A 57,671-nucleotide genomic window follows, 5' to 3' on the forward strand; every position below is an offset into this window, starting at 1 on the left:
CCTTTTCCACTATTATTCCAATAATCCTTCTGTTTCCAAAAATTCTTTTGCGACTTTGGCAGGTGACTGTTTGAGACTGTCGACCTTATAGTTGAGTTCACGCATTTTTTCATCCGTCAACTTACCAGATAAAGAATTAATAACTTGTCTTAATTCTGGATGTTCCTTTAATGTTTCTTCTTTTAACATTGGTACGGCATAGTAAGGAGGGAAGAAGTTTTTATCATCCTCAAGTACCTTCAATTTAAACTCTTCAAGTAACCCGTCCGTCGAAAAGGCATCGATCACATCACTTTTATGGTTGTTTAATGCAGTATAGCGTAACCCGCCATCAATGGCTTTTACGTCTTTAAATTTCAAATTATACTTTTTGGAAAGTCCGATTAATCCGTCCTCGCGATTTGGAAATTCGATCGTCGGACCCATGGTTAATTCCGAGCTTACCTTTGCTAAATCAGAGATCGTCTTTAAACCATATTCTTTTGCGGTGTCTTGACGAATTGCTAAGGCATAGGTGTTATTAAATCCAAGCGGTTTTAACAATTCAAAACCATATTTTTGCTTGAATTCCTTCTGGACAATATCGTAGACGATGTCCGGATCACTCTGTGGCTTCTTCTTTAAGATATTAATTAATCCTGTCCCCGTATATTCAACATACATATCAATGTCCCCATTTTTAAGGGCACTGAAGGCAACCTGACTACCACCAAGATTTAGTTTTCTTTCTACTTGAATATCAGTCTTATTTTCTATTAAATCAGCGAGCATATTACCTAATATCATTTGTTCGCTGAAATTTTTTGAACCTATTACAATTTTATCCTTTGCGTTTACCTTTGAATAAGCAGTAAAAGTCCCGGCAATGATTAACAAAATACAAGCCAAACTAATCATTATTTTTTTAGTGGTTTTACCAGTCTTTTTTGCTGATGTTTGTTTGCTTGTATAGGAGAGGGATGATTCGAGTTTCCCCACAATAAAATCAATGACAAGCGCTAGAATACAGGCAGGAATAGCCCCGGCCAAAATCATATAATTATCGACTGTTTGCACACCTGAGAAAACTAGATACCCTAGACCTCCAGCGCCGATGAAGGCAGCAATGGTCATTAATCCAACAGCGGTAACCGCTGAAATTCTGATACCCGCCATAATCATCGGGAAGGCTAGTGGTAACTGAACCTTTCTCATCGTTTGACTCTTGGTCAGACCGATACCTCTGGCGGCTTCCAGAATGTCTCCATCAATATTCGTTAATCCAGTATAAGTGTTTTTAACGATGGGAAGCAGCGAATATAGAACGACCATGATAATCGCTGGGGTACTGCCGATTCCAACGAATGGGATGAGAAATCCAAGTAATGCCAAACTCGGTACAGCTTGAATCACATTCGTAGTTCCAATAATAGGTTTTGCGAGCTTTGGTTCCCTTGAAATTAAGATACCGAGCGGGATCCCAATAATAATCGCTATTAGGACAGAAATCACACTTAAATAAAGATGCTGGCCAAGTAAACTTAAAACCTGCTCATAGTTTGTGGTTAAATAGTTCCAAAATCCACTCATTAAAAGGCCACCTCCAAATCAATTAGTTGGCTGCTTAATGCAGATAGAATACTGCTTCTCGTAATGAGACCAATTAATTGGTTATGACCATTCACAACAGGTACATAACCGATTTTATGTTCATTCATTGTAGCTAAAACAGAAATTAAATTGGCATCCTGTGAAACGGATAGGACATTTTGTTCCATAATCATTTCAATCGACGTCGTTCGATTTAACAACTGGATGCTTTTTAATGTCACTAAACCCTTAAGGACATTTTGTTTGTCAGTAACTATAAGGCTGTCTACCTTATGGTCCTTCATAATCTCAATGGCCTGAAGTACGGTCCGCCTTGCGGTAATTTTTACTGGATTAGGTATCATAATATCCTCGGCCATTAATAATTCAGGATTATTCCAAACTCTTCTTTTTCCAATAAATTCTTCAACAAAGTCATTAGCAGGATTTTTAAGAATGTTTTCAGGCGTATCATATTGGAGAATATCACCGTCTTTTAGAATGCAAATCTTATCTGCTATTTTAATAGCTTCGTCCATATCGTGGGTGACGAAAATAATCGTCTTGTTTAATTCCTTTTGCATTTGGAAGAGTTCATCTTGAAGGGAGCTTCTTGTGACTGGATCTAAGGCGCTAAATGGTTCATCCATTAAAATGATATCGGAGTTGGTTGAGAAGGCTCTTGCCACGCCAATTCTTTGCTGTTGTCCCCCGCTCAATTCCTTCGGAAAACGATGTAAGAACTCCTTAGGATCTAAGCCGACCAACTCTAGCAATTCACCTGTTTTTTGGGTAATCGAAGCGGGATCTTCACCCTTTAGCTTTGGAATCAATTCTAAATTTTCTTTAATGGACATATGTGGAAATAAACCAGTATTTTGAATGACATAGCCAATGTTTCTGCGGAGCTCAATCGGATTTATGGTTGAGATATCCGTCCCATTTACATAAATTTTTCCAGAAGTTGGCTGAATCAATTTATTAATCATTTTCAGTAAGGTGGTTTTCCCACAGCCACTCGGTCCAATAAAAACAACTAACTGTCCAGCCTCAATATCCAATGAAAAAGGATTAATAATTGTTTTTGTTCGATACTTCTTAACAATGTTTTTAAATTCTATCAATTCCATTCCCCCCAATAATTAAGTTGTCTTGCGTCAATGCAACAACTTAATGGTAACACATAAGTTGTTTCTTTGTCTAATCATGCAGATTTTATACGCTAAGTTGAAATTTGCAATATTAATAACAAAAAATGTTAAAATGTTGTTAGTTACTAAATTTATATAAAAGAGGATTATTTATCAGTATATTTCAACCCCAATCAGCAGGGGATGCAGCAAATCTTGCGCAGATCACAGGTTTTATTCCGGCTCCGATTTGGGGGATTTTCTTCTTTGTCCAATCACTATGGTTTTGCTATTATGGCTTAAAACGGGGATATTATAAACTGGCGAATTAAAACTTTTACGTACAAAATATAGGGAGAGACATAAGATATTACGATGGGTTTCGATATGAATATAAAAGGGGAGTTATTGATTGAATATTATTGATTTAATTAAAACTCGGCGCAACATAAAAAAATTCAAACCTGATGAAATTGATAAAAATTTACTTCACTCATGGCTAGAGGCTGCTGCCATGGCACCCAATCACCGCATGACAGAACCATGGGAGATTTACTTTATTGGAGCAGAAACAAGAGAAAAGCTAAACCATAAAACTAATTTTGGAAACGCACCAATAGTATTGATGATTTTATCCAAGCACGGGGCGGCATCCATAGAAACAGTGGAAAATGCGCTGGCAACTGCATGCTTTATCCAAAATTTTAATTTAGCTGCATGGGCAGAAGGAGTTGGGACCTTTTGGTCATCCATTGGCATTACGCCCAAAAACAGGGGGATTCTTGGTGTTCCGGATGGCTATGATATTATTGGCGTTCTCGGAGTAGGCTATCCTGATGTAATCCCAGAGCCAAAGCCACGTACACCAATTCAGAACAAATTCAAAAATTTACCATAACAGGAACAGGAAAGAGCCAACCGTAAGGTTGGCTCTTTTAAATATGCTAGATAGCCTGATTGTATTCTAATGTAAGATTATTAATGATTGTTTGAACGGGAAGAATATCTTTGATTTCTCCAACCCTAGCCCCTGCAAAAACAAGGCCATTTTCCGTATCACCATTCATGGATACCAAAAGAGAATCCATGGTGCAAAAGCGGTAAGAACAATTCTTTAAGCAATCAATGCATTTAGCGATTTTTAGCTTATCTGTACCACTAATTAATTTTGCAAAATTATTATTAATGGCTCTTCCGTGAAGACCAACGGTTGTTTTTACCAAAACCAAATCTTCTTTACCTGCATCAACATATTTTTGTTTAAAAGTTAATGGGGCATCACATTCCTCGCTGGCTACAAAGCGTGTTCCCATTTGTACACCAGACGCACCCATTGCAAGAGCTTTTGCAATATCGCCGCCAGTCATGATTCCTCCTGCCGCAATAACGGGGATGGAAACCGCTTCAACGATTTCTGGGAGGATATCAAACATTGGGCGGTCTGTTCCAAGATGTCCCCCTGCTTCAAAGCCTTCAACGACAACTGCTGCTGCTCCCAGTCGTTCGGAAATCCTGGCTAATTTAGCAGACGAGACTATTGAGATAACAGGAATTCCTGCTTCTCTTCCCCATGCGTACATATCTCGTGAGATTCCAGCTCCAGAAATAATAAAGTCAACTTTTTCTTCTAGAGCTGCTTTCATTTTTTCAGCAAAGTCATTCATCGCGAATAGAACATTTACACCAATGTATCCTGCATCATTGATCAGACTTTTAGCTTTTCTTATATGTGTTCTCATTTCGTCAGTTGAAATCCCTGTTCCAGAGATAATCCCAATCCCGCCTGCATTTGCGACAGCTGAAGCCAATTTGCTTAGAGAAATACCGACACCCATTCCACCTTGCATGATTGGAACCTGAGGTCTCATATGGCCTATTTTAAGTTGTGGAAAGTTCAAATTATAACCCCGTTTCATTGTTTGTATTAGAAACTTCCCATGAATCATACCATGTCATTTTTAATATGTCTGTGATTACTATCACCAGGTCATAGTGGTAGGTGGTATTATTTTCTATATGATAAAATAAAGGTTAATGTTAAATCATAACTAGGTTAACCTGCATAAAAAATTTGCTAAAACCAAACGATACGTTATGAAGCGAAAAATGGATGGTGGTAGATAGGATGATTATTTTTACGGATATTGATCTTGATGGTCTTGGTTGTGGACTTATTGCGAAACTGGCATTTGCAGACAAGGCCAATATATTTTACTGTTCTTATCGAAATTTAAATCAAAGAGTGGAAGCAATTATTAAAAACCCTGAGAATAATAATGTGGAAATCTACATTACTGATTTGGCTGTAAATGAGCAGGTAGAGAAAAAACTCGAGGAGCGGTTCCAAAAGGGAAAACCAATTCAAATGATTGATCATCATGTGACTGCTTTGCATTTTAATCAATACAAATGGGGGAGCGTAATTCCTGAGTATGAGACGGGAAAAAAGACTTGTGCAACTTCTTTATTTTATGATTACTTAATTGAACACAAAATGATCGAACGAAATAAAGCACTTGAAGAATTTATCGAATTAGTACGTCAATATGACACTTGGGAGTGGGATGAAAATAATAATTTAACAGCCAAACGATTAAATGATTTGTTCTATATTATGAGTCGTGAACTGTTTGAGGAGGAAATGTTAAAAAGGTTGACTGAAAATAATGAATCATTTGTTTTGACCGATACCGAACATATGCTGCTTGATATCGAGGAACAAAAAATTCATCGTTATATCCATTCGAAAAGTAGACAATTGGTGCAAACTTTTATTGATGATTACTGTGTTGGAATTGTTCATGCCGAACAATATTTATCAGAGCTAGGAAATGAATTAAATAATTTATATCCGCATTTGGATATGATTGTTCTTCTGAATATGGGTGGAAAGAAGATGGGATTTCGAACCATTCATGATGAAATAAATGTAGCCGAATATGCAAAAAGGTACGGAGGAGGAGGACATCCGAAAGCCTCTGGATCGGAAATGACAAGGGAAGCGTTTGAAAAGTTTGTACTAAATGTTTTTGAAATGATTCCACTTAAACCAGATGCAGATCGGAATGAATTTAATGTTAAGGATTCACAGGTTGGTACATCTTATCAGAATCCGATGGGAGAAAGTTCATATATTATCCCTAGTGGAGATGGTAATTTCTCGATTGTACATAATAAGAAGAAATTGGAGCAAGTCTTTTCGGCATTTGAGGAAGCAGAACGGTATTTAAAAAGAAATTATTCATCTTGGCTTCGAAGCGACCATGAATATCTTTATCACGTTTCAAAAGCGCTTCGGATTTCACAAGATCAATTAAGAGAGAATTATCAGGAAATCATCAGGAACCATCTTGTAGATATTACTTTATGAATTAGTAAAAGCCATTCCTTAACGAACAAAGGAGTGGCCTTTTTTTGTTTTTTTAACATTCAATTTTAAGGGTTTATTAAGAGTGAAGTAGTAATATAATCGTAGGTATATGAGATTATTATTTTAAAATCGTAATAACCATGCAACAGAAAGTTAATTTATATACATATTCCTGTAATGTTCTTTTGTTATGATTGGTTAACGACTAAGAGAATTGGTCGTGGGAATTAAATGGTGAGGGTTTGAAAAAAATATTAATATACCTTTTTGATTGAATTAACCTATGGGGTGATATGATGGCTTCAGCTTCAAAAAGGAGTAAATATTTTGATAATGCAAAATTCATTTTGATTTTTCTCGTCGTTTTTGGGCACCTCATAAGTCCATTAAAGGAACATGATGGGATCCTTTTCACTTTATATACAGTTATTTTTCTATTCCATATGCCTGCTTTTATCCTAATCTCTGGATACTTCGCGAAAGGTTATAAAAAGAAAGGCTACTTTATAAAGTCTATTAAGAAGATATTACTTCCTTATTTTATTTTTCAGATGATCTATTCCATTTATTATTATTTAAATGGGCAGGAAAATAATATAGAATTTGATTTTTTACATCCTCATTGGTCGCTTTGGTTTTTGATGAGTTTGTTTTTTTGGAATTTACTGCTATATCTCTTTGCAAGGTTAAGATGGAGGGGCTTTTTTATTGCCATTGTCTTGGGAATTGCGATTGGTTTTGTTGATCACGCGGGTAGTTTTTTAAGCCTATCAAGAACATTTGTATTTTTTCCCTATTTCCTCTTGGGGTTTTTACTAAATGGTGATCAGTTAAAGAAAGTAATTCGGGCCAGATATTCACTTCCAGTTGGTATAATAATCATTATCGGGACTTATATTTTCTTTGGGTTCAGTTTCCCTCAAGATGCGGTGCCATGGCTTCTGGGCGATACATCATACGCAAATATGGGGGAAAAAGAGTTGGTCGATGGGCTGTTGCGAGGACTTCAGTACGGGCTGACATTAATAGTTGTATTTGGGTTTTTAGCATTAATACCTTCCAATCAATTTAAAGTAACGAAAATTGGTGAAAGAACTTTATATGTCTATTTGCTTCATGGATTTATTATTAAATCGCTCCAAGAGATTCTTCCAAATAAAAGTATCATCTCCATTTCAGGGAATTATCTTTTACTTTTCGTTCTTTCCTTTATGATCTGTATCGTTCTAGGAAGTTATTTAATTAAAAAATATACTCAACCGCTTGTCGAATTTAAAGTTTAAAAGAATACAGGGAGTGGTTAATGAAAGCCGAACTAGTATGGACCAGTTCGGCTATTTTTTGTGGATTTAAATTAGAAAAATTGTAACGACCTAAAACCCAAATAATGAACTGACAATATTTTTCTTTTTTCTTTTTACTTTACTGTGATCAAATACAAGTGGTTCTTCCATTTGCGAGGTCATTTTTAGTTGGTTCATTTGTTTTTGAAGTTGTTCTACTTGCTGCGATAAATCTTTTACAAGATGTTGCAAATCCTCTAGTTCACGGCGATGCTGAAGGAGTTGATAGGAAGCAACCGAATCTGCTTTTGAATTTAGATTACTTTCCAATTCACTGACTTTTGAATATAACTTTTCTAGTGCTTGATTGTCATTTACCGCTTTAACAGCACCTTTTCGAGTATTTTTTTTCTCTTTTAATGGGACTATTTCTTGGATTAGTGTCCCGTTTTGGAGCTGTTCGTGTATTTTTTTTAATAGTTCTATATCCTCGCTGCTAAAATGGTAATGACCACGCTCATTTCTTTCCATTGGAAGTTCAAGCTGTTTTACCCAGCGCTGAATAGTACTTGTAGATACTCCTAATAATTTTGCTACTTCACTTGTATTCATTTCGAATCCCTCCATTGGTAAAATAAACCGCAATCCACGAGTGACGAAATTATTGTTTAAGGGAGTCGTTCTAATCGAAGAAAACTTTCGTATTATGTCCAGAATTTCCACCATTTCTTTTCTTTTGTTGCTGCCACATGTCTATAACTGTTAAGCATTTGTTGAAAGGCTAATTCTCTTTGCGAAATTTCATGTCGGTACTGATTACGCTCTTCAAGGAAAAATTCACGTTCTTTTGACATTACCTCAGTTAGACTTGAGATTTCGTTATTAGTAACATCCACATAGTGGGATAGTTCTTCGGAAGTTTCTGACAACTGCTTGGAAAGTGTATAAATTTCTTGCGAAGTCTCGATTGAAACGTTAGCAATGTTGTTGGATAGGTACTGTAATGAGTCAGCTGATAGTTCAGATGCTTTTTCAAGAGTCTCTGATAACTCCTGAATTTCAGCTCTTGTGTTAGCAGATGATTTATATATCGAGTCAGATAATGATTTAACTGTGGTATAGGTTCCATTCCTTATTTCCTTTTTTACTTCATCTAGTACTTCTCTTCGAACAACCGTCCGGATTTCATCTTTTACGTCGCTTAAGAAATTTTGCTTGTACGTATCCATTGCCTCGAAAAACTGATGTGCATCTATAGCGTCTTGTATGGTTATCGGTTTGGCTGTGTCAGAAATGACCTCTAATGAGACCACAGGTGATTCTTGCATATCCAGATTTTCAATGGCCTTGAGTGAAACAGCGAGTGATTCTGAGACATCCTGATTTTCAATGGTCTCTTGTGAAACTGCGGGGGATTGGGGTATATCCTCACTTTTAGGGTGAAGTTTTTTTTGCATCCATTCCCTGATTGTTTCCTTACTTAACTTTTTTTCATAAAGTTGTTTAATTTCTATTAGCTGGTCAATCTCCCTATCTGTACATATTCTTGCGCCTTGTTTTGTACGAGGAATTTCTAGTAAATCAACTAAATCTTTTTCCCATTGACGTATGGTGCCTGGTGTTGTATTTATTTTTTTTGCTACTTCTTTTAAGGTATAGGACTTCATATAAAAATCATTCCTTTCTATTTATCTCGGAAATAATTCATCTTTATGTTAGTAATTCACCATTCGGTAGCACATTTTCCTGCTAGATGACAAAAGCTATCAAAACAAGACGGAAAGCATGAAATAACAACAATATTTTGCAAATTGAGCATTTATTAAAAAAAAACGATTGAGCAGAGTAGAAATGAGGTTTATTATATGGAGTGGAACTGATGTAGAAAGAAGGATCTCAACATGTGGATTGCAGCGGCCTTTGTTACTATGGTTTGTTTTGGGACTAATAATACTATTTTCAAGTGGAGCACGGAGAAGAAGGTGTCGAAAGTACATATTCAGTTCTTCTTCTATTTTGTAGCATTCCTATTAACTTTGGGATTTGCTTTTGTAAACGGGACAGTCCATTTGAATCTTATCACCATTTTACTAGGAGCTTTTATTGGAATATTAAATGCAAACGGAAATATCCAAATGTCAAAGGCCTTTGAAAAGGGCCCTGCTAGTTTGACATCGCCATTAGTAGGAACAAATACAATATTTCCAATCGTATGTGCTGGTGTTCTTTTTCATGAACATATCACAGTGATTCAGTGGGTAGGAATCATAATTATGCTTGGCTCAGCCATGGCCATCCAGTATTCATCTGGTAATAATAGAGGAATAAATTATTTCCCTTGGATGATTCGCGTTGGGCTTGCAATATTTTCTTTTGGTTTACTAGGGGTTTTAATGAAAACTACATCCTATCTGCAAATAAATTCATTAGATATCCTCATTGCCATGTATGGCGGGGGGAGTGTCTATTTAGCTATTTGCAGTCTATTGAAAAAAGAAAAGTGGCAGAGGTCAGAAGCCAATGTGGGATCCATTGTTGGACTAATTAGCATTTTGGGATATAGCAGTTATTTCTATGCCCTTAAGGTAGGAACGGCAAGTATCGTGTTTCCAATTGTAAGTTTAAATTGTCTAGTAGTGGTTCTAGCGGGGTTTTTACTTTTTAAAGAAAAATTAAAAAGATATCAAGTGATCGGTGTTTGTACTGCTCTACTGGGGATAATTTTCACAAAGATATAAAGCGCAAAAAAGTGCAGAGTGTTTCAATGTAATTGAAATGTTCTGCACTTTTTATTTGGCTACATGATTTATCTCCTATCTCAATTCACCAACCCAAGCTTTTTCAACCCATTATAAATTCCAGATTCAGTAACCCTGGTAGTTTTATGCTTTGCGTATTTAAAAAGGTCCGGATGGCCGTTACCCATGACAAAGCTTTCGCCCACGTTTTGAAGCATTTCCTTATCATTCATTCCATCTCCAAATGCAATCGAACTTTCTTGATTGATGCCTAACCGATTCAAAACTACTTGAACTCCATAGCCTTTGTTTACTTTGTCCCTGATTACATCATAGCAATGATGCATTCCCTCGACATTGACTTGGGATAAATGGATTCCCTCTTCATTATTGTAAAGGACAGGGTCATCTTTATTTAGATTGACTAGTGTCATCCCTAAGATCGAACTATTAACTGAAGGTGAATAAGGTTCATTTTTATGTAAGTGGAATTTGTGCATAAACTCCGTTGTGATCCCAGAATCTACATTGGTAAAAACGTTCTTATTATTCGTATACAGGACCACTTCATGCTGGTTATCCTTAGCAATCTCTAAGAAATTCATAACTGTAGAACTCTTCATAGGCTCCTGGAATATATCTTCACCTTTATAAATGGCATATGCACCATTATAACCAATGAATGAGTGAATATTTAACTCTTTTGCGAGTTCATCTAATTCATGTAGTGGCCTTCCAGTAGCTAAGAAAATTTCCAAGCCCTGAGCCTGAACCTTTGAAATGGCCTTTTTTGTTGAATCTTCAATCGTACCATCTGGTCCCAGTAATGTTCCATCGATATCTAAAAATAAAACTTTATAATTGGTCATGAATATAGCTCCCCTTCTGAAGAATGTTGTTTTTAGTCTACCACTTATTAAGAAAGGATGTCACATGAATATAGATTGCAATTTAAATACGAAAAGGGAAAAAAAGTAAATAAAACAATTGACAAACCGGCGGTCGGTTTGTAAGATAAGTTTATTACATTTAAAAGGTGAAAAAGGGGAGGCAAACACGTGAAAGTAAATTATAAAAAGAAATTGATCCAATCGATTGTATTAAGTATTGTAATAAATGGAGTGATACCAGTTATCGTTTATAACTTACTATTAGACTACTACACAAGTTTTGTTGCGTTATTAATTGCTACTTTTATTCCATTGGCGGATAATCTTTTCCATCTTGTGAAATATAGAAAAGCAGATGCGTTTGGTTTATTTATGCTAACTGGCTTTGTATTAAGCTTGCTGGCGTTCGTTCTTGGTGGAAATGAAAGGCTTATCCTGTTAAGAGAATCAATGGTTACAGGATTGCTAGGCCTGATATTTATCGCATCCTTGTTCTTTGCAAAGCCATTAATTTATCATTTTGCCATCAGGTTTAGTGCAAGTGAAGCCACGGAAAAGAAGGAGCAATTCGAAAAAAACTGGGAGCATCCATATTTTCGGTTAGTCCTTAGAATCATGACAGCAATATGGGGAATCGCATTATTAGGTGAGGCGATTGCCAAAATCATTCTCGTCTACGAACTATCGGTCTCGGCATTTTTAGCGGTGTCACAACTGATTTTTTATGGCGTGATTAGTGCAACGATTTTATTTACAATTGTGTATCGCAGGTATGCAAAAACACGTCTAGACCTATTAACTAATAATAAATAACTCATCATGAAATTAAGGAAGGTAGTATTATGGCTAATTCAACTATTTATGATAGCCCGAGCTTTCAGCACATCCTATCAATAACTGAAGAAATCATTATCGAAAAAGGCTGTAGAAATACGACACTAAAAGACATTATTGAAAGATCTGGACTATCTAAAGGGGCCATCTATCATTATGTAGACAGTAAGAATGAGTTGTTCGGGCTCATTCTAAAATCTAAAATTGAAGAAATGAATGAAAAATTTCAAATGACAATTACTCAATCCATGCAAGAAGATAGTCCTAATCAAGGACGGTTTGCGGTTGTCAGTCGATTTTTCCACTCACGGCAAAATTCCAATGATATTGGAAACTTAATTTTTATATATTTGTTAAGCCAAGAAAATGAAAAGGTCAAAAATATCCTTACTGAACTTTTCCGCTACAGTAAAGATACTGGTACCCAATGGATTAAGATGGGGCAGGAAAATGGCGTGATCCCTCCTACTATTGATGCAGAAAGGATGTCAACACTAATGATGACCTTTTCATACGGTTTACGGGTCACGCAAAGTTTGAGCTCCTCAGAAGAAGACAAAGTAGATGCAAGTGATATTTTTAAAGTGATTATGAAGACATTAACATGAATCTTTTCTTGGGCCCCATTAGGTGGGGGTTTGTACGATAAAAACAAACCGACCATCGGTACATTTCCAAAGTGAGGTGTTAATAATGGGTATACATTTAATTAGGATAGAGAGGGATCATCCCACTTCCATTCAGATCCGTACCATATAAATATTTTGAAAAAATTTGGGGTAATGGAGGAAAATAAAATGAAGAATGAGACGAAAAGGAAACTTACAATTGGCGTTTTATATTTTACGATTGCTTTATTCGCCGTCTATATCTTTGTTATGTTTCTATTGAATGGTGTGGAATGGGCACCAATGGTTAAGGGAAAAATGGAAAACCCAGATTTTTCATTGACAACGTGGAAGTGGTTTTTCTATCCTCATATTTTATTTGGTACGATCTCTCTAGCGATTGGTCCTTTTCAAATGACTAAGATAAGCCAAAGGAAACCAAAGCTCCATAAAATATTAGGCAAAATTTATGCAGTAGCAATTTTTATTAATATACTTGTCGTACCATATATTTCTCTTTTTGCAACAGGAGGAAAGGGGTCAACCATTGCATTTCTAGTCCTAAATGCTTTTTGGCTGTGGACTACTTCTATGGGCGTAATCAAGGCAACCCAGCGGAAAATAAGTGCACATAAGATCTGGATTCTTCGTAGTTATGCAATAACATGGGTGTTCGTTACTTTTCGGATAGTCGTCATCCCTTTTTCCATATTTTTGGATAGTTCAGTAGCCTTTCCAATTGCAGTATACCTAGCCATTGTGATGAACCTATTATTTGTGGAATGGAAAAGGAAGAAAAATAAGAAATATACATCAGGACAAAAAATCCCTAGCTCCAATCCAGTTGTTTAACTTTTTTGTGAGTTGATCTCATCCATCGTAGAAAGCTGCCAAAAGCAGCTTTTTTAATGAAATGATATTTTGGAGGAATAATAGGGGGGAGGTAAATATAAAACGCAAAAAGCGAGGAATTTTATGAAAAAGATTTTATTACTATTCTTATCTCTTCTCATTTTAGGTCTTCCCAAAAGCGTCTATGCTAAGCAAAAGATTCCTATATTAATTTATCATTCCATCGATCAATTTAACGGTATTGGATCCAAGGAGTTATATGTAACTCCAGAAAATTTTGAGAAACAAATGGCATATTTAAGAGATCATGGTTATACCTTATTAACTTTCGAGCGTTGGAAGGATATTAAAACTGTTCAAAAGCCAATTTTTATCACATTTGATGATGGTTACAAAAATAATCTTAATGCCTATTCGATTTTTCAAAAACTCACAACAGAAAGTTTTCATCCAGCCGGTACCTTTTTTGTGATTTCTGATTTCGTAGGAAGGGCAAACCGCTTATCTAAAGCAGATTTAAAAATGTTAGCAGATTCAGGATTAATATCTATTCAGTCACATACAGCTACACATCCAGATTTAATCAAAGAGGAAAACTTAAAATATGAACTAAAAGAATCGAAAGAAAAAATTCAGCAAATAACAGGTAAAGCTGTTTTTGCTCTAGCGTACCCCTATGGGAATACGAATGAATATGTGGTGGCGGAAGCGAAAAAGTATTATCGGTATGGACTGACTACAACGCCAGGCCCATTTTCAATGACAGGCTTTAAGAACGAGCTTTACTATTTACCTCGAACGTATATAAAATATTCAACTACACTCGATGATTTCGAAAAAGCAGTGAAGATAGACTAATTTAATAACTATTACTTTTAAGAGGTATTCGTTTTTTGGGGCAAAAAATTAGTTGTGCAAGGAAGTATTAACAAAAATGTTACATATATAGTCGTTTGCCATGAATATTCTCTATGTAGGGGGGACTATTCTATGACAACAACAATTAGTGTGTGGGAGGAGCATTTATTTTGGCTGGAAATTCTTCAGGATCATGCCGTATTCGTTCGGGATCATTTATCACCTGAAGAAAAAAACGAAATAGCAGTTGCTGAAAGATTTATTTCATCATTCGGCAGCCTGCTTAATAATCTTCGAAATATCGATCCTGCTTTGAGTTTTTCAGCAAGTGAACTGATTTCTTTTTCTAAACAAACTTATTCTGTGGCCCATAAATATTACCGGTACGAGGGACACTTACAAAATTTAAGAATCAAAAATCAGGTGAATTTTAATTTATCGCCCACGTATTTGAATGGAACCTTAAGTGAAAATCAAGAATATTTACGGCTCTTGACGTTCTATGCCAATGGGCAGGAAGCTGTGCCGCAACGGCTCGATCAACTGTTAGATTTATGGCTCGAAGATCAATTGGGTCACATTATTTTACTAAGGAATTTGATAGATCCTATAGAATTAGCTGTTGATCGGCAAACCGATCTTTATGCCCAAAGATTTCAGATGTTCATCCTGCAGAATCATCATATCAAGGGATTTCTACGATTTACTGAGCAGGGATTCCCGCGTCAAAAGGAACTAGCATTAGAAGTAGGCAGAACCGTAATTGAAATGAATAAGTATATAAAGACTATTGTGGAAAAGTACAAGGGGGAAAGGTTACTAAATAAAACCACCCTCAGGTTCTTAGAGCACCACTTTCCAGAAACATGTTATTTTATCAAGAAACTGGCTGATTTTGCACCAGAACTTCTTTCCGAAAGCTCCCATTGTTCTTTACGAAAACCATCTTTTAGTTAGAAACATAAAAAACTGTGCAACCAATCGGTTTGCACAGTTTTTTTATTGATTTTATTTGAGTTCTTTATCCCAGGAAATCTGCCACGTATTAAAAAACTAGAAAGTATTACTAGTGTGGATCCAATTACTCAGGTGATTGAGGAGAAAGACTCAAAAAAATAGCTATTGAAAAGACAATGTAAACTAGCCGAAACCTCTATGTAATCAAACCACGTTATAATAGTGTAAACATAATCGAGACTGTATTAGGGCGGGTGTTTATATGGAAGAGACAATGGCAAAATCCTACTTGCAAAAATCACTAGATGAGTGGAAAGATGATATTTCACTAGTCTTAACTGAAATTGCAAATGAATATGATGAAGTGGCACAGGAATTAAAGGTTTATTCTTACAAATATGGGATTACCAAGCAAGTAATTCAATCGACAGTAAATGAGGAAATTATTGATAAAATTCGTGACATGTACCATAAACCATTTGAAGAAAGCTATAACCAACTGAAAGAATACATAAAAGACCTAGAGGAAAAAAGGCGAGTTTTTCAAATGTTTATTCAAAAAATTGAAGAAGTAACAAGGAAAGAATCTGCGAAAATTACTACATATTAGTAAGTAATTTCATCCCCCTATAACTCAAAAGCAGCCTTATCAATTGATGAGGCTGCTTTTTTATTTGAAAAAAAGCATATTCGTAAGAATTATGTAAGATTTTTGTCTGAAGATGTAAACATTAAACAATTTAATTAAGTTGGAGAAATACCAGAGGAGCAGCCCTTATAGGAGGCTGCTCTCTTTAGATTTCGTTAAAGAAACCGTGCTATAGATTCCTGCATATATTAATAACAGATTTATATTGTGAGGTGTGAAACAAATGATCACCGCTAATATTGGAAGTAAAACCTATCGGATCCCGGATAACCTTGAAGAATATTTTCAACCGTTTCGCTCACAAGTGATTGGGACGAACCAAGTGTTTGATTCCCCCTATGGGAAAAAGAAAATCATCTATGCGGACTGGACGGCAAGCGGACGACTTTATCGACCCATCGAACAGAAAATTTCTGAGGTATTCGGACCCTTTATGGCAAATACACATACAGAATCGAATATAACTAGTTTAATGATGACAGGGATATATAATCAATCCAGAAAAATTATTAAGGAACATGTTAACGCAGACGAGCATGATGCCCTAATCCTGGATGGATTTGGAATGACCTCTGTGATGAATAAGTTTCAGAGATTATTAGGAATTAGAGTTCATGAACAGTGGAAAGGGCGGCTGCAGATTTCCGAAAATGAGCGACCAGTAATTTTTATTACGCATATGGAACATCACTCAAATCAGACATCCTGGCTCGAGACACTGGGGGATGTGGTTGTATTAAGTCCAGACGAGGATGGAGGCGTGGACAAAAACCGGCTTGTTCACCTGCTGCATCAATATAAGAATAGAAAAATGAAGATCGGTTCGTTTACAGCATGCTCCAATGTAACAGGGGTTCAAACCCCATACCATCAATTAGCAAAAATTATGCATCAACATGGTGGCATTTGTATAGTCGATTTTGCGGCTGCGGCTCCGTATGTGACCATTAATATGCATCCAAAGGACCCATTGGAAAAACTTGATGCCGTCTTTTTCTCTCCTCATAAGTTTTTAGGGGGACCGGGAACTAGTGGTGTTTTGGTCTTTGATACTAGATTATATGCTAATCATGTTCCAGACCATCCCGGGGGCGGGACTGTGACCTGGACGAATCCATGGGGCGAGCACCAATATCATACCAGCATCGAGCTGCGTGAAGATGGTGGGACACCAGGAATATTACAAGCCATTCGGACCGCCCTATGTTTGAATTTGAAGAATCAAATGGGTGTGGACAATATATTAACAAGAGAGAAGGAACAGTTAAGTATTTTATTACCTAGATTAGTAGAGATTCCCGGCCTTCATTTATTAGATGGTCATAAAAAAGATCGTCTGGGTATTGTTTCGTTTTATATTGAGAAAATCCATTACAATCTAATTGTGCGCCTTCTCAATGACCGGTTTGGGATTCAAGTAAGAGGTGGATGCTCCTGTGCTGGGACCTACGGGCATTATCTTCTTCACATTGATAAACCTTCCTCTAAGCATATTTCTGAACAGATTAATCAAGGAGATCTGTCGGAGAAACCAGGGTGGGTTCGTTTCTCATTACATCCGATTATGACTAACGAAGAAATCCTATTGTTTGTAAATGCCATAAGAGATATCACCTTAAACATAAATGAATGGAGAAACGATTATCGATATGATAAGGCAAGTAATGATTACTTTTTTGTGAACCACGTAAGAGAGGATATGGCTCCACTATTTCGGTTTGAATAATGCTGATCCAGCTAGAAAGGCAGGATATCAGTACCAATTCTAAATAAGGCAACCATAAACTTGTATGGGCATATGCTATCAGAAGAAAGGTGGGATCGTATGATTCATATAGTTAAGCCTGGCGAAACGCTGGGGATTATCTCTGCTAATTATCGCGTAAGTCTCCGTAGACTTCACGCAGCAAATCCTGGGGTCGGGCAATTACATGTAGGCCAAAAAATCCAAATTCCAGGTCTGCCAGAACCCACTACTATACCCTTTTCCATTCAAATCTCTGTCGGAAAACGAAGACTTACATTATATAACAATGGAAGGCTAGTAAAAATTTTTCTAATCGCGGTAGGGAAGATGTTGACGGATACTCCAACAGGTGATTTTGTGATTGTAAATCGGCAGTATAATCCAGGGGGACCATTTGGAGTGTTGTGGCTTTCACTTTCCAAACAAGGTTACGGGATTCATGGCACAAACGACCCAAGTTCGATTGGAAAAGCCGTTTCCCATGGCTGTGTGAGAATGTATAATCGGGATGTTATGCAGCTGGCGAATATGGTACCAAATGGAACGAGAGTTACTATTCGTCCCTAAAAAAGTCCCACCTTCTAAAGTAAGAAGGTGGGACTCATTAAATTACTTATAGATTACGATCGATCCAACAGATTTGTCTTTGGATTGTCCATTTACACGAACTTTAAGTCCAAAGTGCGGGATTTCTCGACCAGCATCTGGTAAAAAGGTATTTAAAAACGAATTGCTGTCATTGAATAACGATACAGCAGTTGAATTATTTTATCGACAGCGATTTTAATTTTTTTTTGAAAAGGTTTATATCATATATGAAAATAGCGATTGAACTAATCTTTTAATTTACAATGGGTGTATTTTATAACAAAAATTAGGCATGAATTCGATGTGAATTCACGCCTGAAATAAATGATGTGTTTGATTTATCTTAATTACTCAGCTTTAGCTGCTTGAATTTGTAGGTTGATTTTTACTTTGTCAGCAACAAGGACGCCGCCAGTTTCAAGTGCCGCATTCCAAACTAGGCCATACTCAGAACGATTGATCGTACCTTCTGCACTAAATCCAACCTTTTCATTTCCCCATGGATCTTTTCCTTGACCTTCGAAAGTAACTGCAAATGTTTCAGGTTTTGATACACCACGCAGTGTTAAATCACCAGTAACATTGTATTCATCGTCATCTGTTTTTTCAATTTTAGTAGAGCGGAAGGTCATTGTTGGGTGATTAGCTGCATCAAAGAAATCTGCAGAAACCAAGTGTCCATCACGGTCTTGATTTCGAGTGTCTACACTTGCAGTATCAACTGAAAATTCAATGCTTGCAGTTGTTAAATCGGTTGGATCTGCATCAATCGTTGCGTCAAACTTATTGAAAGTACCTTTCACGTTTGCGATCATCATGTGACGAACAGAAAAATCTACACTGCTGTGTGATGCATCAAGAGCCCATTTAGTTTTTGTCATTTTATTTCTCCTCCAGTATGTTTTTTTAATTCGTTTATCTTGAAATCAAAATAACTTAATTCAAGATAAATTATATGTTGTGTTCAAACATATTGTCAATTAGATTTTATAAATTTTTTTTGAATTTTTTCCAATACTATCTATATAAGTATTTAGGATAGGACGAATTAAATAATTCAAAAAGAATATATTTAAGTTTGCGGATCACAGGAAGAAGGATAGGAAGAAAATTGAGGATTACATAAACTTAGATAGGACAATAAAAAAACGCCCCTGAAGGCGTTTGTTAATGGCATAGAAAAATCTCCTTGAAAATGTAGGAGGAGCATGATAAGATGATATTTGGCATAAATATTTATTGATGTAATTACTTTAAAAATACCTATTATAACATTAACACAATTTTATTCGATTGTCAACAAATGACCAAAACATTTTTCTGGGGAGTGGTTTGATGAGCGATTTACAGAGCAAAGGCTTGAAAATGGAACAAAAAAGAGTGACCACGGTTGTAAATGAAATCGAAAAAAAGATAAATAAATTAAAGCTAAATGCTGGAAAGGTAAGTTCTGATGTTCTCGAGATACGTAAAGAATTTTGGGAAGATGTAACCGTCAATATGGATGAACCTGATGATATGATAGAAACAGCAGCGAGTATCAAACAACAGGCCGAACTGCTCTCAGAGCGTGAGAGGACCCATAGACATTTGGATAAACAACTCAATACACTATCAAGGTTAAAATATTCCCCATACTTTGGACGGATTGATTTTTTAGAAAACGGGGAAGAAGCAGAGGACCGGGTATACCTAGGAATTGCATCGTTAATGGATGAACAGGATGAAAATTTTTTGATTTATGACTGGCGTGCCCCTATATCTAGCCTTTATTATGACTATTCACCTGGTCCTGCCAGATATAGTACCCCTGAAGGAACGATTGAAGGGGAAATGAACTTAAAACGTCAATTTATTATTAGGGCTTCAGAAATTAAAGGGATGTTTGATACAGGGGTAACCATCGGAGATGAAATGCTTCAGGAGGTCCTAGGAAACAACGCGAGTACGCAAATGAAAAGCATTGTTGCTACTATTCAACGAGAGCAAAATGAAATTATTCGCAATGAGCGGGCGAAAATTATGATCGTCCAAGGTGTAGCAGGAAGTGGAAAAACCTCCGCTGCCCTGCAACGGGTTGCTTACTTGCTCTACCGTTATCGAGGGACATTGAATTCAGAAAATATTATGCTTTTTTCACCTAACCCTTTGTTTAATAGCTATGTAGCAACGGTTTTACCGGAGTTAGGTGAAGAAAATATGCAGCAATCCACCTTCCAGGAATATTTACATTCTCGATTAGGTAAAGAATTTAATGTGGAAGACGCCTTTACGCAAATGGAATATTTGTTAAGTGAAAATGATGATGAAAAGGAATATAAACTTAGAGTTGAAGGAATTCGTTTTAAAGCAAGTCTTGAATATAAAAATATCATTGATCGATATGCGCATGGATTAACGAAAAGGGGTCTAATTTTTAGGGATTTAATATTTAGAGGAGATGTATTGATTTCTAAAAAGGAGATCCATGATTATTTTTATTCACTAGAAGAAAGCATTAGCATACCCAACCGCATGCAGATTGTAAAGGAATGGCTTTTAAGAGATTTAAAGCGGAAGGTTAGACAAGAGCGTTCGAGAAGCTGGGTGGAGGAAGAAGTCCAATTTCTCGATAAAGAAGCCTTTATGGAGGCCTTCAAAACACTACAGGAAAAAAATCAATTTTCGGAAAATACATTTGATGATTTTGAGCAGGAGCAAAAACTCCTTGCTGAAATGGTCGTAAAAGAAAAATTCAGGCCATTATTTGCGAGAGTAAAAAGTTTGCAGTTTATTGATTCTCCAAAAATTTATCACCAGCTTTTTAAGCAAGCTGAAAATATGGATGAACGCTTACCAGTTGAATGGGACCAAATTTGCAGGAAGACAGTGAAGAAATTAAAGGATATGGAAATTCCTTATGAAGATGCCACACCATATGTTTATCTCCAGGATTTAATTGAAGGTCGTAAGTCCAAATCTACTATTCGTCATATTTTTATTGATGAAGCACAGGATTATTCACCCTTCCAGTTTGCTTTTATACAAAAGCTATTTCCTTTTAGCAAAATGACTTTACTCGGTGATTTTAATCAAGCGATATTTTCTGGTGCCACTGGTGCGGAAACGGTTTTATCTGACCTAAATATACCGGGTGAGACAATCGAATCGTTTGTCCTTACAAAAACCTATCGATCGACAAAAGAGATTGTTAACTTTACCAGTGCTTTGATTGAGGGTGGAGAAAATATTGAACCCTTTAACCGCACAGGCAGGAAGCCGTTAGTTACTGAAATAGAACCCGATGAAATTACGCGATCAATAATCAAATCAATTAAAGATTTTCAAGATGATGGCCATCGAACCATTGCTGTAATCTGCAGGACAGCCGATGAGAGCAAAAGGGCCTTTGAAGCGCTCAAGAACGAGGTATCGCTCCATCTAATTGAAAAAGGAACGATTTCGTATGAGAAAGGAATTCTCGTTATTCCTTCTTATCTTGCGAAAGGAATTGAATTTGATGCCGTTATTTTGTACGATTGTTCTCAATATAAAAAAGAAAGTGAACGCAAATTATTTTATACCGTCTGCACAAGGGCCATGCATGAACTTCACATGATCGCAACAACTGGGATTAGCCCGCTAATGGAGGTTGCTCCTAAAGATACCTACACACTTGTAAAACCAAGTAAATGCTAATGAAAAAGAAGCTGTATGTCTCGATGACCTGAGCACACAGCTTCTTTAAGTTTAGGCTATGTTAAAAGTACTATGCATTTGCGCCAAATTCATAACCTAACTAGAAAAAATTAAAAAACAGCCGAATCCATTTCCGCTGTTTTTTGCTATATTATTTTTTCCATTGTTTTTGAACTTGTTCTAAAGCAAGTTGGAATATTTCATCATCGGATGTTTCCCGATTAGCAATGACATTCGTTAAATAGCTTTTTCCTTCGAAAGTTACTGTTACTTCTACTTGTACCATAATTGAATCTCCTTTTCTATGTTTAAATTATTAGTAATAAGTGTAGTCATAAATTACACAACGATTCAGTGTATTAAGTTATTTAAATAATTATGACGATATTTTTTCGACAAATGTTACTAAAACTTTCAGTTTTGATATAATTGTTTTATAAAAACAATAGGGAGGTAAACAAATTCAATGCATTTTGAAGAGGTAACAAAAGCAACATTGTTTATTGCACTCGAAATGATAAACTCGAATCCAGAATATAATATTTTTGAAAATGGCAAAGAGGCAAGAACACTTGCTGACATGGAAGAAGAATTCTTAAATCCTAATACTAACAGTGCATTTTTAAAGCTTGATGACACCTATATTGGAATAATTGACTACTTATTAGAAAATCCGAAGGACCATTACCCCTGGCTTGGTCTTTTACTGCTTCATAGTGATTATCAAGGTTATGGTTTCGGTGCACAAGCTTTTGCAGCATATGAAAATGAGATGCTTAAACGAGGAATGAAGTGTGTTAGAATTGGTGTCTTAAAAGAAAATAAAAAGGCTCAACGCTTTTGGGAATCATTAGGATTTATCTATTATAGTACTTCAACAACACAAAATGGAACTGGTATTTTTTGTTATGAAAAACAAATTGGATAATAATCCAAAATAGATACCTTAAATTTCTTGATACATAAATTGCTCAGCAAATTGCTGAACTTGATCTTTATCAATTTTATTCTTTTTCAGGAACGATTCAGCGATGACCAGATTGGCTTGAATAGATATATTTCTTTTTAAATCACGAATTGATACATCTCCATTCAATAATTGGATAGCTTTTTCTCTAATGTCTTGATTCTTAGATGACTTGTATAAAAGGTAGGCAATACATGTGATCTTGTCCACATCAAACACTCCTCTTAAATCAAGTATAAACATTTTTTTACTATTTCGACGATAAGCAACGTTTTTCCTGCTATTATTCTGAAAATTTTAAAAAACTTAAGGGAAATTGTACGGATAAGAGATTTATAGATTTATTCGTTCTATTAATCTGAAAATTCAAATAAATTAGTAAAAAAGAATCTTCGCGGGGGCGGTAAAGAATGTTTGATTACGATGTAGAAACACGAGCAGGATTTGAGGTGATTTCATCTATTTCAAAAGAAGGTTATTCTATTTATGATGTTAATTATGAAAGCCTTTTCAATAGGAAGATGCCTGCCTTTCTTATTATTCCTAACAAGGGGGGACCATTTCCTGCTGTCATTTTTATGCACCCTAGTCAAGGAAATAGAAAAACATTTTTTCATGAAGCAAAATTGCTTGCAACAAAAGGTTATATTTCCCTCCTAATTGAAGCACCGTTTTTCGGTAGGAATAGTCAAACGGATGATCTTAATAGGAAAAAATTCACAAAAAAAATTGAAGCCTTAGCGGATATTCAAGAATACATTCATACTGTAATGGATATTAGGATGGGAGTTACACTACTTAGTAAGCTTACGATTGTGGATGAAGCCCGGATTGCTTTTGTTGGCCACGGTTTTGGAGCGGCTTGTGGCGGGGTAATTTCAGGAATTGATTCGCTCATTAATACGTTTGTCTTAATTTCAGGGTATGGGGAAGCTTCAGAGTGGCAACTGACTAGTGAACATCCAATCGCAGCCATCATTCGCAGCTTTTTACCGCCTGAAAGATTTGAATATTTTATTTCAAGTCTTAGAAAATTAGATGCCATCCACTATGTAAAAAATGCTGCGCCGGCATCAATACTCTTCCAATTCGCCAAAAATGACGAATTTATCGAACGTGGCCATGCTGCCACTTTTTATTCTGCTGCAAGTTCTCCCAAAAAAATCATCTGGTATGATACCGATCATCTATTTACCAATTGCAAAGCAGCCTTACTTGACCGCCAAGAATGGCTCTCTGACCATATTTGTGCTCAAAATGACACGTTTTCAAAAGAATCTACAAAAAACTAAAATAAATCTCTTTCATACCGGAAATTTTGTTGAAAATTGCTTATTTGATATGGTATTTTATATAATATTGAAGGGATAAAAGAAATACGATGATCGTACGGTGGAATTTTACCTTTCGTCCCAAAAGGGATGGAAGGTTTTTTACTTTTTTACATAAGATTTAGGAGGAAAACCAATGAAACAGGCCTTAATCAAGGATTTGTACAGAAATACGGAAAGCTATATTGAACAAAAAGTCCAGTTATCTGGATGGATTCGCACGATTCGCGACTCTAAAACTTTTGGGTTCATTGAATTAAATGATGGCAGCTTTTTTAAAGGGGTGCAGATTGTATTTGATGAGCAATTAGAGAACTTTAAGGATATTGCAAAGTTACCAATTAGTTCATCCATTAGGATTGAAGGAGACTTTATTTATACTCCTCAAGCGAAGCAGCCCTTTGAAATTAAAGCAACTAATATCGTGATTGAAGGTTTGTCAAATGTAGATTATCCCTTACAAAAGAAAAAGCATTCGTTTGAATATTTAAGAACTATTTCCCATTTAAGACCTAGAACCAATACGTTTTCAGCTGTTTTTCGTGTGAGATCACTTGCTTCCTATGCATTGCATAAATTCTTCCAAGATAAAGGTTTTGTCTATGTCCACTCACCAATTATTACCGGCAGTGATACAGAAGGTGCAGGAGAAATGTTCCGAGTGACAACACTAGATATGGACAATCCTCCAAAAAATGAAGAAGGCAAAACAGATTTAACCAAGGATTTCTTTAACAAGGAAACTAATTTGACTGTTAGCGGACAGCTTTCGGCTGAGGCGTTTGCCTTGGCTTTCCGGAATGTCTATACCTTCGGCCCAACGTTTAGAGCAGAGAACTCTAACACAGCACGACATGCAGCGGAATTTTGGATGGTAGAACCGGAACTTGCCTTTGCTGAGCTTCCAGATATCATGGACTTGGCTGAAGAAATGGTGAAATTTGTGATTGGCTTTGTACTTGAACAAGCCCCTGAAGAAATGAATTTCTTTAATAGCTTTATCGAAAAGGGGTTATTGGATCGTCTAAATAATGCCTACACAGCAGACTTTGGCCGTGTGACATATACCGAAGCCATTGATATTTTAAGGGAATCCGGAGAAACTTTTGCCTATCCGGTAGAGTGGGGGCTTGACCTGCAAACCGAGCATGAACGTTATTTAAGTGAAACAGTATTCAAACGCCCAGTATTTGTAACAGACTATCCAAAAGAAATTAAAGCCTTCTATATGAGATTAAATGAAGATAACAAAACAGTAGCGGCAACTGATTTACTTGTCCCAGGAATTGGTGAATTGATTGGCGGCAGCCAGCGTGAAGAACGTGAAGAAATTTTGGCTGGGAAAATTAATGAGCTTGGTATGAATGAAGAAGATTATTGGTGGTACCTTGAATTGAGAAAATATGGTGGTACGAAACATTCTGGTTATGGTATTGGTTTTGAGCGTTTAATTATGTACTTAACTGGAATGACTAATATTAGAGATGTCATTCCATTCCCGAGAACAACTGGAAATGCCGAGTTTTAAAACAAATTTAAAAAGGAGAATGCTGATTCACAGAATCGGCCTTCTCCTTTTTATTTATTAAAGAACCTTTAATTCCTCTTCAAAAAAGAATGTTTCTGGATGTTCCTTAACGATATAAGAATATCTTTTCATGTTTTTAACATATTGTGATTTTAAAATTGTGACGACCTCGCCAGTTTCTTTAATGTTAACTGACTGTCCGTTTTTGTACAGATTGTTTGAGTTTTTCATGTTTCACACTCCTTTACCTATTCCTAATTAAGTATAACATAAGCCAAGATGGAAAGGGGGAAACCCTTCTTCCTTTCAATTAAGAACTTAATGTGTTATGCTTTTAAAAAAGTGAGGTGTCATTTTGACAAATTATAAAGCGAAAAAAAGTAACCTCAAAGATTTATTATCAAAGAACGGCATGGACCTGGAAAGTTTGGAACGGAATACAAGTATTCCTCAAACTCAGCTCAACGACTACTTGTCCAAAAAAGTGATGAACTTAAATACTGCGATGACAATTTCAAGAGAATTAAATTGCTCTATTGAAGACTTATACATTTGGTCATCTGAGGAAAAGAAAGCGTAATACTTAAAAACAGGCTCTTCAATTGAGTCTGTTTTTTTATTGGATTAAGAAAATAGCACGCGAGAATTTTCGCGTGCTATTTTCTAAACAAACTAATTACTTAAATCACACTTTTCTAAAGGTATAACCTTAGTTTTCTTTGTAAATTTATATCCTAGCCATACAATAAGGAATAATGGCAGTCCGATATATGAAACAAAAACACCATTCCAATCGATTTGGTCGCCCGTGAATGCTGAATAATTTTGTCCTAAGACAACAAACCCACAAACGGCAAACGCGAAGAGCGGACCAAAAGGGAAGAATTTTGATTTATATGGTAACAAGCTAAGGTCCTTACCTTGGGCGACAAATGCTTTACGGAATCGATAATGACATACTGCAATACCGAGCCATGCGATAAAACCGGACATACCAGAAGCGTTTAACAACCATACATAAACCGTTCCATCTCCAAAGAAGGAAGCAAGAAATGCGAGTGTTCCCACTAAGGTTGTTGCAATTAAGGCATTGACTGGAACACCTTTTTTGTTTAATTTACCAAGGAATTTTGGTGCTTTGCCTTGACGGGCCAAATCCCAGAGCATCCGAGTAGATGCATACATTCCTGAATTTCCTGCCGATAATACAGCTGTAAGAATAACAGCATTCATGATTGAAGCGGCGAAAGCGATGCCTGCCTTTTGAAAAACCAGCGTAAATGGACTAACGGTTATATCCCCATTTGCTAAATTCTCGTTTGTATATGGAATAAGCAGTCCGATTACTAATATAGCCAATACATAGAATAATAAAATACGCCAGAAAACTTGTTTCACTGCACGAGGAATAGCTTTCTTTGGATCCTCCGTCTCACCAGCAGCAACACCTAAAAGCTCTGTCCCTTGGAAGGAGAAGCCTGCAGCCATAAAGATTCCCAGCATGGACAAAAAGCCGCCGTGAAATGGAGCGTCACCAACAGTGAAGTTTTTGAAACCGATCGCTTCATTACCCATGATACCGAAGATCATTAAAGTACCAGTCACGATAAAAATAATAACTGTAACAACTTTAATTAAGGAAAACCAATATTCTGCTTCTCCGAATCCTTTAACAGAAAGATAGTTTAATAGAAACATGATTACTAAAAAGAGACCGCTCCAAATGAATGAAGGCGTTTGTGGAAACCAGAATTTCATAATCATTGTTACAGCAGCTAATTCGGCAGCAATTGTAATTGCCCAGTTATACCAATAGTTCCAGCCTAGGGCAAAACCAAGGGAAGGATCGACAAATTTGGTTGCATAGGTACTAAAGCTTCCAGCAACTGGCATATAAGCACCCATTTCTGCTAAGCCCTGCATCAAAAAGTAAACCATAATACCAATAACAAGGTAGGAAAGGATTGCCCCGCCGGGTCCCGCACTATGGATAGCGCCGCCGCTAGCTAGAAAAAGTCCAGTCCCAATCGTCCCGCCAAGAGAAATCATTGTGAGGTGACGGGATTTTAAGCTTCGTTTTAATTCCGTTGGATCCTGTTGTAGTGTTAAGTCACTAGTATATTCACTCTCTTTTAATACTCTTGCTGTTTGCATAGTCTTGACTCCTCTTTTTTCTTTTTTTTCGAGAAGGAGTTTGGAATAAAAAAATGCCATCGAAGAAGTATCGATGGCATTGTAAATACCCCGCATCATACCTTCCGAAAGATAGCTCAACACGCTTAGCTGGTAGGTCTAAGCGTGACAGTTCTGTTCCTATTTGGAGACAGCCCCAGCATGCTTTTTCAGAGATGAAAGCACACTTCGGCAGCTTTTCCTTTCAAACGGAGTCAGGGATGTCTCTCTCATCTCGTCCGCTTTACTGATAAAAACCGCGACCTCTACCTCATCGGTTGATGAGGATTTATCGTATAAAGTTAATATATTACTAAAGTATAAATATTATTATAGAATTGTCAATAATATATTATTCGAGAAGTCTTTACTCAGTCAATTAGAATAGACAGATAATTGAGTTTCTTTTTAATAAATTATTTAATTTACTTTAAAAGAAAGAATCGGTATTATTTTTAAATAGAATTAATTGCCTGTTTCTCATAGGAGGATTTTTACCATGCAGATTGTTGGAATGATTTCGGGATCTCTAATTGTTGTGGTTGCCTTTAACCTTTTCTTAATCCCTCATGAAGTGTTAAGCAGTGGATTGAGCGGAATTTCTATGATTTTAGGAATGATCTCGCCTGTTAATACAGGGGTGGCAAATTTCCTGCTGAATTTTCCGTTATTGATTATTGGTTATAAAATGTTAGGGAAAAGATTTATCGTGAATTCCATCTTTGCTGTAATAATTATATCAATTGGCCTTTATTTAATTCCCGTTCATGCCATTGCCGATGATAGAATTCTCTCCTCAATTTTCGGAGGTGCTTTAACCGGTTTAGGTGTCGGAATAGTTTTTCGCTGTTCTGGATCGACCGGGGGATTTGATATTATTGGCATGATTGTGGCGAGAAAAAGGGATTTTCCGATTGGGGTTTTACTTTCAGGCATGAATGCAGTCGTCATCTTGATCAGTGGATTTTTATTTGATTGGGATTCTGCTCTTTATACCTTGGTTTCCATTTTTGTTACAGGTAAAGTGGTGGATGCAATTTATACAGATCATGCTAAATTAACTTTAATGATCATTACAGATAAGGGCGAAGAAATGAGAGAACATTTACTGACAAATTTGTATCGAGGCTTGACGATTATGAATGGGGTTGGCGGCTACTCAAATCACCAACGGAATGTAATGATAACGGTAATTTCCAGATATGAACTTAATGAAGTTAAAAACTTAATTTCAGAAGTTGATCCATCAGCATTTGTCAATATTACCGAAACAATTGAAGTCATGGGGCTGTTTCATCGGCCAAGTCCATAAAAACAAAAAAGGTTTGCATCTATCAAATAGATGCAAGCCTTTTTTAGTTAAAGCTCTGTTAAACTTGCCTGTTGATTTCCGCTCCAGGCGCTTCGCTTTCCGCGGGCGGTCCGGGGAGCCTCCTCGTCGCTGCGCTCCTGCGGGGTCTCCCCTGCCCCGTCCTCCCGCAGGAGTCTTCGCGCCTTCCACTCCAATCAACAGGGTGCCAATATCAACAATAAGCTTTAACATAGCCTTATTTAAAATAGAGACAGTGTATCATAGAGGTTTCCCGCGTTTTTTTACCCATTTCATTAGCACATGAATAACCTCATCTAGTTCTTTACCAGTTGGAGTCAATTCATATTCCACTTTTTTTGGAGAGGTAGTAATGACGTTTTTGACAATCAATCCCTCATTTTCTAAATCACGTAAGCGTTCGGTTAAGAGACGATCAGATATTCCTGGAATAGATGATATTATTTCATGGTACCGCTTCGGTCCTTCCATAAGCGTATAAATAACAGAACCCATCCAACGTTTGCCAATAAATTCGATTGCCTTATGAAAGTTAGTACATATATGTTTAATTTCCTCTGAAGAATGAGACATACAATCTTGGTTGTTAGGTTCACTCATATAAAATCCCTCTTTTTTACTATTCTAACTGTATAATACCATATTTGAATTACTTGACGAAATGTACTTACTAATAGTAAGATGAATCGGAACTTACTTTTAGTAAGTTAAAAATTCACAGGGGGAAATCTCTCATGCAAACCACATTAATAAAAAGTTTATCCGAAGTGATAAAAGAACGTCACTCTGTCAGAAAATATGATTCAACCTACAATATTTCTCAAGAAGAAATTAAAGATATGCTAAAAGAATCGACACTAGCACCATCCTCTAGTAATCTTCAACCATGGCGTTTTATTGTTATTCAAGATCAGGAGGCGAAAAAGGAACTAAGAGCAATCGCCAACAATCAAGAGCAAGTAGAAACAGCGTCTGCCGTTATTGCAGTATTAGGCGATAAGGAAATGTATAAAAGTGTGGAAAAAGTCTATCGAAGTGCATACGAGGCTGGTTTGATGGACGAAGCTAATATGAATCGATTAATAGAAGGTACAAATAAAACATACCCACTAGCTCCAGAAGAAGTCTTGAAAAATATTGCCTCATTCGATGCTGGTTTAGTGTCGATGCAGTTGATGTTAATTGCTAAAGACAGAGGGTATGACACCGTTCCAATGGGTGGCTTTGATAAAGATAAATTCGTGAAAATGTTCAATGTCTCCGATCGACTTTTCCCAATCGTGTTGATTTCACTAGGGAAGGCGGCAGCACCTGCTTTCAATACAACACGTTTACCATTGGAGGATGTATTAATAGATTATAGATAAAAAAGGAGGCGCATGATAATTTTTCATGCGCCTACTTAACTTTTTAGTTATTAATATACTTTTCAAACACAAAGCCGAAATCTTTTACTATATATTGTTTTTTGCTGTCTTCTAACCACTGAAAGGCTGCTTGATTAAGCATTTTGAATTGAACAACCAAGTTGCTGTCTGAACTTGTCACACGACCGAGAGTAGTGGAGGCGACATCAAGGCTTTGTTTAGCAAACTGAAGCGAAATTTCATTTTCATGTGAGATTTCTGAAATTTTGATTAAGGCTTTATATAAATCCTTAACTTCTTCAATATGTTTCTTATGAACGTCGATGGAGAAAGGAACTGAGCCGATTTTAAATTTTATTTCTACATCAAGGTCAACGGTTCCCGCCGTTTCGAGTTTTACCTCTGAGATTCTATTCGTTGCATAACTATAGCGGTGGAGCATTCGCTTTTTGCTGGTTGCACTTGTCCCATCTAAATGGATAAGGGCGTTGTTTGTAAAACAGTATTCATCAGACTTTGATTTGATAAGAAAATAAATTTTTTCATTGTCTTCATGCATGACATAATCATCTGCGTCCACCTTATCGTAATTTTCCGGCTTAATGACAGAACCCACATCACTTAATCCCAAAATATCCGCGGCTACTTTTCCAAACATTGGTATCAACCTCACTTTTTTAAAATCATTCCATCCATTTTTACGAATGGGGGACCATAAAGTTTCATCCTTATCCCAAAAACTTTATGCTTTAAAAAATGGTAGTATGCACCTGATTTCTAAAAACATATTAACAAACAAGTAATGAAAAGAGGGAAACTACTTGATGATTTCCCTCCTTTCATGGAAAATACACTATGTACATATTAAATATAGATACAGAAGGGATAGAGGAACCATGCGGCCTTTAATTTTAGGTATCCTTGCGGCTTTCTTTTTTGCATTTACATTTATCCTTAACCGATCGATGGACCAGGCTGGGGGTAGTTGGATTTGGAGTGCATCATTAAGGTATTTCTTTATGGTTCCATTTCTTTTCACAATTGTGATGGGAAGAAAAAATCTTAAACCATTACTTGTGGAAATGAAAAAACGACCTGGCGGCTGGTTTATATGGAGCACGGTGGGCTTCGGCTTATTTTATGGTCCGATTTGTTTTTCGGCTGCCTATGCCCCAGGCTGGCTCATTGCAGCCACATGGCAGGTCACAATCATCTCAGGTTCCTTGCTGGCCCCACTTTTTTACGAAATGGTTATGACTGAAAAAGGACCAATCCAGAAAAAGGGGAGAATTCCTTTTAAAGGTTTAGGGATGTCCTTGATCATCCTCCTAGGAATTATTCTGATGCAATTGGAACAGGCAAATCACATATCGATTGCTGCGATCGCCTTAGGCGTCCTTCCGGTGCTAATCGCTTCTTTTGCCTATCCGCTTGGAAACAGAAAAATGATGGATATTTGTGGAGGGCGACTTGATGTCTTTCAACGGGTATTAGGGATGACATTAGCAAGTCTGCCATTGTGGGTTGTTTTATCTGTTTATGGTTTATTAACTGTTGGTCCACCAAGCAAAGGACAAATAGTCCAATCTGGCCTTGTTGCGGTAACCTCAGGAGTGATTGCAACCATTCTATTTTTTAAAGCAACGGATCTTGTTAGAGGGAATATGCAAAAGCTTGCTGCAGTTGAGGCCACGCAATCAATAGAGGTCTTATTTGCAGTAATAGGAGAATTGTTAATTTTGAATACTGTTTTCCCGACTGAATTATCCTGGTTTGGTATGGTATTGGTTATGGTCGGAATGATCCTGCACAGCTTTTTTTCGCATAAAAGTAACCCGATAAATCATCGCAGTGAAAATCCTGAAAAAACTGTGCCTAGAAATTTTTGATCCTTATCAATTTAGATTGATAAGGATTTTTTCGTAGTTCCTGACCTTTTTTAACCGTTTAAATAGGGACTAAGCTTGTCAATTGTTTCTTGTACCTTTACTGAATTTCTCTTGTACATTGCTTTTGATTTATCACAATCTGTCTCAAGAGAAAAGATCTCTAAATCAGCCTGAACTTTTTTTAGTGTAGCCAGGAGTAAGGGACGTTGAGCGGGTGCTGGCACTTCAATTTTATCATCATATAGATCGACCGTTAGCTCTCCATAGGAATCGACTTGTCCTATGAACACATTATCAAGAGTCACATCTAGTTTTTCTAACTCTGTATAAAGCCAGCCTCTGCCTTTTCCAGAACATCTTAATGATTCATCAATGATATTCCCGTCCATAATGACTGTTTGTGGTTCTTTTTCTTTCGCCATTTTCATTTGTAAATCTTTAGGTGTCAAAGGACGATTTTCTGTTTTTAAAAGTGTGCTTAAATTTCCACGCGGTTCCAACACAGCAAATTCTACGTCTGCAATCCTAAAAATATCCTTTTGTCGAAGTAACGCAGAAAGTTCATCTATCGAATATTTTTCTTTTTTCAAATTATTTTCTAGGACCTTCCCATCTTTAATGACGACGGTTCCTTTACCTTCAGCAAAATCACGAAAAGCTTTACTTTTTAGAGAGACAAAGTCAACGAGGAAAGTTACCAAGAAGAAAATGAGGACGGCTAACATTCCATGCCATACATTTGCTTCTAGTCCAGTAACTACTTCACCGGCAATACTTCCAATGGTAATTCCTGCAACATATTCAAAGAAAGAGAGCTCAGAGATTTGTTTCTTTCCAAGTACTTTTGTTGTAATAAATAAAAGTCCCAAAAAAATTAATGAACGAGTTATGATAAAAATCCAATCTGGCATTAGTTTTTCACCTCAAAATTTTATGAACCCATATATTGGGGTTCATGTCGTTCAAGTTCCAAAACACGGTATTGTAGATCCTTCTTTACCTCTTCAATCGTTAGTGTAGCTTCATGAAAAATAGCTTGAGCGTCTTTATCGAGTGAATTTAAGGCGAAGGAAGACAATTGTGCTTCGATTCCTTTAATGGTTGAGAGACATTGTTTGACATTTGAAGCGATTGTCACAAATTTAACTTCCTTTCATTAGAAAATAAAAAAATGAAAAAGGGGTTGGCAGAATCGCCAACCTAAAACTGCTTCTATTGATTGTATTGTGGTTCTTCGTTTAAAATTTCTTGAAGACGTGGTTCTAAGCTATCAAGAACCGACTGAGTTTGTTGGGCTGCTTGTTGATAAAGCTGTTTTGCATTTTGGTTATCAGTTGCTAATGCGAATCCTTCAAAACTTGCCTGTGCACTTTTTAGTCCAGCTAATGCTTGTTTTACCTGAGTTCCTACTGTCATTACATAATCCTTCTTTCCTGATATAAAATGAAATTTCAAAAATAGTATGTGGATTATTCGGGTGGATATGTATTTAATGTTTTTTTGTTTATTTCTAAATTTCCCTGAAACATTATCTGTAAAATCCCATTAGACAAGAATATTTTCTAGAACTAGCGGGTGCAACGCATTTGTTTTATCAATAAAAATAAATCCATCATATCGCAGCCCCATTTTCGATGGGACGTAATTACCATATTGTTCGTATTCCGGCCGGTAAACCACACCAATTGCTCTATGCCCAATCGTTGTTGTAAATTCATGACGGTTCTGATCAGTAAATATCAAATATTTATTTACAGCCCCTGTCTTATGCATAAGTGATTCCCAGCTTCCGGGTTGGGCGGGAGGTACCTCCGTTTTTTGAAAGTCAACTCCCCATTCGGTGGAGGCAATTACCGTACCGCTATACGTACCAAACCCTACAATAAAAACATTTTCGGCCCCGTTTTCTTCTCTAATTAGTTGTCCGACATTCACCATTCCTTCATCCTTCATATCAGTTGCTCGGGCATCACCTACATGTGTATTATGCTCCCATATGATTACCTTTGCATCATCACCATAAAATCTTCGTACTGAGTTAAGTGCTTCGACCATATGCCTGTCTCGAACATTCCATGACTTAGAATCACTAGTGACCATTGTCCTATAATATTCCTCTGCATTTGCAGTAACAATGGCATTTACCTCCATATTCAAGCTGTTTTCCTGGTCGTCATCGAATTTCCATTTGTTTTTCCGGATGGATGCGAGAAGTTCAAGTGCTTCCTTTGTACAATTCTCAGAGAGGTATCCGGCTGAAACAGCATAGGATTCATGATTGCGATTAAAGGGCTCAAAGCAAGAAAATGCTTTTTTGGCCTCCTTAAGGCTGGGAGAATTGGTCCTTTCTAAATAATGAATAATTTCATCCATACTTTCCCAAAGACTATACACATCCAAGCCATAAAAACCAACTTTTTGGGCTCTTTTATTATGGTGATTATACTCTTTTAACCATTCAATTAGCCCAATGATTTCTTGGTTCGCCCACATCCAGGTTGGCCATCTATTAAAATCCTCGAGCACATCTCTAATGTCTTTTGATGATTGGTTAAATCCTTTAATGTATCGATTGATGCTTTGGCAGGAAGGCCAATCGCCTTCAACAGCAATAAATGAAAACCCTTTTTCCTTGATTAGTCTTTTTGTTAACTCTGCTCGAAGTGTATAAAACTCTGAAGTGCCGTGAGAGGATTCACCCAGTAGGACAAATTTTTTATCACCAATAGCGGCTATTAATGGGTCAAGATTATCAATTGTTTCAAAAGGTTTTGCGTAGGTATTAATAGCTTTAATCATAGGTTTGAGCATTCCTTTCCATAAGAACTCAGTTTTCTATAATATCCCCTATATCTCATTAACCTAAATACCCAATAATTCACATTTTTGACACAAGTAGTCCGTAAATTCAAAAAATTCCGTGTTATAATTTTGAATTAATTACTTCTACGGAAAAAACACTCATCGGGGATAGGTAAAGGTTTCCATTTAGATTGATAAGATTGCTAAAAGGGAATTTCAGTTAATTATCTATCAGCTGATGTCATGGTTGGGTCCCCTAAGGTGTTAATAAAATTAAGGAGTTACTTCACTAGTTGAGGTAGCTTCTTTTTCATTCTAGGAGTATAGAAATAAAGAAGCATTTTATTATAAATAGTACTGATAATTCGTTATAATAAAGGTAGGAAATTATTTTTGAAAGGGGCCAGATAATGTCAGGAATACAAGAATTAAATTTAATTCAACAACAGGAAGAGATTATGGCGAAAATTCAGCACCGGAGATTAACAAAGAGAAAGATCCTTCAACGCATTTTATTAATCACTCTAGGTGCCACCCTGATGGCAGTGGGCTTAGAAATTTTCCTCGTTCCCAACAATGTAATTGATGGTGGAATCACTGGGATTTCTATTATGCTTTCGTATGTTACAGGTTGGAAATTAGGGATATTCCTCTTTATTCTTAATATACCTTTTTTCTTTATTGGTTATAAACAAATAGGAAAAACCTTCGCATTATCAACCCTTTATGGGATTATCATCCTTTCTATTGGAACTACTCTACTCCATCCAGTCCCAGCTTTTACACAGGATATTCTCCTTGCGACAGTTTTTGGAGGAATTGTGCTAGGTATAGGCGTAGGCATAGTGATTCGTTATGGAGGGTCATTGGACGGTACCGAAATTTTAGCGATTCTTTTTAATAAAAAGCTTCCTTTTTCCGTCGGAGAAATTATTATGTTCTTTAATCTCTTTATCCTCGGGTGTGCCGGTTTTGTGTTTACGTGGGACCGTGCAATGTATTCACTTATTGCCTATTTTGTTGCTTACAAAACGATTGATATTACCATTACTGGCCTTGATGAATCTAAATCCGTTTGGATCATTAGTGACAATGCTAAGCAAATTGGTGACGCTATTATGAATCGTTTGGGGCGAGGTGTCACATATATCAATGGTGAGGGCGCATATTCTGGTGATGATAAAAAAGTCATCTTTTGCGTTATCAATCGTCTTGAAGAAGCAAAATTGAAGGAAATCGTTACTGAAAATGATGACAGCGCCTTTCTAGCAGTTGCGGATATCGCTGAGGTACGTGGTGGCAGATTTAAGAAAAAAGACATCCATTAGAAGCTGGGAAACATCGGCTTCTTTTTTGCGGAACTTTGACTTTATAGTAGAAATTAGACGTAAATTGGCAATTTGTCGTTATGGGGCTAAAATGCGGTAAAATCACGATTAGTTTGGTGTGTTTCTTGTATTTTCATGTCAGATAATGCTGAAATTCCCGAGTTGATGAATGGTACTTTTGTCGTACCTTGCGCTTACCTCGGAAATAATTTTGCGAAAAATGAATTATTTCCAAAAAAAATGGCAGGAGCTTTCCCTTTCCTGCCATTTTTTTATAAAGTAAAAATCTCAGAATAAAAGCTCAAACACTTCATTTAGCTCGTGAGCCCTTTTTTCATCTTGCTCTTCTTTTGCATAGTTAATTTCTTTCGGCAGCATTCTATTTAAAAATGCAATTTCTTTTTGGTTCAAATCTCGAACAAAGGATCCTTCGGAGGTATAGTGACCTTCTGATAGTTTGCGGTAAATATGCCTGCCTTCGGAATGGTCATCAGTGTAATTTGACAAAGTTTCTCTTAAGTAGCCCAAAGTTTTATCCAAGGTTTTCACCTATCCTTTCACCACATATTTTTCAACGAGATTTCTTTAATATACATGCGAAAGTTAGGAAATAGGAGGCCAGTAAAAAAGCCTCTGATAAACAGACTTAAGAGAGAGGCTTATAATAAACAATTAAGATTTCGAACAAGTGATGATTCGATAGCTTAAAATATCCTGGTATTTTAAGACAATATTTCCATGTTCATTTAATATTTGGAACAGTTCAGGTTCAAAATTTTTGGAGAAATTGAACTCTGCTGTATTATTCCCATGACCGATAGCAGTGTTTTCGATTTTTAGAACAATATCTTGGAATCCTGTTTTCTCTAATAACTTTCTCCAATCATCCTCCATTAATAATGAATCTAAAGCATAAAATTTCATGATTTCAGCTTCTTCATCCTGACTTAGCTTTGTGTTTATCGTCATTTCGTTTGCAATAAATCGTCCACCTTTTTTTAACACTCGATAAAATTCTCTAAGTGCGGTCGGTTTATTAACAAAAGCTAAAACGGATTCAGATAAAATAAAGTCAAAGCTGTTGTCTTTAAAGGGAAGTTTCTCAACAGACCCTGGGATTAACTGAATGGGTAAATTTAATGAATGGAAGCGCATTCTTGCTTTGTCTATCATGATTGGATTGATTTCAAGTCCTACTACCGTTGCCTTATATTGCTGATATAAATATGCCGCTGTTTGTCCAGTGCCGCAGCCTGCATCTAAAATGCGGGATTTGTTTGTAATGTTTTCACCTGACAGTATGTTTTTTGTTAATGGGATACCACCTGGATGGGCCCCACCCACGCCAAATTTGGCCAAGAAGTCAATATATGTTAAACCTCCCATAAATCAAGACACCACCTCAATGATCTTTTAGCATTTTATGATAAATAGTGGAGGGAGGTTCTTTCTAAATAGTTATCCGAAATAACAAGTAACAATAGAAATATTTAGTAAACAAATAATGGTCCATTAAAACATTTATCACTCAAAAACTTACCAGCAAATAACAAATTATGTTCAGTTTCCTTCTAATATTTTAAGCGATTACGCGCAAATTAATGTAATGGAAGGGGGAGATTCCTTTCCATTTCAACATGAAGGAGTGCTATGGATGAAAAAAATTAAAGTTCAGCCGTTTTTCAATATGTTTGGAAGAAAACGAAAAAGTAGAGGAGCTATGTGGGCATCTCTATTAGGCATTGGTATAAGTGCTGCTGTTTTTGGAGTGACAAAGGGAAAACGTAAGGACCTTGCACTTCCTTTTCAAAATATGGTCAAAAACTTTACGCCAAAAACAAATCTTAATTTAATGGATAATCAAGCGATAACAGAATTTTCGGAAGAATTATTGATGAGTGCATTAAATAAAGATAATAAACAACGTTAAAAAAAAGTCCGCATAGCGGACTTTTTTTTAATATGGGGGATTAGGAATTTTCTTTGGTGAGTAGCTAATATTCTCGGTAGAATAAATTTTTATGATTAACAAATTTCCTAGTGTCCGTGCTCTGATTAATATTGGCTGGTTATAGTTATTCTTAAATTCAAAATCGGGACCATACCAACTTACTGTTGCGTCTCGTCCAGGAGGAATATAGGGAACTTTTCTGGTATGAGAAAAACGCTCCAGAATCTTGATCCCAGCATTGTCAATCGCATTATAGAGAGTGGAGGAGACCTGGCAAATCCCTCCGCCAATGTCTTCTGAGAACTCCCCTTTCACAATAACAGGAGCCCGTTGGTAACCTTTGGCAGCTGTTCGTTTACCTACCACTTTATTAAAAGAAAATCTTTCACCAGGAAAAACAACATAATTATTTATGGCCTTAGTTGCTAACTGAATATTGTTAGACCTTTTTTTGTTGCGAGAATTAAAAGAAGTGACATAGCGCCCAATTCGCATGCTGTGAATTTCACCAAGTAATTCACTATCCACCTTTGGATAAACAGTAAGAATAGGTAATTCCAAATTTTCCTTTCTAGAACCAAAAAAATAGGCATAGAATTGTTCAGTAAAGGCCTGGCGATGGATTCGAGAACCTGGTCGTTCGGGTATAATAACCCCAAACTGATCTAAGCTGGCGTTTTCAGGTGCAACAGAAAATTGTTTATCCAGTTGGTCTAAAAACTGATTGAATTTTTGAGAATTTAATAATGGCAAACCAGTATGAGATAGAGCAAAGTCTTCTCGATTCATATTGGCCACGATTTGACCATTCTTAGTAATAGTTAAACTATCGGACGAATTTCCCTGTTGGACCATTAGGAAAAGCCCCAAAATCAAAGTCTTAAACATAACCAGCAACCCTCCTTATAATAATATTAGTCCAACTATGCAAATTCATGTACCCACAAAGAAACAGTTATCCAAATTTTTTATTTCTACTGAAAAGAATGTAGAAATATAGTATATTTATAGATGATAACAATGGAATAGAAAAGTGCTAGCAGATTGTTAGCGAATAAATAGGAGTGTTTATCTTGGCTGAAAACGAAAGAATTCAATTAAACGTAAGAATTACGAAGGAAACTTCCTTGCTGTTGGACGAAATTGTTGAGTATTACCAGCAAGGATTGAAGCTGGGCAGAATTTATAAAGGAGATGTACTAACAGATATTATCGAAAAATCCCATGAAGTAATGAATAAACAGAAAAGATCATTTACTAAAAGGTTTTAATAAACCATGGTCAGGAAATGTCTGTTGCAGATGACGGTATTGGTTTGACTTTTCTTGGCCCACTTTTTTTCTTAACTGGATTAGATAATTTTTTAAAATTTGTTCTATTAGACTCCCCACTACACTAAATGTTATAGAATATTTAGAAATTAATTGAATATTTAATATTTACAGGTATAATTAAAAGTACAACATACCAACTGGTTAGTATGGGGGAGGGAGTGGAAATATTGGATTTTTCATATTCTCAAAGAGTGAAAGAGTTGCAGGAAAAATTAACGGCCTTTATGGAAGCGAATGTATATCCCAATGAGCGTATTTACGAGCTGCAACTAAATGAACAAGAAAGCCGTTGGAGTGCGGTGCCGCCGATTATGGAGGAACTAAAGGAAAAAGCAAAGGCGGAAGGGCTCTGGAACTTATTTTTACCAGAAAGTGAATTTGGTGCCGGATTAACTAATCAGGAATATGCTCCTTTATGTGAAATTATGGGAAGGTCTCTTATAGGTCCAGAGGTATTTAACTGTAGTGCGCCTGACACGGGCAACATGGAAGTTATCGTACGCTATGGAACAGAAAGGCATAAAGAACAATGGTTAAAGCCCTTGTTAGCAGGCGAAATTCGTTCTTGCTTTTCGATGACAGAGCCAGCTGTGGCTTCAGCGGATGCGACTAACATCGAAGCTAGGATCGAAAGAGATGGCGATGAGTACGTTATTAATGGTCGGAAATGGTGGTCATCTGGTGCTGGTGATCCTCGTTGTAAGATTGCGATTGTAATGGGAAAAACAGATCCATCGGCCGACCGTCATGAACAACAGTCGATGATTCTCGTTCCACTTGATTCCACAGGTGTGAAAATTGAACGGATGCTCCCTGTATTCGGCTATGATCATGCCCCGCATGGACACGGAGAAATCACCTATGAAAATGTGCGCGTGCCGCTCGAAAATATCCTTTGGGGAGAAGGGAAAGGGTTCGCAATTGCGCAAGGGAGATTAGGGCCTGGAAGAATACATCATAGTATGAGATTAATTGGTGCAGCTGAACGAGCGCTTGAGGAATTATGTAAGCGCGTTCAGGAACGGACTGCTTTTGGAAAACTATTATCACAGCAAGGGGTAATTGGTGAATGGATTGCAGATTCTAGGATCGAAATTGAACAGGCAAGACTGCTTACCTTAAAAGCTGCCTTTATGATGGATACTGTAGGTAATAAAGTAGCAAAAGCAGAGATTGCTATGATTAAAGTAGTCGCCCCGTCAATGGCATTACGTGTCCTTGATCGTGCCATTCAGGCACTGGGTGCTGCAGGAGTTTCAAACGATTTTACACTTGCTGCCCAATGGGCAAACGCAAGAACATTGAGATTAGCAGATGGACCTGATGAAGTCCATCGTGCACAGGTTGCCAAGCTAGAATTGAGAAAATATCATTAGAATTTAAACTTGAAGAAGGGCTGAGAACTATGAGATTACTAGGGAAAACAGCAATAATTACGGGCGGAGGGGGCGGTATTGGCCGCTCCACCGCGCTCCGCCTTGCAAAAGAAGGAGCAAGGGTTGCAGTCGTAGATATCGATTCCGCAAATACGGTGTTATTAGCTTCAGATGAAGCGTCTTTTATTACAGGTACAACCCTGTCTGTTGACGGTGGCGCTTAGCATTTTAGATGCTCTATAGCAAATGGTAAAAAATCATTAGTGAGTTTATAACACATTTTGGGAGGAAACTCGATGAGTGGTAAGAAAGCCTGGTTAGCCCATTATCCGGAAAGTATCGAAACAAATGTGACGATTCCAAATAAGCCGTTAGGACAAATTCTTCAGGAGACCACGGAAAAATATCCTGATAATAATGCTCTATCCTTTTATGGAAGGAAATTTTCTTATCAGCAATTAAACTCGCTAGTTCATAACTTTACATCTGCTTTGCAGCAAAATCAGGTTCAAAAAGGCGACCGAGTTGCAATTATGCTCCCGAACTGTCCGCAATATGTCCTAACCTATTACGGAATTCTTACGGCTGGGGCGATTGTTACCCAAGTGAATCCAATGTCAGTCGAACGAGAGCTTGAATATATACTGAAGGACTCCGGAGCGGAAACCATTGTAGTTCTCGATGCCCTCTATCCAAGGGTGAAAAGTGTTCAAGCACTTACCAACCTAAAGAATATCATTGTTGTCAGCCTCCAGCCCTCAGGACATGAATTTGCCCCGGACAGAAGTTTTGAAAGCTTCTTATCGGAAAGTAACGGAAGCATCCTCCCGATTGAAATGGATCCTCTGCATGATGTAGCCGTCCTTCAATATACTGGTGGCACAACAGGAAGATCGAAAGGTGCGATGCTGACGCACCGAAATGTTTTAGCAAATGTGATTCAGTGTTACGAGTTCTTTAAAGAAGAAATGGAAATCGGAAACGAGCGTTTTCTAACTGTCATTCCACTCTTCCATGTTTTCGGGATGAGTTCTTGTATGAACTTTTCGATTTTTACAGCCTCTGAATCGATCATGCTTCCTCGGTTTGAATTAGAGGAAGTATTAAATACGATCAAGGATGAACAACCTACTGTTTTTCCAGGTGTCCCAACCATGTATGTAGCGATTACAAGCCATCCTCGTGCCGAAGAATACGGGATTAACAGTATTAAAACGTGTAACAGCGGAAGCGCGCCAATGCCACTTGAACTGCTCCGCAGCTTTGAAAAGAAAACAAGTTCTAAAATCTTAGAAGGTTATGGATTATCAGAAGCCTCACCGACCACCCATTGCAATCCGCCATTTTCAGTACGCAAACCTGGCAGCGTTGGGATTGGCGTCCCATCCACTGAATACAAAATAGTGGATATAGCAACAGGGACTGAAGCAGTGCCTGTTGGTGAACTAGGGGAAGTCATCATTAAGGGACCACAGATTATGAAGGGGTATTGGAATATGCCGGAAGAAACAGCAAATACCCTCCGTGACGGCTGGTTATACACGGGTGATATTGCCAAGGTAGACGAGGATGGTTATCTATACATCGTTGATCGCAAAAAAGATTTAATCATTGCCAGTGGCTTCAATGTCTATCCGCGTGATATTGAAGAAGTCCTTTACGAACATCCAGCTGTACAAGAGGCGGTCTGTATTGGAGTTCCCGATCCGTACCGAGGAGAAGATGTGAAAGCCGTCATCGTACTAAAGGCTGGCAAAACCGTAACAGAAGAAGAAATAATCCAATATTGTAAGCAAAACTTGGCAGCCTATAAAGTACCGCGTAATGTCGAAATCCGCGATCATCTTCCAAAAACAAATGTTGGAAAAATTCTCCGTCGTGCCTTAAGAGACGAAGTGAAAAATAAATAAAAGCTAATAGATAGTTGAAAATGTTTCCGAAAATAGTATAGATAGTAGAAATCCTCGTTTGTGCTTATAGGGGTCTTATAGATTATGATATAATTCTCAATAGACATTTTTACAGAATGCGAGGACATAATGTGAAGGAAAAAATTACAGCACAAAGCATCCGGCTTTTTGAAAAAAAAGGATTCACCGAGACGTCAATTCAAGACGTTGTGGATTCTCTTGGTGTGACAAAGGGTACATTCTACTATTACTTTTCAAGTAAGGAAGAATTGCTGATGGATATCCACCTCGGATATATAGATGGATTACTTTTTTACCAGGAGCAGATATTAAAAGATGCTTCGAAGTCTTGTAAGGAAAAATTATTTGCGATTGTTAATATGCTTATTACAAGTATTTCCAGTCAAGGGGCGGCTGCAAAAATTTTCTTTAGAGAAATAAATAATTTAAGTTCAGAGCATATTGAATTAATTGTTCAAAAAAGAGATCAATTCCGTCTCAATATAGAAGTCCTGATTCGGACAGGAGTAGAAAAAGGTGAGTTCCGGCCCGAGTTAGATGTGCAGATTATTACGATGGGAATTCTTGGCATAACCAATTGGAGCTACCAATGGTTTAACCCAAACGGAAGGGTCTCTGACCGGGAAGTTGCAGAGATTTTTGTCGAAATGATTTTAAAGGGAATCCAAGTCAATTGAAGAAAAAATTGGGAAGAGGGTTTTTATGGAAATTACCCTCTCTTTTTTCAAGGTGAATACCAACTGGTCAGTATCGTTTGAATTTTCCGAATTGAAAGGTGGAATCTGATGCCACACCAAATGAGTAAAGATACAATCCCTGTCCGAAAAGGTGAGGAATTGAACCTTCCTGTCCTTGAAAAGTTTTTACATGAAAACATCGAAAAATTGCCAAGTGGTCCGCTTGAAGTCTTACAATTTTCTGCAGGGCATTCTAATTTAACCTATCAAATAAAAAAGGGCAGTTGGGAAGCTGTACTAAGACGCCCTCCTCTAGGACCTGTAGCACCAAAGGCTCACGATATGGAAAGGGAATTTAAAATTCTTTCAGAGTTGCATCCATTATTTTCAGTTGCTCCAAAGCCAATCCTTTTTTCTAATAATGAGTCGATCGTTGGCAGTCCCTTTTTCCTAATGGAAAGAAAGAATGGTCTTGTAATCGATCGTTTTTCCCTGATGGAGTTATAGTAACTGAAGATCACTGTCGGCACCTTTCGGAGGTAATGGTCAATAAACTTGTAGAATTGCATGCAATCGACTACAGACAGACGGGTCTTGCTGAAATCAGTAAGCCGGACGGGTTTATGGAAAGGCAGGTACATGGCTGGATTGGACGATATGAACGGGCGAAAACGGAGGAAATTGCTGTCGTTGAACAATTAAAACGATGGCTGGTAGAACAGACACCCAAAAAACACGAAGCGACGATCATACATTATGACTATAAATTCAATAATGCCATGTTTACTGAGGATCTAACCGATATGGTTGGCCTGTTTGATTGGGAGATGACCACGGTAGGCGACCCGCTGGCAGACCTTGGGGTGGCCATGGGCTATTGGAATCAACGCGATGATTCTGAACTTTTGATTAAGGGGTTAGGTAAGGCGCCGATCACGGCTGTCCATGATGGATTTTTAACAAGGAATGAATGTATCGATCTTTATTCGAAAAAAAGCGGCCGGGATGTTTCTAACTTTAACTTTTATTTAACGTTTGCTTATTTTAAACTTGCTGTCATTGGTCAACAAATTTACTACCGCTATAAAAAAGGGCAAACCACTGATACACGATTTGCCAATTTTAATTATTTTGTAAAAAATTTAATTCTGCATGCAGCGAATGTTGCGGATGAAAGGGTTTAAAAGGGAGTTGGGTGGGAATGACTAAGATTCATCTTCTTATGAAGAAAGAAGACATCCGAGAAGAGAAAATTGCAGATGGAAATAAAATCGCGGTCGTCTTAGATATACTACTGGCAACAACCACAATTGTTTCAGCCTTAAAGGATGGCGCAAAGGAAGTCATTCCAGTTTTGCATAGCAAGGAAGCAATCGAACTTGCAAATCAGTACCAACAGGATGAATGTATTCTGGCTGGAGAATTAGATGCCCAACCGATTGACGGGTTTGTTTATCCTAGTCCAACGTTAATCAGGGAATCCATTAACGGAAAAACGTTAATTTTATCCACCACAAACGGCACTGTGGCGTTAAGAAAATCATCTTCGGCGAATAAAGTATACATTGCATCTATGCTCAATAATCCTGCAGTTGCTAGTTCTCTTCAGAAAGTTAGTGAGGATCAAACCATTCTAATTATTTGTTCCGGAAATTCTGGGGAAATGAGTTTAGAAGATTTCTATGGTGCCGGCCACTTAATAGATTGTTTATTGAAAAATAGTGAATATGAATTAACAGATGTAGCGAAAACGGCTTTATATTTCTACCGGGGTCAAAAGGACGCCTACGAGATTCTGCTAGATTCTTATGTTGGAAAACTTCTAGATAAATATAATCAGCATCCTGACTTAAGGGTGGCTTCGGCAAAAGGGATAACTTCGATTGTACCTATATTAAAAGATGGAAAAGTCGTAGTCGAAACAATCTATTCTATTTAAAGGGATGCAGAGATCGATGAGGTTTTCACAAACAATTGCATTAATAACGGGGCAGGAAGCGGAATTTGCAGGGCGACAGCTTTTTGGTTTTCAATAGATTACGAACCTAAACTGAAAGGAAGATAAATATGAGCCAAGGTCATTTATTAATTGAAAAACTAGGTCCGGTTTTGTCTTTGACATTAAACCGTCCAGAAAGCCTAAATGCGTTTAGCCCCGAGATGATTTTAGGTCTAAAGGATGCGCTTACTAACGCCCAAATGGATGAAGATATACAGGTGATTGTTATATCTGGAGCCGGTCGTTCCTTTAGTGCAGGCGGCGACGTCAAAAAAATGGGGCAGGCAGACTCTAATCAAGTTTACGAGCATATCGGCAAGCTCAATGAGCTCATTTTATTGATGAAAGAAACCGAAAAGCCGATTATCGCCACTGTTCACGGTTTTGCCGCTGGGGCAGGGTTTAATTTGGCTCTGGCCTGTGATCTTATAGTAGCAGCGGAAGACAGTAAGTTTGCCCTAAGCTTTTCACAGGTTGGTTTAATATCTGACGGGGGCGGCTCCTATTTACTTCCGAGATTAATTGGTCCGCATTTAGCGAAACAATTCTTTTTTACAGCAGAACCAATCCCTGCAGGGCGTCTTTTTCAACTAGGGGTAATTAATTATTTAGTTCCATTAGAGAAGCTTCAAGAAGAAACTACGAAATTCGCCTTAAAATTGGCGCATGGTCCTGGCAAAGCGTTTGGAAAACAAAAGAAATTAATTGATCAATCGTTTACATCCACACTTGAGGAAATCCTCGAGCAGGAGCGGTTGATACAGACGTTAATGGTGCAAACAGCTGACCACAAAGAAGGAATTAACGCTTTTAAGGAAAAAAGAAAACCAACATTTAAAGGGAAATAGGAGATGAAAGTGATGAAAGCAGTTCGATTAACAGAATATGGTGGACCAGAAGTATTGAATCTTGTGGATATTGAAAAACCGGTTCCAACCGGTCATGAAGTTCTAATTGAAATAAAAGCGATTGGTGTTAACTACGCGGATACTGCACGGAGGGAAGGACAATATGTCGTAAAAACGCCGCTGCCTTTTATTCCTGGTGCTGAGATTGCGGGAGTGGTCGCTGAAGTTGGAGAACAAGTCACAAAAGTTAAGCCAGGTACAAGAATTGTCACCTTAATCGAATCAGGGGGCTACGCTGAATATGCGCTAGCAGATGAGCGATCACTGATTCCGATTCCTGAACAATTAGATTTCCAAAATGCCGTTGCCCTGCCGTTGCAAGGCTTAAGTGCTTATCATATTTTAAAAACAATGGGTCGTTTAGAAAAGGGCGAAAGCGTCCTTGTGCATGCAGCTGCAGGCGGGGTAGGAACAATTGCTGTTCAGCTAGCGAAATTATTTGGTGCAGGAAAGGTAATTGCTACAGCAAGCTCAGCTGAAAAATTGGCGTTAGCACAGGAAATGGGCGCAGACGTACTAATTAACTATACAGAGCCAGACTGGGAACAGCAGGTTCTTGAAGCCACAGGCGGCAAAGGGGTAAATGTTGCGCTTGAAATGGTGGGCGGGGATGTTTTTAATAAAACCGTCAAATGTCTTGCCACATTTGGCCGCCTTGTTGTGTTTGGTGCTGCAAGCGGTGAACAAAGCCGCTTCTATCCTTCATCACTGATGGCTAGAAATCAATCAGTTATCGGCTTTTTCTTACCGCAGATTATGAGGAAACCAGAATTACTGCAGCCAAGCTTAGTTGAGTTACTTACATACCTCGGTGCAGGAAAATTAAAGCTGACCATTGGCGGGGTATTCCCATTAGAGGATGCAGCAAAGGTCCATACTCTGCTGCAATCGCGAAAAACACAAGGGAAATTAATTTTAGTGCCGTAATGTTAAATAAATGTATGAAAGAGGTCTTGAAGTGATTCAAGCCTCTTTTTCTGTGGAGATATTAATAAACTATGAACAAACTATTAATTAGTAGAGAACAATTGTTTTTATGGTTGATATGCTTAAAATTTGAGATAAACTAAATAAATAGAACAATTTAGGTTGCATGAGGAGCTGATCTAATTTTGAGAATATTAGTGATTGAAGATAATAAAAGTGTTTGCTCAATGATCGAAATGTTTTTTGCCAAAGAAGGCATTGATGGAGAGTTTGTCAATGATGGCCTTGAGGGATATAACCGCATTAAGGAAGGGACATGGGATGCTCTCATTATTGATTGGATGTTGCCGGGAATGGATGGGGTAACGATCTGCCGTAAAATCCGGCAAGAAAATTTTACCGTTCCAATCATTATGTTAACAGCAAAGGATAGTGAGTCAGACCAAGTGCTCGGACTTGAGATGGGAGCTGATGATTATGTAACCAAGCCATTCAGTCCGCTGACATTGATGGCGAGAATTAAGGCAGTTACACGCCGCTTCCAAACACAGGTGCCAAAAGAAAGTGACGATTTCCTGCAAACCGAACACTTTAAGGTAAGTAAAAATACGAGAGAAGTGATTGTGGACGGAACACCAGTGACAAACTTAACACCGAAGGAGTTTGATTTACTTTACTATATGGTTGAACATCCCCGCCAAGTGTTTTCAAGAGAGCAGCTACTTGAACGGGTTTGGGGCTATCAGTACTACGGTGATGAACGGACAGTCGATGTCCATATCAAACGGCTGAGGAAAAAAGTCGAAACAAGCTCGCAGCCATTCTTCCATACGGTATGGGGGGTAGGGTATAAGTTTGATGAGTCAATCAAAGCGGATGAAGTTTAGATATATTTACCAACAGTTTTTTAGTCATATCAGTATCATTATTGTTGCTTTTTTGGTGTTAAGTCTTTTATTTGCCCATTATGTTGAAAATCTGGTTTATGAGAATAAAGCAAACGAGCTCATTTCTTACGGGAAGTCAATCATGTCAGAGATCGAACAAAGGCCACAAGCGACGGAGTCCATCATTAATCGCTATAGCTCCGTATTAGCGACCAGAAAAATGAGCTTTAGTATGTTCGATCAATATGGAAAATTATACGCCGTTGGAAAACAGGGTCCAGCCATTGGGGGTTTATCTGACAAGGATTGGGATAAGATTTCTAAAGGACGTACCCTTGTGGTTAATAGCGATTTTAAAAGGTTCGGTCAAGAAGGTGTTACTTTTGTTGTATTACCGTATCTTGATAACGGGAACTTTATTGGCGGCATTCTATTAACCTCACCGATTAGCGGCTCAAGTGCGATGATTCAACGCGTCAACCAGTTTATTTTGTACACCATTCTTATTGCTCTTATTGTGTCCTTTTTACTGAGTTGGTTTTTATCGAGGATTCATGTTAACCGGATTAAGCGTTTACGTGAAGCAACCTCCCTTGTCTCTGCTGGGAATTATCAAGTACACGTTTCTTCCTCCAATTTTGATGAAATTGGTGAATTAGCAAACGATTTTAATCATATGGTCGATAAAATTAATACATCGATGGAGGAAATTGAAAGTCTTGAAAATAGACGAAGGCAATTTTTGTCTGATGTTTCCCATGAAATGCGGACGCCTCTTACGACAATTAGTGGTGTAATCGAAGGTTTGAAAAATGACATGATTCCGGAAGAAGATAAAGAGCGTGGAATCAACTTAGTTAGCCAAGAAGCGAAAAGACTCATTCGCCTGGTCAATGAAAACTTGGATTATGACAAAATTCGCTCCAACCAGATTCAGTTATTTAGGGAAGACATTCAGCTCGTAGAGTTACTAGAAATTATTCAGGAACAATTAATGCCCCAAGCAGAGGATAAAAATAATCGGATAGTTATTGACGCGGCACCGGAAGTCATGGTCAATGCAGATTATGACCGACTGATCCAAATATTAATTAATATTACCAAAAATAGCATTCAATTTACCACGAACGGGACTATTTGGCTGCGTGGAAGAACAGAGGAGAACTCAACTATTATCGAAGTGGAAGACACGGGAATTGGCATTGATCCCAATGATATCGAAAAGATCTGGCGTCGTTTCTATAAAGCTGATATTTCCAGAACCAGTAACCCCTATGGTGAATTTGGGTTAGGTCTTTCAATCGTAAAGCAATTGGTTCTACTTCATAATGGAGAAATTAATGTTTACAGTGAAGAAGGACAAGGAACAAAATTTGTGATTCGACTTCAAAAATAAGAGGGATATTTAGAAGCTGCGGGCTGATGCCTGCAGCTTTTTTGCGCAGTTGCGATTATATTTCTTGGATATTTCCAAACGCCGTTATAGTTTGTTAATAATTTCTTAAGATTTGTCAGTTAAAGTAAAGACAAGTTAGTAAATCCATAAAGGAGATTGAGTGAGATGGAATTAAAAAATGAAAATGAATTCGAAAAAAATCAACCTAATTCATCTGAGATGACTGAAAATACAAAAGCTGAAGAACAATCAACGGATACAATCAATTTCAGCCATACTGAAGAAAATTCGCATGCTGTCGATGCGACCGTAACAGTGGAGACGAAGGATTTTGTCAATCATGACGATCAAGAAGAACCAACTAAAGTCGACCCTACCACAGAAGCGACATTACCTCTAGAAATGGATCAAACGCGTACGAATAGCCAAGTGGATCAAAAGTATAAGAAAAAACGGAATGTAAGAGGATTTGCCTCCACACTTGCCGCAGGGGTAATTGGGTCTGTATTGACATTAGCGATTCTGCCACATACAGACTACATAAAAAATCATTTTCCGAAGGTGGAGAATCAAGGGGCAATAAGTTCTCAACAAGGAACATCTGTCAAACCAGTGGTGGCTCAGCCATCAGCTGCATCTTCTAATTCGATTGCGGATACGGTTGAAAAAATATCAAAAGCCATTGTCGGGATCGTTAATTATCAGCAACAAGAGAATAATTTTTATGGAAACCCTAACTCATCACAAAGTGTGGAAAGCGGATCTGGCTCGGGAGTTATTTTTCAAAAAAATAATGACACGGCGTATATTGTCACCAATAACCACGTAGTAGAAGGGGCTTCGAAACTTGAAGTATCTTTGTTTGACGGTGAAAAGGCGACCGCAGAAGTTGTTGGCACAGATGCCTTAACGGATCTTGCGGTCTTAAAAATTGACGCTAAATACGTGACGGCAACTGCTGATTTTGGTAATTCGTCCACACTCCGCCCTGGCGACCAGGTTTATGCGATTGGAAACCCGCTCGGACTTGATCTCTCAAGGACAGTCACGCAAGGTATTGTCAGTGCAACGAACCGAAGCATTGCTATCACAACATCAGCAGGAAATTGGGACACCAATGTCATTCAAACAGATGCAGCGATCAATCCAGGGAACAGTGGTGGTGCGTTAATTAACCCACAAGGGCAGGTGATTGGGATCAATAGTTTGAAAATTTCTGAGAGTGGTGTCGAAGGATTAGGCTTTGCGATTCCTAGTAATGACCTCATTCCAATTGTGAATCAATTAATTAAAAGCGGTAAAATTGACCGTCCATATCTTGGGGTAGGACTTGCAGATCTTGATCAAGTGCCACAAATGTACTGGCAAAACATGCCGAATAACTCAACAAAAGGTGTTATGCTGACAAACATTGAGCCTAACTCAGCAGCTGCAAAAGCTGGGCTGCAAGTAAAGGATATTATTATCTCTATGAATGGAACGGAGATTACCAGTTCTTCAGATTTAAGAAAATATTTATATACAAAAGTTAGCAAAGGCGCTGAAATAAAATTTGGTGTTTACCGCGACGGAAAACAAATGACGGTAATTGTAAAACTGTCGGAATAATGGGAGGGAGTAGCTAGAAAAATGGCCTTATTAAAGCAAAATAAAAAGACTGTTCTAATCATACTAGTGTTATTAATTACGATGGGTATCTCGCTAAGTTTCGCCCTAAAGAAGGATGAGACGGTCGCAAAGTTTAATGGTGAAGCAATTAGCAAAGATGATCTTTATAGTGAAATGGTCGAACAGTATGGTGCTGCCACAGTTGATAAAATAATTGGCGATAAAATTGTGGCTGCTGAGGCTAAAAAACAAAATGTAAATATTACTAATAGTATCCTGAATAAAGAGGTTGAAAAACTGAAAGCCTCTTATGGCGGCGAAGAAGCATTTAAACAGGCGCTTGAAAGCAACAATACTACTTTGGCTTTTCTTAAACAAGATCTAAAAAATTATTTGACCATCAAACAATTACTGGAGCCTCAAATAGAAATTACCGAGGAGGAAATGAAAACCTATTTTGATGAAAATAAGGATTCGTTTGCCGAAGCAGAGCAAATTAAAGCAAGTCATATTCTGGTTCCCGATGAAAAAACTGCTAATGAGGTCAAACAAAAGCTCAACGATGGCGGGGATTTTGCGGAGTTAGCCAAAGATTATTCCACCGATGATAGCACGAAGGATTCAGGCGGTGACCTTGGATATTTTGCCAAAGGGACAATGGTCTCTGAATTTGAAGATGTGGCTTTTGGACTGGCAGTGGACCAAGTAAGTAAGCCAGTAAAGACTGAATATGGGTATCATATTATTAAAGTGGAGGCTAAAAAGAAGGCGAGAGAAGCAAATTATAATGACAGTAAGGAAGAAATTAAAGAAACTTTAGTTGATCAGAAAATCGATTCTGAGTACACAACCTGGCTAGAGAACAAGAAGAAGAGCTATGATATTGAAAATACACTAGAAGAAGTTTAACCCTACAATCAAGAGGTGAATAGCAAGATGAATCGGGTCGGGAAATATGCAGCAAACGATACAGTGGATGATCTTGAGTTGATGAATATGGTCTTTGAACTCCCTGAAAAGGATAAAATGATTATGTGGTCTGAAGGCTATATTGATCTTGTGATTGAGAAATTACCTGAATATGCCCGAGATGTTTTGGAGAATCGAAAGGAAAAGTGGGAAGATACGAAAGCATTTTACCAAAAGAAGATTGAAGATATTATTAACCAGAAAGAGTTTAAATTGAAACAAAAGGGCGAACGGAAGGAGTTCGCCCTTTTCGTCATGGAGCGATATCCAGAATATCAATCGTTACTTTTTTTAGTTTATGATGGGAATCTAAAGGAGGATGATTTTAGAAAGTTTGTCTACCGAAAAAGGCTCGGTTCACGTAAAAAGTACCTTCATTAAGCGGGTTGGCGGAAAGTTTTCGGAGCATTTTTTCTTCGGTTTTCGCTAATTTGTGTATTCATAAAATATATGACAACAACCCTCCTTGAGGAATAAGATATAAAGCAACAAAATTGGGGGTGACGTGATGGCAGTTGTGAAGGCAAGTTCATCAGATATTGATCTTATGGCTCGATTACTTAGAGCCGAAGCTGAAGGGGAAGGAACGCAAGGAATGCTCCTTGTAGGAAACGTAGGAATAAATCGGCTTCTTGCAAACTGCTCCGATTTTAAAGGTCTTCGAACCATACCGCAAATGGTATATCAACCACATGCATTTGAAGCGACGACAAAAGGATATTTTTATCAACGAGCTAGGACTTCAGAAAAGCGTTTGGCACAAAAAGTCATTAATGGTGAAAGGTATTGGCCGGCAAAATTCAGCCTTTGGTATTTTAAGCCACAGGGAGATTGCCCGCAAACTTGGTATAATCAACCTTTTGTAGCTAGGTTTAAACTTCACTGTTTTTATCAACCGACTGCGGCAGAGTGTGAAAGTGTTTATACTACCTTTGCCTAACAATGGAGCCGCCAGTTTGCGGCTCTTTTTGTTAAAATTATAGCTTTTCGGAAGCAGAACTTTTCCTTATAATAAGAGATGTTTCTTTAACAAAGGGTGGGTTCTTATGGTTATTAATTTTTCTTTAAAACAAGTGTTGCTACTTCTGATTGTGACATTGACAGGGGTGGTTTGGTCAGTTATCTTTCATCACCCACTTGTGGCAGGTTTTTTTCCAGGCTACCTCATGCTTGTTTGGTTAGCAAAGAAAAAAGAGATATCGATAAAACAAATTCTACATATTAGTATTTTGGGTGTGAATAAAACGAAAATTGTCATCTTAATTCTTTTCTTGGTTAGTTTCTTGCTGCCATCTTGGTACTTATCAGGTACCATTCAGCAAATGGTGAAAATCGCCTTGCATTTTATCAAACCCTGCCCATTATTCTAACAGGGAGATCCTTCCTTCCTCATTGGTCAGTAACTATGGAAAAGAAGAGCTAGCTAGAGTGATGGGGGATTCGACGATGCTGTTTCCGGGGATGGTCCCGTGGAGTGTTCTCGCCATCATGTGCAGCACGATCGTTGGTATACCGATTATGGATTATCTGCCATTTGCGGTATTTTTATGGATTTTACCCATTTTAACGATATTAGTTTCCTTAGTAAAACAAGCCCGAAAATCCAAACCAAATCGAACAGCGATTGCTTAAAAAACGGAGTCCTTTGCGTCTCCGTTTTTTCGGTTTTTGGGGTTAAAAGAAAATCCCTTTGAATGAAGTACCACTATCTTTCATATTAGTGGTAGTAAAGAACTTGGACAAGGGATGATCACATGGTGAAAAAATTGGCTATAATCGGATTTGGGAGTACCATGATTGGGATTGGCATTAACGGGTTTATTCTTCCTTTGCATTTAATTAATGGAGGATTTTTAGGTATTAGCCTGTTGTTAAAATATATATGGGGTTTTAAAACCGGAATCACGTTTATCTTTCTTAATATCCCCGTTTATATGTTCGCCTTTAAATCTGACCCTATTTATTTTATCAATGGTGTAATAGGGGCGCTCTGTACCGGTCTTATGATTGAATTATTCATGCCTTTAAATGGAATATTTCATCTACCCATCCTTAACAGAGTTATTGTAGGAGCTGTGATTATTGGGAGTGGGGTTGGGGTAATGCTTAGAAATCATATTAGTCCAGGCGGTATGGACCTGCTAGCACTAATCATTGCCAAATGGTCAAAAGTGAATGTTGGCGTCATTATGTTTGCGATGGATGCTGTTATCATTATTACCGGTCTCTTTCTCCTTCAGGATGTGAAACTTTTTTATTCGCTAATCATAGTTGCGATTGTTGGACTACTAGCAAGTATAATTACCACTATTAACATTGAGCGGAACTAAATAAAGTAAATATTACATAACGATGGAACAATTGGTAAATCTAAAAAGGCTAGGTAAATAAGGAGATTTTTTATGAAACCCATCAGTGATCATCTCAAGGAAAATTTAAAGGTTTTATTTGTTGGCTTTAATCCAAGCATTCGCTCTAGTGAACTAGGGCATCATTATGCTAATCCTAACAATCGTTTTTGGAGGATCTTGTATGAAGCGGGGTTAACGCCGAGGAAATATGACGCAACTGAAGATGCGAAACTTTTAGATTTAGGATATGGCTTTACAAATATCGTTCAAAGGCCGACAAAGGCAGCGGATGAAATTACGAAAGAAGAGTACGTGGAGGGCAGAGAAATCTTAAAGACAAAGGTCGAACAGTTAAAGCCACAAGTAGTTTGCTTTGTTGGAAAGGGAGTTTACCAGCAATATAGTGGTTTAAAAGTGATTCAGTGGGGGAAGCAACCTAACGGATTTGTACCTGGAGTGGTTGATTTCGTTGCACCTTCTTCAAGTGGTCTGGTTCGAATAAAAATGGAGGAAATTGTTGATATCTATAAAGGGCTTGTCCCGATCCTAACACAATAAAACATCGACGGAAATTAAACTAATGTCGTCGATGTTTTGTTCTTTTTACGACTCGAATTTTTTATGATAATGTGACATAGCCATGAGAGGGAAAATGTAGCGATAGCTGTGATAGTGAATGTAAAAACCACCGGCCATCCCTTGACCTTTTGGATAATTAGTGGTCCAATCTTGTTTTTCAAGTGACGCTATTAAATAGGAAATCCCCTTTCGAATCTGTATGGTTGGTTTTTCTGACGTGGTTAGCAGGGTATCAAGTGCCCAAGCTGTGTGCGTTAATGTACTTGCTCGTAATGGCACATATGCTTTTTCGCTATCACTATGGCATGACTCTCCCCAGCCGCCATCCTCATTTTGAATCCCTTGTATCCAATTCACAGCCTTTTGGATTGCTGTATGACTAGTAGGGACCCGTGAGGCTAATAAACCGGTTACTGCTCCCCAAGTTCCGTATAAATAACAAATCCCCCATCTTCCATACCAAGAACCATCCTTCAGTTGATTTTTCAAAAGCCAGTTAACCCCTTTATTGATCGCTTTGTGGTCTCTTGATAAATTCGTGTAATTCCCCAAAAATTCTAAGGTTCGCCCTGTGATGTCTGCACAAGAAGGATCTGTTAGTAAGAATTCGCCTTTTTCAATTGGGAGAAATTCGAATAACTTTGTATTGATGTTCTTTTCAAACGCTGCCCAGCCTCCATCGTCATTTTGCATGGATAAAAGCCAACTCAGACCTCGGTCCCAGGCATGTCTTTCATGCGGAACAATTCTTGAAATAGAACGGAGCGAGGCAGTTGTATCATCGACATCCGGATGCATCGTATTTACATCAGAAAACCCCCAGCCGCCGGGCATTGTCTTTGGATTATGAATTACCCAATCCCCGAATTTATGATGCTGGTGGTCTAACAGGTAACGATTGGCCTTCATGACCATTGGATCGTCTGCTAAAACACCAGCTGACTGGAGGGCATAACCAATCAAAGAAGTATTCCAGACATTCGCTGTGGTGTACTGCATATGGGGGCTTCCGTTGATATCGCATTTCATTGCAATCAAACCTTTCACGGCCTTTGATATCACCGGATCCGTTTTCTTATATCCTAGGGAGAGTAGGGCAAATATCATTAAAAAGGTACTACTGTAGTAACTGTAAAAGGTGCCATCTGGTTCAAGGTGGTCCAACATATATTTTTTGGCCCGTTCTATCGCTAGCTGATGGAGCTGCTCGGGTAGACCCATTAATCTTTTAACTCCCTCCTCGATAAATGACAACAAGGAACGATATTCAGCAGATCGAAACCAAGGTTTTTCCTGATTACGGTGTAGATGTAGTTCTGAAAGATTAGGGCTTTTCTTTGTCTTAATAAAAAACTTTTTGTCGGCGAGAAGAATAATCGGAGTAAGATTGGCTCTGCCAAAGACAGAAAAGGAATAGAAATTAATCGGAAAGTAGTGTGGCAAGAGTAAGAATTCAACAGGAAGAGGAGAAAAATCTGGCCATATATATTGACCGGTTAAAGAAAGCATCACTTTTGTAAAGATACTAACTTCCTCTAAGCCGCCTTTGGAGACAATAAATCTTTTTGCAGCCCGCAATCGTTTGTCATCCTTCTTAACATATCCCGAATATAACAAGGCGTAATAAGCTTCCACGGTCGCGCTGAGGTTCCCTTCGCCTCCATCATAATAAAGCTTCCATGCTCCATTTTCACCCTGTTTACTAAAGATCCTCGAAACCAAGCCTTGAATTAATTCTTCATCATTTAATTCCAATGTCCGCAATAAAATGATCATATAGGCATCTGTTGACTGTCCTGTTTCAAAGGGGTAATTCCAAGATCCATTGGGAGATTGGTCTTTCCGAAGCTTCTTAATTATCCAATCGATGCTTTTTTTTGTATTGCTCATAAGTAAGTACTCATTCCTCTCCCAGAAAATTATTCTCATTCATACATATTCCATAGGTGGAAGGAGAATACGCAAAGGAGGTAATGTGCCATATTTTTTAAGAGAAATCGCGAGAAGTCACCACTGGAATATATAAGGGAAGAATTAAAAATGAAGGGCAAACAATCAAGTTTGCCGCCAAAAATAACGAGAGGGGAAGCGAGCCTTTTAGAACAGATAAAGACTGAGACAAAGGAGCATAACTTAAATAATGTCACTAGAACGAAGGCATACCTTGACTTTTATCTTCACTTCCCTGAAATCCATTGGGCTTTTCTCGGGCATATGGTCTCCCGGAACGGTGGCTGGAATATGACCGACCTGAAAGGAGAATTTCTCACCCGTTTACTCTCGAAAAAAGAAAGAGAAACTTTTTTTGCTTTT

General features: G+C 37.6%; 61 protein-coding genes, 3 pseudogenes and 1 riboswitch (1 of these 65 only partly in view). Of the genes and pseudogenes, 42 read left to right on the forward strand and 22 right to left on the reverse strand.

Going from position 1 to position 57,671, the window contains the following annotated elements; genetic code table 11:
* Positions 1-12: 12 nt before the first annotated feature.
* Positions 13-1,569, reverse strand: a complete 1,557-nt coding sequence (locus tag J7E63_RS00310; protein WP_215009795.1) for an ABC transporter permease/substrate-binding protein — start codon at positions 1,567-1,569, stop codon at positions 13-15.
* Complete coding sequence (locus tag J7E63_RS00315) at positions 1,569-2,693, reverse strand: ABC transporter ATP-binding protein (RefSeq protein ID WP_215009796.1); 1,125 nt, start codon at positions 2,691-2,693, stop codon at positions 1,569-1,571. Before J7E63_RS00315 ends, J7E63_RS00310 begins: the two co-directional genes overlap by 1 nt.
* Positions 2,694-3,111: 418 nt before the next feature.
* Between J7E63_RS00315 and J7E63_RS00320 the strand changes: the two genes are divergently transcribed.
* Complete coding sequence (locus tag J7E63_RS00320; protein ID WP_215009797.1) at positions 3,112-3,597, forward strand: nitroreductase family protein; 486 nt, start codon at positions 3,112-3,114, stop codon at positions 3,595-3,597.
* A 46-nt stretch (positions 3,598-3,643) separates the two neighbouring features.
* Here J7E63_RS00320 and J7E63_RS00325 read toward each other — a convergent pair whose 3' ends face one another.
* Entirely contained in the window at positions 3,644-4,615 is a 972-nt protein-coding gene (locus tag J7E63_RS00325) for an NAD(P)H-dependent flavin oxidoreductase (RefSeq protein WP_215009798.1), read from the reverse strand.
* A gap of 209 nt (positions 4,616-4,824) precedes the next feature.
* Between J7E63_RS00325 and J7E63_RS00330 the strand changes: the two genes are divergently transcribed.
* Together J7E63_RS00330 and J7E63_RS00335 are read left to right on the forward strand one after the other, a co-directional pair.
* A complete protein-coding gene (locus J7E63_RS00330) occupies positions 4,825-6,069 on the forward strand; it encodes a DHH family phosphoesterase (RefSeq protein ID WP_215009799.1) in 1,245 nt (414 codons plus the stop codon).
* 293 nt (positions 6,070-6,362) lie between these two features.
* Positions 6,363-7,352 carry an acyltransferase family protein gene (locus tag J7E63_RS00335; protein ID WP_251033285.1) on the forward strand — a complete coding sequence of 330 codons (990 nt, stop codon included), beginning with the start codon at positions 6,363-6,365 and terminating at the stop codon, positions 7,350-7,352.
* A gap of 90 nt (positions 7,353-7,442) precedes the next feature.
* Here J7E63_RS00335 and J7E63_RS00340 read toward each other — a convergent pair whose 3' ends face one another.
* Complete coding sequence (locus tag J7E63_RS00340; protein ID WP_215009800.1) at positions 7,443-7,964, reverse strand: MerR family transcriptional regulator; 522 nt, start codon at positions 7,962-7,964, stop codon at positions 7,443-7,445.
* 92 nt (positions 7,965-8,056) lie between these two features.
* The gene (locus J7E63_RS00345; protein ID WP_215009801.1) at positions 8,057-9,019 is read right to left on the reverse strand and encodes a MerR family transcriptional regulator; all 963 of its coding nucleotides are present in this window, start codon (positions 9,017-9,019) and stop codon (positions 8,057-8,059) included.
* Between the two features lie 234 nt (positions 9,020-9,253).
* Here J7E63_RS00345 and J7E63_RS00350 point away from each other — a divergent pair, with 234 nt between their 5' ends.
* Positions 9,254-10,090 (forward strand): DMT family transporter, encoded by an 837-nt coding sequence (locus tag J7E63_RS00350; RefSeq protein WP_215009802.1) that lies wholly within the window; start codon positions 9,254-9,256, stop codon positions 10,088-10,090.
* Positions 10,091-10,170: 80 nt separating this feature from the next.
* Here J7E63_RS00350 and J7E63_RS00355 read toward each other — a convergent pair whose 3' ends face one another.
* Positions 10,171-10,959, reverse strand: a complete 789-nt coding sequence (locus tag J7E63_RS00355) for a Cof-type HAD-IIB family hydrolase (RefSeq protein WP_215009803.1) — start codon at positions 10,957-10,959, stop codon at positions 10,171-10,173.
* A gap of 189 nt (positions 10,960-11,148) precedes the next feature.
* On the opposite strand from J7E63_RS00355, the gene J7E63_RS00360 reads away from it, so the two are divergent.
* The 8 genes from J7E63_RS00360 (at position 11,149) to J7E63_RS00395 (ending at position 18,052) form a co-directional block, all read left to right on the forward strand.
* Positions 11,149-11,793 carry a VC0807 family protein gene (locus J7E63_RS00360; RefSeq protein WP_215009804.1) on the forward strand — a complete coding sequence of 215 codons (645 nt, stop codon included), beginning with the start codon at positions 11,149-11,151 and terminating at the stop codon, positions 11,791-11,793.
* Between the two features lie 29 nt (positions 11,794-11,822).
* Complete coding sequence (locus J7E63_RS00365; protein WP_215009805.1) at positions 11,823-12,422, forward strand: TetR/AcrR family transcriptional regulator; 600 nt, start codon at positions 11,823-11,825, stop codon at positions 12,420-12,422.
* A 189-nt stretch (positions 12,423-12,611) separates the two neighbouring features.
* Positions 12,612-13,274: a DUF2306 domain-containing protein gene (locus J7E63_RS00370; RefSeq protein WP_215009806.1), complete on the forward strand. Its 663-nt coding sequence runs from the start codon at positions 12,612-12,614 to the stop codon at positions 13,272-13,274.
* Between the two features lie 123 nt (positions 13,275-13,397).
* On the forward strand, positions 13,398-14,132 hold the full coding sequence (locus tag J7E63_RS00375; protein ID WP_215009807.1) for a polysaccharide deacetylase family protein: 735 nt from the start codon (positions 13,398-13,400) through the stop codon (positions 14,130-14,132).
* Between the two features lie 132 nt (positions 14,133-14,264).
* Positions 14,265-15,089: a DUF2935 domain-containing protein gene (locus J7E63_RS00380; RefSeq protein ID WP_215009808.1), complete on the forward strand. Its 825-nt coding sequence runs from the start codon at positions 14,265-14,267 to the stop codon at positions 15,087-15,089.
* 262 nt (positions 15,090-15,351) lie between these two features.
* Complete coding sequence (locus tag J7E63_RS00385) at positions 15,352-15,699, forward strand: hypothetical protein (protein ID WP_168244713.1); 348 nt, start codon at positions 15,352-15,354, stop codon at positions 15,697-15,699.
* A 262-nt stretch (positions 15,700-15,961) separates the two neighbouring features.
* Positions 15,962-17,464: an aminotransferase class V-fold PLP-dependent enzyme gene (locus J7E63_RS00390; RefSeq protein ID WP_215009809.1), complete on the forward strand. Its 1,503-nt coding sequence runs from the start codon at positions 15,962-15,964 to the stop codon at positions 17,462-17,464.
* Between the two features lie 99 nt (positions 17,465-17,563).
* The gene (locus J7E63_RS00395) at positions 17,564-18,052 is read left to right on the forward strand and encodes a L,D-transpeptidase family protein (RefSeq protein WP_215009810.1); all 489 of its coding nucleotides are present in this window, start codon (positions 17,564-17,566) and stop codon (positions 18,050-18,052) included.
* Positions 18,053-18,094: 42 nt separating this feature from the next.
* Here J7E63_RS00395 and J7E63_RS30430 read toward each other — a convergent pair.
* Together J7E63_RS30430 and J7E63_RS00405 are read right to left on the reverse strand one after the other, a co-directional pair.
* Positions 18,095-18,235, reverse strand: a pseudogene (locus J7E63_RS30430) (hypothetical protein); the annotation flags it as partial.
* A gap of 185 nt (positions 18,236-18,420) precedes the next feature.
* Positions 18,421-18,954, reverse strand: coding sequence for a YceI family protein (locus J7E63_RS00405; RefSeq protein ID WP_215009811.1), 534 nt, complete (start codon positions 18,952-18,954; stop codon positions 18,421-18,423).
* A 454-nt stretch (positions 18,955-19,408) separates the two neighbouring features.
* Here J7E63_RS00405 and helD point away from each other — a divergent pair, with 454 nt between their 5' ends.
* Positions 19,409-21,751 (forward strand): RNA polymerase recycling motor HelD, encoded by a 2,343-nt coding sequence (helD, locus tag J7E63_RS00410; protein ID WP_215009812.1) that lies wholly within the window; start codon positions 19,409-19,411, stop codon positions 21,749-21,751.
* A gap of 151 nt (positions 21,752-21,902) precedes the next feature.
* On the opposite strand, the gene J7E63_RS00415 is transcribed toward helD, so the two are convergent.
* A complete protein-coding gene (locus J7E63_RS00415; RefSeq protein ID WP_168244706.1) occupies positions 21,903-22,037 on the reverse strand; it encodes a BA3454 family stress response protein in 135 nt (44 codons plus the stop codon).
* Between the two features lie 180 nt (positions 22,038-22,217).
* On the opposite strand from J7E63_RS00415, the gene J7E63_RS00420 reads away from it, so the two are divergent.
* A complete protein-coding gene (locus J7E63_RS00420) occupies positions 22,218-22,679 on the forward strand; it encodes a GNAT family N-acetyltransferase (protein WP_215009813.1) in 462 nt (153 codons plus the stop codon).
* An 18-nt stretch (positions 22,680-22,697) separates the two neighbouring features.
* Here the strand turns inward: J7E63_RS00420 and J7E63_RS00425 are convergent, their stop codons facing one another.
* On the reverse strand, positions 22,698-22,928 hold the full coding sequence (locus J7E63_RS00425; protein ID WP_214998417.1) for a hypothetical protein: 231 nt from the start codon (positions 22,926-22,928) through the stop codon (positions 22,698-22,700).
* 200 nt (positions 22,929-23,128) lie between these two features.
* Here J7E63_RS00425 and J7E63_RS00430 point away from each other — a divergent pair, with 200 nt between their 5' ends.
* Complete coding sequence (locus tag J7E63_RS00430; RefSeq protein ID WP_215009814.1) at positions 23,129-24,010, forward strand: alpha/beta hydrolase; 882 nt, start codon at positions 23,129-23,131, stop codon at positions 24,008-24,010.
* Positions 24,011-24,185: 175 nt separating this feature from the next.
* Positions 24,186-25,577 (forward strand): asparagine--tRNA ligase, encoded by a 1,392-nt coding sequence (gene asnS, locus J7E63_RS00435; protein ID WP_215009815.1) that lies wholly within the window; start codon positions 24,186-24,188, stop codon positions 25,575-25,577.
* A 57-nt stretch (positions 25,578-25,634) separates the two neighbouring features.
* On the opposite strand, the gene J7E63_RS00440 is transcribed toward asnS, so the two are convergent.
* Positions 25,635-25,808: a hypothetical protein gene (locus J7E63_RS00440; protein WP_179195897.1), complete on the reverse strand. Its 174-nt coding sequence runs from the start codon at positions 25,806-25,808 to the stop codon at positions 25,635-25,637.
* 124 nt (positions 25,809-25,932) lie between these two features.
* On the opposite strand from J7E63_RS00440, the gene J7E63_RS00445 reads away from it, so the two are divergent.
* Positions 25,933-26,157, forward strand: a complete 225-nt coding sequence (locus tag J7E63_RS00445) for a helix-turn-helix domain-containing protein (RefSeq protein WP_088088554.1) — start codon at positions 25,933-25,935, stop codon at positions 26,155-26,157.
* A 92-nt stretch (positions 26,158-26,249) separates the two neighbouring features.
* Here the strand turns inward: J7E63_RS00445 and J7E63_RS00450 are convergent, their stop codons facing one another.
* Positions 26,250-27,731, reverse strand: a complete 1,482-nt coding sequence (locus J7E63_RS00450) for an amino acid permease (protein ID WP_215009816.1) — start codon at positions 27,729-27,731, stop codon at positions 26,250-26,252.
* A 104-nt stretch (positions 27,732-27,835) separates the two neighbouring features.
* A riboswitch (Lysine riboswitch) is annotated at positions 27,836-28,026 on the reverse strand.
* A 222-nt stretch (positions 28,027-28,248) separates the two neighbouring features.
* On the opposite strand from J7E63_RS00450, the gene J7E63_RS00455 reads away from it, so the two are divergent.
* Positions 28,249-29,061 carry a YitT family protein gene (locus J7E63_RS00455; RefSeq protein ID WP_215009817.1) on the forward strand — a complete coding sequence of 271 codons (813 nt, stop codon included), beginning with the start codon at positions 28,249-28,251 and terminating at the stop codon, positions 29,059-29,061.
* A gap of 258 nt (positions 29,062-29,319) precedes the next feature.
* Here J7E63_RS00455 and J7E63_RS00460 read toward each other — a convergent pair whose 3' ends face one another.
* Positions 29,320-29,679: a winged helix-turn-helix transcriptional regulator gene (locus tag J7E63_RS00460; RefSeq protein WP_251033286.1), complete on the reverse strand. Its 360-nt coding sequence runs from the start codon at positions 29,677-29,679 to the stop codon at positions 29,320-29,322.
* Positions 29,680-29,813: 134 nt separating this feature from the next.
* Between J7E63_RS00460 and J7E63_RS00465 the strand changes: the two genes are divergently transcribed.
* Entirely contained in the window at positions 29,814-30,446 is a 633-nt protein-coding gene (locus J7E63_RS00465) for a nitroreductase family protein (protein WP_215009818.1), read from the forward strand.
* Between the two features lie 43 nt (positions 30,447-30,489).
* Here the strand turns inward: J7E63_RS00465 and J7E63_RS00470 are convergent, their stop codons facing one another.
* Positions 30,490-31,104, reverse strand: coding sequence for a PH domain-containing protein (locus tag J7E63_RS00470; protein ID WP_215009819.1), 615 nt, complete (start codon positions 31,102-31,104; stop codon positions 30,490-30,492).
* Positions 31,105-31,342: 238 nt separating this feature from the next.
* Between J7E63_RS00470 and J7E63_RS00475 the strand changes: the two genes are divergently transcribed.
* A complete protein-coding gene (locus J7E63_RS00475) occupies positions 31,343-32,335 on the forward strand; it encodes a DMT family transporter (protein WP_215009820.1) in 993 nt (330 codons plus the stop codon).
* A 50-nt stretch (positions 32,336-32,385) separates the two neighbouring features.
* Here the strand turns inward: J7E63_RS00475 and J7E63_RS00480 are convergent, their stop codons facing one another.
* The 4 genes from J7E63_RS00480 to J7E63_RS00495 form a co-directional block, all read right to left on the reverse strand.
* The gene (locus J7E63_RS00480; protein WP_215009821.1) at positions 32,386-33,246 is read right to left on the reverse strand and encodes a DUF421 domain-containing protein; all 861 of its coding nucleotides are present in this window, start codon (positions 33,244-33,246) and stop codon (positions 32,386-32,388) included.
* A 20-nt stretch (positions 33,247-33,266) separates the two neighbouring features.
* Positions 33,267-33,473: a DUF1657 domain-containing protein gene (locus tag J7E63_RS00485; RefSeq protein WP_088088549.1), complete on the reverse strand. Its 207-nt coding sequence runs from the start codon at positions 33,471-33,473 to the stop codon at positions 33,267-33,269.
* A 74-nt stretch (positions 33,474-33,547) separates the two neighbouring features.
* Complete coding sequence (locus J7E63_RS00490; protein WP_088088548.1) at positions 33,548-33,751, reverse strand: DUF1657 domain-containing protein; 204 nt, start codon at positions 33,749-33,751, stop codon at positions 33,548-33,550.
* A 129-nt stretch (positions 33,752-33,880) separates the two neighbouring features.
* The gene (locus tag J7E63_RS00495) at positions 33,881-35,134 is read right to left on the reverse strand and encodes an erythromycin esterase family protein (protein WP_374193688.1); all 1,254 of its coding nucleotides are present in this window, start codon (positions 35,132-35,134) and stop codon (positions 33,881-33,883) included.
* Positions 35,135-35,595: 461 nt separating this feature from the next.
* Between J7E63_RS00495 and J7E63_RS00500 the strand changes: the two genes are divergently transcribed.
* A complete protein-coding gene (locus J7E63_RS00500; protein ID WP_374193689.1) occupies positions 35,596-36,465 on the forward strand; it encodes a YitT family protein in 870 nt (289 codons plus the stop codon).
* A gap of 288 nt (positions 36,466-36,753) precedes the next feature.
* Here the strand turns inward: J7E63_RS00500 and J7E63_RS00505 are convergent, their stop codons facing one another.
* Together J7E63_RS00505 and J7E63_RS00510 are read right to left on the reverse strand one after the other, a co-directional pair.
* Entirely contained in the window at positions 36,754-37,005 is a 252-nt protein-coding gene (locus J7E63_RS00505) for a sigma-G-dependent sporulation-specific acid-soluble spore protein CsgA (protein ID WP_215009824.1), read from the reverse strand.
* 132 nt (positions 37,006-37,137) lie between these two features.
* Positions 37,138-37,851 carry a class I SAM-dependent methyltransferase gene (locus J7E63_RS00510; RefSeq protein ID WP_215009825.1) on the reverse strand — a complete coding sequence of 238 codons (714 nt, stop codon included), beginning with the start codon at positions 37,849-37,851 and terminating at the stop codon, positions 37,138-37,140.
* 268 nt (positions 37,852-38,119) lie between these two features.
* Between J7E63_RS00510 and J7E63_RS00515 the strand changes: the two genes are divergently transcribed.
* Positions 38,120-38,395 (forward strand): hypothetical protein, encoded by a 276-nt coding sequence (locus J7E63_RS00515; RefSeq protein WP_215009826.1) that lies wholly within the window; start codon positions 38,120-38,122, stop codon positions 38,393-38,395.
* Between the two features lie 27 nt (positions 38,396-38,422).
* On the opposite strand, the gene J7E63_RS00520 is transcribed toward J7E63_RS00515, so the two are convergent.
* Positions 38,423-39,304, reverse strand: coding sequence for a VanW family protein (locus tag J7E63_RS00520; RefSeq protein WP_215009827.1), 882 nt, complete (start codon positions 39,302-39,304; stop codon positions 38,423-38,425).
* Positions 39,305-39,489: 185 nt separating this feature from the next.
* On the opposite strand from J7E63_RS00520, the gene J7E63_RS00525 reads away from it, so the two are divergent.
* The 19 genes and pseudogenes from J7E63_RS00525 to J7E63_RS00615 all read left to right on the forward strand — a co-directional run bounded on the left by J7E63_RS00525 (position 39,490) and on the right by J7E63_RS00615 (position 55,337).
* Complete coding sequence (locus J7E63_RS00525) at positions 39,490-39,687, forward strand: hypothetical protein (RefSeq protein WP_066256390.1); 198 nt, start codon at positions 39,490-39,492, stop codon at positions 39,685-39,687.
* Between the two features lie 230 nt (positions 39,688-39,917).
* Positions 39,918-41,126 carry an acyl-CoA dehydrogenase family protein gene (locus J7E63_RS00530; RefSeq protein WP_215009828.1) on the forward strand — a complete coding sequence of 403 codons (1,209 nt, stop codon included), beginning with the start codon at positions 39,918-39,920 and terminating at the stop codon, positions 41,124-41,126.
* Between the two features lie 29 nt (positions 41,127-41,155).
* Positions 41,156-41,269, forward strand: a pseudogene (locus J7E63_RS30435) (SDR family NAD(P)-dependent oxidoreductase); the annotation flags it as partial.
* A gap of 153 nt (positions 41,270-41,422) precedes the next feature.
* Positions 41,423-43,036 carry a long-chain-fatty-acid--CoA ligase gene (locus J7E63_RS00540; protein WP_215009830.1) on the forward strand — a complete coding sequence of 538 codons (1,614 nt, stop codon included), beginning with the start codon at positions 41,423-41,425 and terminating at the stop codon, positions 43,034-43,036.
* 131 nt (positions 43,037-43,167) lie between these two features.
* A complete protein-coding gene (locus tag J7E63_RS00545; RefSeq protein ID WP_215009831.1) occupies positions 43,168-43,734 on the forward strand; it encodes a TetR/AcrR family transcriptional regulator in 567 nt (188 codons plus the stop codon).
* A gap of 108 nt (positions 43,735-43,842) precedes the next feature.
* Positions 43,843-44,918: pseudogene (locus tag J7E63_RS00550) on the forward strand (phosphotransferase family protein).
* Positions 44,919-44,935: 17 nt separating this feature from the next.
* A complete protein-coding gene (locus J7E63_RS00555; RefSeq protein WP_215009832.1) occupies positions 44,936-45,673 on the forward strand; it encodes a 2-phosphosulfolactate phosphatase in 738 nt (245 codons plus the stop codon).
* 128 nt (positions 45,674-45,801) lie between these two features.
* Positions 45,802-46,581 (forward strand): enoyl-CoA hydratase/isomerase family protein, encoded by a 780-nt coding sequence (locus J7E63_RS00560; RefSeq protein WP_215009833.1) that lies wholly within the window; start codon positions 45,802-45,804, stop codon positions 46,579-46,581.
* A 12-nt stretch (positions 46,582-46,593) separates the two neighbouring features.
* Complete coding sequence (locus J7E63_RS00565; protein WP_215009834.1) at positions 46,594-47,568, forward strand: quinone oxidoreductase family protein; 975 nt, start codon at positions 46,594-46,596, stop codon at positions 47,566-47,568.
* A gap of 185 nt (positions 47,569-47,753) precedes the next feature.
* Positions 47,754-48,455 (forward strand): response regulator transcription factor, encoded by a 702-nt coding sequence (locus J7E63_RS00570; protein ID WP_215009835.1) that lies wholly within the window; start codon positions 47,754-47,756, stop codon positions 48,453-48,455.
* Positions 48,445-49,851, forward strand: a complete 1,407-nt coding sequence (locus J7E63_RS00575) for a sensor histidine kinase (protein ID WP_215009855.1) — start codon at positions 48,445-48,447, stop codon at positions 49,849-49,851. Before J7E63_RS00570 ends, J7E63_RS00575 begins: the two co-directional genes overlap by 11 nt.
* Positions 49,852-50,016: 165 nt before the next feature.
* Positions 50,017-51,459 carry a S1C family serine protease gene (locus J7E63_RS00580; RefSeq protein ID WP_215009836.1) on the forward strand — a complete coding sequence of 481 codons (1,443 nt, stop codon included), beginning with the start codon at positions 50,017-50,019 and terminating at the stop codon, positions 51,457-51,459.
* A 21-nt stretch (positions 51,460-51,480) separates the two neighbouring features.
* A complete protein-coding gene (locus J7E63_RS00585; protein WP_215009837.1) occupies positions 51,481-52,368 on the forward strand; it encodes a peptidylprolyl isomerase in 888 nt (295 codons plus the stop codon).
* Positions 52,369-52,395: 27 nt separating this feature from the next.
* Entirely contained in the window at positions 52,396-52,809 is a 414-nt protein-coding gene (locus tag J7E63_RS00590; protein WP_215009838.1) for a hypothetical protein, read from the forward strand.
* A 127-nt stretch (positions 52,810-52,936) separates the two neighbouring features.
* Positions 52,937-53,368, forward strand: coding sequence for a cell wall hydrolase (locus J7E63_RS00595; protein WP_215009839.1), 432 nt, complete (start codon positions 52,937-52,939; stop codon positions 53,366-53,368).
* Positions 53,369-53,474: 106 nt separating this feature from the next.
* Complete coding sequence (locus J7E63_RS00600) at positions 53,475-53,798, forward strand: hypothetical protein (RefSeq protein ID WP_215009840.1); 324 nt, start codon at positions 53,475-53,477, stop codon at positions 53,796-53,798.
* A 22-nt stretch (positions 53,799-53,820) separates the two neighbouring features.
* Entirely contained in the window at positions 53,821-54,060 is a 240-nt protein-coding gene (locus J7E63_RS00605) for a Na+/H+ antiporter NhaC family protein (RefSeq protein ID WP_251033288.1), read from the forward strand.
* A 122-nt stretch (positions 54,061-54,182) separates the two neighbouring features.
* The gene (locus J7E63_RS00610; protein ID WP_215009841.1) at positions 54,183-54,758 is read left to right on the forward strand and encodes a YitT family protein; all 576 of its coding nucleotides are present in this window, start codon (positions 54,183-54,185) and stop codon (positions 54,756-54,758) included.
* Between the two features lie 72 nt (positions 54,759-54,830).
* Complete coding sequence (locus J7E63_RS00615; RefSeq protein ID WP_215009842.1) at positions 54,831-55,337, forward strand: mismatch-specific DNA-glycosylase; 507 nt, start codon at positions 54,831-54,833, stop codon at positions 55,335-55,337.
* A gap of 45 nt (positions 55,338-55,382) precedes the next feature.
* On the opposite strand, the gene shc is transcribed toward J7E63_RS00615, so the two are convergent.
* Entirely contained in the window at positions 55,383-57,248 is a 1,866-nt protein-coding gene (gene shc / locus J7E63_RS00620) for a squalene--hopene cyclase (protein WP_215009843.1), read from the reverse strand.
* 150 nt (positions 57,249-57,398) lie between these two features.
* On the opposite strand from shc, the gene J7E63_RS00625 reads away from it, so the two are divergent.
* On the forward strand, positions 57,399-57,671 hold the 5' end (the start) of the coding sequence (locus tag J7E63_RS00625; RefSeq protein ID WP_215009844.1) for a DUF2515 domain-containing protein. It continues 789 nt past the right edge of the window; only the first 273 of its 1,062 coding nucleotides appear in the window; its start codon is at positions 57,399-57,401; its stop codon lies beyond the right edge, outside the window.

The organism is Bacillus sp. ISL-75, from assembly GCF_018613095.1.

Coding starts and splice junctions, on each gene's coding strand:
- J7E63_RS00540 (WP_215009830.1), top strand. CDS start 41,423: ATGAGTGGTAAGAAAGCCTGGTTAGCCCATTATCCGGAAAGTATCGAA.
- J7E63_RS00575 (WP_215009855.1), top strand. CDS start 48,445: ATGAAGTTTAGATATATTTACCAACAGTTTTTTAGTCATATCAGTATC.
- J7E63_RS00495 (WP_374193688.1), bottom strand. CDS start 35,134: ATGATTAAAGCTATTAATACCTACGCAAAACCTTTTGAAACAATTGAT.
- J7E63_RS00615 (WP_215009842.1), top strand. CDS start 54,831: ATGAAACCCATCAGTGATCATCTCAAGGAAAATTTAAAGGTTTTATTT.
- J7E63_RS00340 (WP_215009800.1), bottom strand. CDS start 7,964: ATGAATACAAGTGAAGTAGCAAAATTATTAGGAGTATCTACAAGTACT.
- J7E63_RS00560 (WP_215009833.1), top strand. CDS start 45,802: ATGAGCCAAGGTCATTTATTAATTGAAAAACTAGGTCCGGTTTTGTCT.
- J7E63_RS00335 (WP_251033285.1), top strand. CDS start 6,363: ATGATGGCTTCAGCTTCAAAAAGGAGTAAATATTTTGATAATGCAAAA.
- shc (WP_215009843.1), bottom strand. CDS start 57,248: ATGAGCAATACAAAAAAAAGCATCGATTGGATAATTAAGAAGCTTCGG.
- J7E63_RS00310 (WP_215009795.1), bottom strand. CDS start 1,569: ATGAGTGGATTTTGGAACTATTTAACCACAAACTATGAGCAGGTTTTA.
- J7E63_RS00365 (WP_215009805.1), top strand. CDS start 11,823: ATGGCTAATTCAACTATTTATGATAGCCCGAGCTTTCAGCACATCCTA.
- J7E63_RS00350 (WP_215009802.1), top strand. CDS start 9,254: ATGTGGATTGCAGCGGCCTTTGTTACTATGGTTTGTTTTGGGACTAAT.
- J7E63_RS00490 (WP_088088548.1), bottom strand. CDS start 33,751: ATGACAGTAGGAACTCAGGTAAAACAAGCATTAGCTGGACTAAAAAGT.
- J7E63_RS00470 (WP_215009819.1), bottom strand. CDS start 31,104: ATGTTTGGAAAAGTAGCCGCGGATATTTTGGGATTAAGTGATGTGGGT.
- J7E63_RS00595 (WP_215009839.1), top strand. CDS start 52,937: ATGGCAGTTGTGAAGGCAAGTTCATCAGATATTGATCTTATGGCTCGA.
- J7E63_RS00370 (WP_215009806.1), top strand. CDS start 12,612: ATGAAGAATGAGACGAAAAGGAAACTTACAATTGGCGTTTTATATTTT.
- J7E63_RS00390 (WP_215009809.1), top strand. CDS start 15,962: ATGATCACCGCTAATATTGGAAGTAAAACCTATCGGATCCCGGATAAC.
- J7E63_RS00475 (WP_215009820.1), top strand. CDS start 31,343: ATGCGGCCTTTAATTTTAGGTATCCTTGCGGCTTTCTTTTTTGCATTT.
- J7E63_RS00355 (WP_215009803.1), bottom strand. CDS start 10,959: ATGACCAATTATAAAGTTTTATTTTTAGATATCGATGGAACATTACTG.
- J7E63_RS00345 (WP_215009801.1), bottom strand. CDS start 9,019: ATGAAGTCCTATACCTTAAAAGAAGTAGCAAAAAAAATAAATACAACA.
- J7E63_RS00510 (WP_215009825.1), bottom strand. CDS start 37,851: ATGGGAGGTTTAACATATATTGACTTCTTGGCCAAATTTGGCGTGGGT.
- J7E63_RS00380 (WP_215009808.1), top strand. CDS start 14,265: ATGACAACAACAATTAGTGTGTGGGAGGAGCATTTATTTTGGCTGGAA.
- J7E63_RS00375 (WP_215009807.1), top strand. CDS start 13,398: ATGAAAAAGATTTTATTACTATTCTTATCTCTTCTCATTTTAGGTCTT.
- J7E63_RS00600 (WP_215009840.1), top strand. CDS start 53,475: ATGGTTATTAATTTTTCTTTAAAACAAGTGTTGCTACTTCTGATTGTG.
- J7E63_RS00330 (WP_215009799.1), top strand. CDS start 4,825: ATGATTATTTTTACGGATATTGATCTTGATGGTCTTGGTTGTGGACTT.
- J7E63_RS00455 (WP_215009817.1), top strand. CDS start 28,249: ATGCAGATTGTTGGAATGATTTCGGGATCTCTAATTGTTGTGGTTGCC.
- J7E63_RS00610 (WP_215009841.1), top strand. CDS start 54,183: ATGGTGAAAAAATTGGCTATAATCGGATTTGGGAGTACCATGATTGGG.
- J7E63_RS00580 (WP_215009836.1), top strand. CDS start 50,017: ATGGAATTAAAAAATGAAAATGAATTCGAAAAAAATCAACCTAATTCA.
- J7E63_RS00325 (WP_215009798.1), bottom strand. CDS start 4,615: ATGAAACGGGGTTATAATTTGAACTTTCCACAACTTAAAATAGGCCAT.
- J7E63_RS00415 (WP_168244706.1), bottom strand. CDS start 22,037: ATGGTACAAGTAGAAGTAACAGTAACTTTCGAAGGAAAAAGCTATTTA.
- J7E63_RS00480 (WP_215009821.1), bottom strand. CDS start 33,246: ATGCCAGATTGGATTTTTATCATAACTCGTTCATTAATTTTTTTGGGA.
- helD (WP_215009812.1), top strand. CDS start 19,409: ATGAGCGATTTACAGAGCAAAGGCTTGAAAATGGAACAAAAAAGAGTG.
- J7E63_RS00450 (WP_215009816.1), bottom strand. CDS start 27,731: ATGCAAACAGCAAGAGTATTAAAAGAGAGTGAATATACTAGTGACTTA.
- J7E63_RS00465 (WP_215009818.1), top strand. CDS start 29,814: ATGCAAACCACATTAATAAAAAGTTTATCCGAAGTGATAAAAGAACGT.
- J7E63_RS00385 (WP_168244713.1), top strand. CDS start 15,352: ATGGAAGAGACAATGGCAAAATCCTACTTGCAAAAATCACTAGATGAG.
- J7E63_RS00405 (WP_215009811.1), bottom strand. CDS start 18,954: ATGACAAAAACTAAATGGGCTCTTGATGCATCACACAGCAGTGTAGAT.
- J7E63_RS00440 (WP_179195897.1), bottom strand. CDS start 25,808: ATGAAAAACTCAAACAATCTGTACAAAAACGGACAGTCAGTTAACATT.
- J7E63_RS00555 (WP_215009832.1), top strand. CDS start 44,936: ATGACTAAGATTCATCTTCTTATGAAGAAAGAAGACATCCGAGAAGAG.
- J7E63_RS00500 (WP_374193689.1), top strand. CDS start 35,596: ATGGCGAAAATTCAGCACCGGAGATTAACAAAGAGAAAGATCCTTCAA.
- J7E63_RS00520 (WP_215009827.1), bottom strand. CDS start 39,304: ATGTTTAAGACTTTGATTTTGGGGCTTTTCCTAATGGTCCAACAGGGA.
- J7E63_RS00420 (WP_215009813.1), top strand. CDS start 22,218: ATGCATTTTGAAGAGGTAACAAAAGCAACATTGTTTATTGCACTCGAA.
- J7E63_RS00590 (WP_215009838.1), top strand. CDS start 52,396: ATGAATCGGGTCGGGAAATATGCAGCAAACGATACAGTGGATGATCTT.
- J7E63_RS00460 (WP_251033286.1), bottom strand. CDS start 29,679: ATGAGTGAACCTAACAACCAAGATTGTATGTCTCATTCTTCAGAGGAA.
- J7E63_RS00515 (WP_215009826.1), top strand. CDS start 38,120: ATGAAAAAAATTAAAGTTCAGCCGTTTTTCAATATGTTTGGAAGAAAA.
- J7E63_RS00430 (WP_215009814.1), top strand. CDS start 23,129: ATGTTTGATTACGATGTAGAAACACGAGCAGGATTTGAGGTGATTTCA.
- J7E63_RS00585 (WP_215009837.1), top strand. CDS start 51,481: ATGGCCTTATTAAAGCAAAATAAAAAGACTGTTCTAATCATACTAGTG.
- J7E63_RS00565 (WP_215009834.1), top strand. CDS start 46,594: ATGAAAGCAGTTCGATTAACAGAATATGGTGGACCAGAAGTATTGAAT.
- asnS (WP_215009815.1), top strand. CDS start 24,186: ATGAAACAGGCCTTAATCAAGGATTTGTACAGAAATACGGAAAGCTAT.
- J7E63_RS00395 (WP_215009810.1), top strand. CDS start 17,564: ATGATTCATATAGTTAAGCCTGGCGAAACGCTGGGGATTATCTCTGCT.